Source organism: Kitasatospora saccharophila, assembly GCF_039529925.1.
GTDB classification, from domain to species: domain Bacteria; phylum Actinomycetota; class Actinomycetes; order Streptomycetales; family Streptomycetaceae; genus Kitasatospora; species Kitasatospora saccharophila.
The window spans coordinates 57,672-114,615 of record NZ_BAAANS010000012.1; the positions used below are offsets into that span (position 1 = coordinate 57,672).

Here is a 56,944-nt window from a genome sequence, read left to right on the forward strand (position 1 = left end):
CTCGCCGCCCTGGAACACGTCCGGCACGCCCGGCGCCAGCAGGTGCAGCAGCGTCGCCGACAGCGAGTTCACCCGGGCGAACGGCGCGATCAGCCCGGCGAACCCGGCGATCCGCGGACACAGCCCCGGATTGGCCAGCGCCTCCCGCGCGTACCGCTCCAGCCAGCCCTCGAACCCCGCGTCCGGGGCCTTCCACGAGGTGCGCCGCTTCGCCTCCCGCACCGACTTCAGCACCACCGCCAGCAGCCGGTCCTCCGGCAGCGGCCACGCCGCCAGCAGGGTCTGCCACAGCAGCCAGGCCGTCGGGCGGTCCGCGCACGGCCCCGCCGCCAGCGTCCACGCCGCGCACTCCGCCGCCCACACCTCCGGCAGCTCCGCCAGCACCGCGAGCCGGGCCCGGGCGTCCGCGCTGCGCTTGGTGTCGTGCGTGGACAGCGCCGTCATCGCCCCCGGCCACAGCCGCTCCTGGTCGGCGCACCAGCGGTGGAACTCGTCCACCGACACCCCCGGGCGCTCCGGCAGGCCGCCCACCTCGTTCAGCGACAGCAGCGCGTTGAACCGGTAGAACGCGGTGTCCTCCACGCCCTTGGCCGCCACCGCCGACGCGGTCTGCGCGAACCGCCGGCAGAACTCGTCCCGCGCCGCCGACCGCCCCAGCGAACCCAGCGCCAGCGCCCGCACCAGCAGCTCGGTGTCCGAGGCGTCCACCGGGGCCGCCAGCGCCTGGCGGGCCTCCAGCGGGGCCGGCTCGCCCGGCACCACGTACGGCCGGTACACCGGGTACCCGGTCAGCAGGCCCTCCAGCGCCCGGCGCACCGCCAGCGGCGAGTGGTCCGCCAGCTCGGGGCCCTCCGCGCAGATCCGCCCCACCAGGCGCACCAGCCGGTCGGTCTCCGCGGCCAGCGCCCCGCCCGGGGCGACCATCTCGGCCCGCCCGGCCCGGCCCGCCGCCGCCGGGTCCGCCGCCTCGCCGACGTCCCGCCGGTAGGCCGCGAACAGCTTCTCCGCACCCCGCCGGTCGGTCAGCACCCCGTCGATCCGGCGCAGCGCGTCGTACCCCGTCGTCCCCGCGCACGGCCAGTCCGCGGGCAGCGCCTCGTCCCCGGTCAGGATCTTCTCCACCACCGTGTACGCCCCGCCGGTGGCCTCCGCGAGCCGCCGCAGGTAGCCGCGCGGATCGGCCAGCCCGTCCGGGTGGTCGATCCGGAAGCCCGCCAGCACGCCCTCCCGGTGCAGCCGCAGCAGCACCCCGTGCGTCGCCTCGAACACCTCCGGGACCTCCACCCGGACGGCGATCAGGTCGTTCACGGTGAAGAACCGGCGGTAGTTGACCTGCTCGTCCGCCAGCTGCCACCAGCACAGCCGGTACCACTGCCGCTCCAGCAGCTCCGCCAGCGGCAGGCCCTCGGTGCCGGGACGCAGCGGGAACTCGTGCTCGTGGTAGCGCAGCACCTCCCCGTCCACCACCAGCTGCCCCAGCACCGCGCCCAGCCGGTCGCCCAGCAGCGGCAGCAGCAGCCGCCCCCGCTCCGGCGCGTCCACCGGCCCCGGCTGGGCGCCCCAGTCGATGTCGAACCAGGCCGCGAACGGGTCGTCCGGGCCGTTCTTCAGCACCTGCCACAGCGGCCCGTTCAACCGCTCCGGCACCGGCAGCGCCATGTGGTTCGGCACCACGTCGGCGATCAGCGCCAGCCCGTGCGCCGCCGCCTCCGCGGCCAGCGCGCGCAGCGCCCCCTCGCCGCCCAGCTGCTCGCTGATCCGGCTGTGGTCCAGCGTGTCGTACCCGTGCGTGGACCCCGCCACCGCCTCCAGCAGCGGCGACAGGTGCAGGTGCGACACGCCGAGCGCCGCCAGGTACGGCACCGCCCGGCGGGCGTCGTCGAAGGTGAACCCCGGCTGCAACTGGAGCCGGTAACTGGCCGTCGGGGCGTCGGCTGTCTCGGGGCGTGCGGCGGCGGACGTCATACCCGGATGCCTACCCGAGCCGCCCCGCCGCTACCGCCCGCACTGCGCCGAACGGGCCCCGCTCACACCGGATCGGGCTCCGGCGCCCCCTCGCCCGCCAGCGCCCGGGCCGCCGCCAGCTCCGCCGCCGCCCCGGTCAGCGCCGCCTCCACCATCGCGTACGCGTCCGGCCCCACCGGCACCCGCACCGGCCCGGCCGGCGCCGCGACGGCCCGCAGCACCAGCTCCGCGAACGCCTCCGGCCGGTTCAGCCCGGCGTCCCCCGCCATGCCGCGCAGCGCCAGGTGCATCGGCTCCAGCGTCGCCCCGTACTCCGGCAGCTTCACCGCCGTCTCGGCCAGCGAACTCCCGTACGAGGTGGCGAAACCGCCCGGCTCCACCACCGTCACCCGCACCCCGAACGGCGCGGCCTCCGCCGCCAGCGCCAGGCTCATCCCCTCCAGCGCGAACTTCCCCGCCACGTACGCCCCCAGCCCCGGGAAGGCCATCCGGCCGCCCACCGAGGAGACGTTCACCACGTGGCCGCCGCCCTGCGCCCGCATCACCGGCAGGACCAGCCGCGCCAGCCGCCACGGCGCCACCGCCAGCACCTCCAGCTGCTCGCGCAGCTCCTCGTCCGAGACCTCCTCCACCGCCCCGAACAGGCCCACCCCCGCGTTGTTCACCAGCACGTCCACCCCGCCGAAGCGCTCCCGCGCCAGCTCCACCACCGCCGCGCAGTCCGCCGCGCTGCGCAGCTCCAGCCGGGCCGGCACCACCCGCCCCGGGAACTCCGCCGCCAGCGCGTCCAGCGGCGAGGCCCCCCGGCTGGTCGCCACGATCCTGTCCCCGCCCGCCGCCACCGCCCGCGCGAGCGCCAGCCCCAACCCCGACGAACATCCGGTCACCAACCACCGACGAGACACTTCGTACCCCCTCTGATCTGCGGTTTCACCCTGAGGGGGAGGTACCCGCGCCGGAGCGCCCCCAGACCCGAAGGTCGGGGACGAACCGGAGCGCGGGGGCCTACGCGGGGCGCTGGAGGACCACCAGGGCGCGGTCCGGCAGGCGCAGCGTGTCGCCGGCCTTGACGCGGGGGCCGGTGCCGCGCGGGGGGAGGGTGGGGAGGGAGGTGTCGACGACGAGTTGCCAGGCTTCGCCGTGGTCGGCGGGGACGGTGAAGGCGAGCGGCTCGAAGTGGGCGTTGAACATCAGCAGGAAGGAGTCGTCGACGATCTTGCCGCCGCGGCGGTCCGGCTCGGAGATGGCGTTGCCGTTGAGGAAGACGGTCAGCGACTTCGCGTAGGTGGTGGACCAGTCCCGCTTGGTCATCTCCTCGCCGGCGGGGGTGAACCAGGCGATGTCGGTGAGGTCGTCGTGGGTGCCGGAGACCGGGCGGCCGTGGAAGAAGCGGCGGCGGCGGAAGACCGGGTGGTCGCGGCGCAGCCAGATCATGCCCTGGGTGAACTCCAGCAGGGAGGCGTCGGCGCCGGCCCAGTCGACCCAGGTGAGCTCGGAGTCCTGGCAGTAGGCGTTGTTGTTGCCGCGCTGGGTGCGCCCGGCCTCGTCGCCGTGGCAGAGCATCGGGACGCCCTGGGAGAGCATCAGGGTGGCGACGAAGTTGCGCTGCTGGCGGGCCCGCAGGTCCAGGACGGCCGGGTCGGTGGTGTCGCCCTCGGCGCCGCAGTTCCAGGAGCGGTTGTGCGACTCGCCGTCCCGGTTGTCCTCGTGGTTGGCCTCGTTGTGCTTGTCGTTGTAGGAGACCAGGTCGCGCAGCGTGAAGCCGTCGTGGCAGGTGACGAAGTTGATCGAGGCGATCGGGCGGCGGCCGTCGTCCTGGTAGAGGTCGGAGGAGCCGGTCAGCCGGGAGCCGAACTCGGCCAGCGTGGCGGGTTCGCCGCGCCAGAAGTCGCGGACGGTGTCCCGGTACTTGCCGTTCCACTCGGTCCACAGCGGCGGGAAGTTGCCGACCTGGTAGCCGCCCTCGCCGAGGTCCCAGGGCTCGGCGATCAGCTTGGCCTGGGAGACCACCGGGTCCTGCTGGACCAGGTCGAAGAACGAGGAGAGCCGGTCGACCTCGTGGAACTGCCGGGCCAGCGTGGCGGCCAGGTCGAAGCGGAAGCCGTCCACGTGCATCTCGGTGACCCAGTAGCGCAGCGAGTCCATGATCATCTGGAGCACGTGCGGACTGCGCATCAGCAGCGAGTTGCCGGTGCCGGTGGTGTCCTCGTAGAAGCGCTGGTCCTTGGCGAGCCGGTAGTAGGAGGCGTTGTCCAGGCCGCGGAAGGAGAGCGTCGGGCCCAGGTGGTTGCCCTCCGCGGTGTGGTTGTAGACCACGTCGAGGATCACCTCGATCCCGGCCGCGTGCAGCGCCTTCACCATCGACTTGAACTCCTGCACCTGCTGGCCGCGGTCGCCGGTGGAGGAGAACGAGGAGTGCGGGGCGAAGAAGCCGACCGTGTTGTAGCCCCAGTAGTTGGACAGCCCCAGGTCGCGCAGCCGGTGGTCGCGGACGAACTGGTGCACCGGCATCAGCTCGATCGCGGTCACGCCCAGCTTCGCCAGGTGCTCGATCACCGCCGGGTGGGCCAGGCCCGCGTAGGTGCCGCGGATCTCCTCCGGGATGCCCGGGTGCCGCTTGGTCAGGCCCTTCACGTGCGCCTCGTACAGCACGGTGCGGTGGTAGTCGGTGCGCGGCGGCCGGTCGGTGCCCCAGTCGAAGTACGGGTTGATCACCACCGAGTGCATGGTGTGCGGCGCCGAGTCCAGGTCGTTGCGGCGCTCGGGCGCGCCGAAGTGGTAGCCGTACACCGACTCGTCCCAGTCGATGTTCCCGCTCATCGCCTTCGCGTACGGGTCGAGCAGCAGCTTCGAGGCGTTGTGCCGCTGGCCCAGGCCCGGCTGGTACGGGCCGTGCACCCGGAAGCCGTAGCGCTGGCCGGGCTGCACGCCCGGGAGGTAGGCGTGCCGGACGAAGGCGTCGGTCTCGCGGAGCTCGACCACCGTCTCGGTGCCGTCCTCGGCGAGCAGGCAGAGTTCGATCCGGTGCGCGCTCTCCGAGAACACGGCGAAGTTCGTGCCCGCACCGTCGTAGGTGGCGCCGAGCGGATACGGTTGCCCCGGCCAGACCTGCATGAGACCCCAACTTCCTTGCGCAAGACGCGAACTGGCGCTCCCACGGGGGATTCCCGGCGGAGCGCCCGGCCATGTGCGGGGCGGCAGCGGCGTGACGCACGGCACATTGCGCATACTCCCCGGCGGGGGCCGGAACTCCCCGCCCATTCGCCCGTGGTTCGCCCGAACGGGTGTCCTGACGGCCCGGCCCGTCGGCGTGGCGCGGTCGGACGGTGACGCACCGTCGGGAGCCGGTCCGCTTGCTGTCAAGAGGGCTGCGGCCCGGCGGCGGCGGGCGATACCCTTGATCGTCCGGACCGCGAGCCCCGGGCCCGTGCGGCGTGCGACCAGGGCCGCCGCGGTGGAGCGAAACAGCGGACGCACCGTCACCCGCGGGGGACGGACGAGAGGTGAGGTAGCGGATGGGGTTCCCCGCCGGCGGCGACGGCACGGACCCGCGGGCCGGGAGCAGCGAGGCCCCCACGCTGATCGTCCGCGGCGGCCGCGGCCCGCTGCCCCCGCAGAGCGGCCCGCTGGAGGGGATGCCGCCCGCCTGGGCCGCCGAGCAGTGGGAGGACGCCTACCGCCGGGTCCGGCTGACCGGCCGCGCCTACGTCTGGCTCAACCTGGTCGAGCAGCGGATGCGCGCCCTGGTCGACGAGGTGCTGCGCCCGGTCTACGCGCCCGCGCACGGCGAGGAGTGGGTCACCGCCGCCGCCGGACCGGCCGGCGAGGAGTGGGTGCACCGGGCCGCCGCCGTCCGCGAGGTCTCCCGCCGCAAGGGCTACCTGCTGGACCCGCTGGACGACGACCCGCTGGTCTTCCTCACCCTGCCGCAGCTGCGCGAACTGATGGTGCAGCACTGGCCGTGCTTCGAACCGCACCTGGTGGACCGCCGGGAGGTCGAGCTGGCCCTGGACGAACTGGAGGTCGCCCGGCACGTGGTCTCCCGCAACCGGGCCCTGTCGCAGACCGTCCTCGACCAGACCGAGCGGGCCGCCGCCCGGCTGCTCGCCCTGCTCGACGGCGCGCACGGCGGCGTCCCCGCCGACGTGGTCGAGGAACTCGTGGCCGGGCGGTACGCCGACGTGGTCGCCGTCCACCCCGACCGGGTCCGGCTGCAGCGCGACCTGCCGGTCGAGGACCTGCTCGACGGCGCCCGGCGGCTCGACGCGGTCGGCATCGGCCTGGGCATGCTCTGCCAGAACTACACCGGCAAGCGGCTGGTCAAGCTCGCCTCCGACGGCTGCCGGGTGCGGCTGCTGTTCCTCAACCCGGCCAGCAGCGCGGTACGCCGGCGCGAGCGCGAACTGGGCATCGGGCGCGGCGAGTTGGGGCGCGCCGTGGAGATGAACATCATGCACGTGCGGCGGGTGCGGGCCCGGCTGCGCGACCAGGGCAGCTTCGAGATCCGGGTGTTCGACGAACTGCCCCGGTTCACCGCGTACCTGGTCGAGGGCCAGCGCACCACCGGCGCCGGCGGGCGCCGCCGCTCCACCGACCTCGGCGTGGTCCAGCCGTACCTGCGCAAGGCGCGCGGCATCGAGTCGCCCGCGCTGGTGCTGCGCGGCGGCGCCGGGCAGGAGTCCGGCGGCACCGAGCCCGGGCTGCTGGAGGTCTACCGCGAGGAGTTCGAGGGGCTGTGGGGCGACTCCCGGCCGGTCTCCTGAACCCGCACCGGGCCGCCCGGCGGGCGCGTACCGGCCCGTCCGAGGGGCAGACGCGCCCTGGCGCTGTCACTGCGGCGCGCGATGATGGACGCACCTTGGCAGTGCTGACGGAAGGACACACCCCATGACCTGGTGGAAGGGGCCGCTCACCGGTTTCGACCTGGAGACCACCGGCACCGACCCGGAGGAGTCACGGATCGTCACCGCCGCCGTGGTCGACACCCTCGGCGGCGGCGTGCAGGGCGCCACCACCTGGCTGCTCGACCCGGGCGTGCCGATACCCGCCGAGGCCGCCGCCATCCACGGCATCACCGACGCCGAGGCCCGCGCCAACGGCCGCCCCGCCGCGGCGGCGATCGAGGAGATCGCCACCGCCCTGGCCGAGCGGCTCGCCGCCGGGCGCCCCGTGGTCGCCTTCAACGCCCCCTTCGACCTCTCCCTGCTCGACGCCGAACTGCGCCGGCACGGCCTGCCCACGCTGGCCGAGCGCCTCGGCGGCCCGGTCGGCCCGGTGGTCGACGCGATGGTCGTCGACCGCGCCCTGGACAAGTACCGCAAGGGCTCGCGCACCCTGCAGCGGGTCTGCGAGGTCTACGGCGTCGAACTGCGCGACGCGCACGAGGCCGGCAGCGACGCGCTGGCCGCCGTCCGGGTCGCCGTCGCCCTCGGCCACCGGTACCCGGACCAGGCCGGCGACCTGCCGCTGGACGAACTGCACCGGCGGCAGGTCGACTGGTACCGCAGCTGGGCCGCCGACCTGCAGGACTGGCTGCGCCGCAAGGACCCGGCGGCCGTGGTCGACCCGCGCTGGCCGCTCAAGGCCGCCTCCTGAGCGCCGCGCCGAGCGCCGCGCCGACGGGCCGTCAGGACTGCGGGAAGTCGAAGGCGTAACCCTGGGAGACCAGCCACGGCAGCAGCTGTTCGAGCGCCGCCACCGTCTGGCTGCGGTCGCCGCCGCCGTCGTGCATCAGCACCACCCCGCCCGGGCGGAGGTTCTGCTGCACGTTGGAGACGATCGCCTGCACGCCCGGGCGCGACCAGTCGCGCGGGTCGACCGTCCAGCCCAGCGACTTCATCCCCAGGTCGGCGCCGATCCGCTCGTTCTCCGCGGTGAAGTCGCCGCCCGGGGCGCGCCACCAGGTGATCTCCGGGGCGTTGCCCGCGGCCTTCTCGATGTCGGCCTTGGCGTCGCCGATCTCGGCGACCTGCTGCTCGTGGCTCTGGGTGTGCATCGGCTGCGGGTGGTCCACGGTGTGGTCGCACAGCCGGTGGCCCTCGGCGAGGATCCGCCGCACCGCCGCCGGGTGGGTCTTCGCGTTGTCGCCGATCTCGCAGAACGTCGCCTTGGCGCCGTACTGCGCCAGCAGGTCCAGCACCCGGCCGGTGGCCGGGCCCGGGCCGTCGTCGAAGGTCAGCGCCACCGTCCGCCCGCCCGAGGCGGTGTGCCGCAGCACGCCGGTGGCCGGTGCGTGGGTGGACGGCGCGGCGGTGCCGGGCGTGCCGCTCGGGCTCGGCCGGACGGGGGCCGCCGTCCGGGTCGCGGACGGGGCGGCGGACGGGGACGCGTACGGGGACGCGGACGGCGCGGCGGAGGCGGAGGTGCCGCTCGCGGACGGGGCCGGGGTGCTGCGGGTGGGGGAGGCCGGGCTCTCGCCGCCCTCGCCGGGTGTCGGCCGGGCCGCCACCGAGGAACTCCCGCCCGCCGCGCCGGTGGTGCTCGCGCTCGGTGCCACCGAGCGGTGCGCGGCGTCCCCCGCCGCGGAGGGGGAGCCCTGCGCGGCGCAGCCGGCCAGCAGGGCCGAGGTGCCGAGCAGCGCGGAGGCGCCGAGCAGGAGGGAACGTCGGGGGGCGGGTATGCGGGCCTTCACCATGGGGCGACTCCTGACGTCGTACCGGCCGCCGCGGGGCGGGGCGTCCGGTACGACGCCAGGTACGAGCGGGGTGGTTCCGTCCGGTTGTGGGCCGCGTCACAGTGCGGCGCGGAACGCCGCGCCGCGGGGCGGCCAATCGGACGGAAGCGGGCAGAACGGGAGTTAAGCGGTCAGAACGCGAACCAGCGTACTGCCGTCGCTCCGTCCCGCAGCGAGCCCACCCGGCGGCGGAACTCGGCCGCCGCGGCCGGGTTCCCGGCCGCCTGCTGGGCCACCCACGCCGCGCTCGCGGTCTCCCGGGCTCCGCGCAGCACCGCGAAGCCCGGCCAGTCGCGGACGTCCCACCCGTAGGCCGCGTCGAACGCGGCGACCTCCTCGGCCGGTACGCCGTAGCGGTCCTGACTGAGCGCCAGCACCACCAGGTCGTGCTCGCGCAGGTCCGAGGCCATGTACTCCAGGTCGAGCAGCACCGGGCCGTCCGGGGTGACGTGCACGTTGCGCGGCAGCGCGTCGCCGTGGATCGGGCCGGGCGGCAGGGCCGGGGCCAGTTCGGCGATCGCGGTGAGAAAGGTCTCCTTCCGGAGCCGGAGGAAGGCCGTGTCGGCGGGGTCGACGTGCCCCTCGGCGGCGGCCAGCCAGGCGTCCACCGGGGCCAGCAGGTCGCGTCGCCCGAGCGGGACCGGGGCCGGGCCCAGCGCGTGCAGCGCGGTCAGCAGCGGCGCCAGGTCGACCGGCCGGGCCGGGCGGACGGCCGGGGCCAGCCGGTGCCACCAGGTCACGGGGTGCTCCCGCACCACCCGCACGCCGCCGTCGGCCGGGCGCACCACCGGCACGCCCGCGCCGTCCAGCCAGCGCGCCAGCGCGAGTTCGCGCTCGGCCCGGGCGGCGTCCCCCGGGGTGCGGCCGACCTTGGCCACCAGCCCCTCGGCGGGCAGTTCGAAGACGGCGTTCTGCCCCAGCGCGAGCAGCACGGCCCCGGCCGGGTCGATCCCGGCCGGGGCGCACGCCTCCTGCAGGAGGGCCAGCGCCCTCGGTTCGTCGAAGATCACCCGTTCATTGTCGGGGGGATCCCCGGTGGGCGGTGCAGGCGGGGCCCGGGGAACCGCCGCGCCCCGGGCCCCGCCCCCGCGGCCCCGCTAGCGGCCGGCGCCGACGGGCAGCGGTTCGGCGGCCGCCCCGGCCGGCCCGCCGACCGGGCCCTCCGCCTCGATCCGGGGGAGCCAGTGCAGCCAGCGCGGCAGGTACCAGTTCTTCTCGCCGAGCAGGGTCATCACGGCGGGGAGCAGGACGGCCCGGATCACCGTGGCGTCGATCAGGACGGCGACGGCCAGGCCCACGCCCATCTGCTTCATGGACTGCATGGAGAGCGTGCCGAAGACCGCGAAGACGCCGACCATGATGACCGCGGCGCTGGTGACCACGCCGGCCGTGCTGCGGATGCCGTGGGCGACGGCGGCCCCGGTGCCCAGGCCGCGGTCCCGGGCCTCCTTGATCCGGGAGACCACGAAGACGTGGTAGTCCATCGAGAGGCCGAACAGGATCACGAACAGGAACAGCGGGATCCAGCTCTCGACCGCGCCGACGCCCGCGGTGCCGATCAGCGAGGCGCCGACGCCGTGCTGGAAGACCAGCGCGAGCACGCCGTAGGCCGCGCCGATGGAGAGCAGGTTGAGCAGGACGGCGGTCAGCGCGACCGTCAGCGACCGGAAGGAGAGCAGCATCAGCAGGAAGGCGAAGGCGACCACGAAGCCGAAGACCGGCAGCAGCGAGTCGGACATCTGCCGGTTGAAGTCGACCGACCCGGCGGTGCTGCCGGTGACCGGCGCCTCGGTGCCGGGCACCCTGCCGACCGTGGCGGGCACGACCTCCTCGCGCAGGGCCTTCAGCGCGGCGACCGAGGTCGCGTCGTTGCCGCTGCCGTACAGCGGGATGTCCACCGTCGCGACGTTCTGCTCGGCGTGCACCTTCACCTCGGTGGGGCCGTGCATCTTCCCGGTGGCGAGGGCGCGGGCCTGCAGGTCGGCGAGGGCCGCGGTCATCTCGGGGGAGGTGATGTCCCTGGCCCTGACCACCACGGTGGCGGGGGAGGGGGTGCCGGGGAAGGCGGCCTCGACCCGCTGGGAGGTGGCGACCAGGGCGTTGCCCTCGGGCAGCTGCTGCTGGAAGGTCAGGTTCGCGGTGTGCATCGTCAGCAGCGGCGCGGCGATCGCCAGCAGCACGCCGGTGGCGAGCACGGCGGCGGCCAGCGGGCGGCGCAGCACCGGGGTGAGCACCGCGTTCCAGAACCGGCCGCCCTCCCCGGCGGCGCGCCGCGAGCGGCGCAGGAAGGGCAGCCGGCCCTTCTCGACCCGGTCGCCCAGCATCGAGAGCAGGGCGGGCAGCACGGTCAGCGAGCCGAGCACGGCGGTGACCACGACCACGATGGTGGCGAAGGCCATCGACCGGAAGTCGGCCATGCCGGTGAGGAACATGCCGGCCATCGCGACCACCACGGTGATGCCGGAGACCAGGACGGCCCGGCCGCTGGTGGCGGCGGCGATCCGCAGCGCGGTGGCGTGGTCGCGGCCGGCGGCCCGCTCCTCGCGCTCCCGGCGCAGGTAGAACAGGCAGTAGTCGACGCCGACGGCCAGGCCGACCAGCAGCATCATCGAGCTGGCGTTGTCGCTGGTGTGCAGCGCGCCGGAGGCGAGGGCGACCAGGCCGCCGGCGGCGACGAAGGCGGTGATCGCCAGGACCACCGGCAGCACGGCGGCGACCACGGCCCCGAAGGCGATCAGCAGGATGCCCAGGGCGAGCGGCACGGCCGTCCACTCGGCGCGCGTGAAGTCGTCCTTGAACTGGTCGGCGAACCACTTGCCGGAGCTGGCCTCGCCGTACTCCTCGATCACGAAGCCGGTGTGCCGCTCCTTCGCCCCGGCCACCGCGTCCATCACGGCGGGCACGTTGGCGACGGCGGCCTCCTGGTCGTCCCCGTTGACGGTGAACTGCAGCAGCACCGAGTGCCGGTCCGCGGAGACCGCGCCGGTGTCGTACGGGCTGAGCGGCTCGCTGGTGCGGCCGGTGGCCCGGACGGCGGCCGAGACCTGCTCGACGGTGGACCGGAAGGCCGGGTCGTCGGCCGTCAGGCCGGCGCTCTGGACCAGCACGGTCTCGCAGGCCGGGGACTTCAGGCCCGCGTCGTCCAGGATCCGGGCGGCCCGGGAGGTCTGGCCGGGCAGCGACTCCGACTCGGTGACCTTCTCCGAGCCGTGCACGCCGCCGAGGAAGGAGGCGAGGACGACGAACAGGAGCCAGCCGAAGACCGCGGTCTTTCGGTGGCGGGCGCTCCAGGCGCCCATGGTGGCGGCGATTCCCTGCTTCACTGCTGGTTCCCCCAGGGGTGTCGGACGGCCGTGGCCGCCCCGGTCAGTGGGCCGCGGGAGCGGGCTCCGGCGGCCCGACCAACGCTAGGAAAGCGGGCCCTGACGAACCATCCGGCTAGTCACCGGCTTCTCCCTGGACCTGCCCCCAGGGGTGAGTAGGGGGTTAACCCCACCCCGGGGGTCGGGGTCTCCTCCTTGGGGTGCGGTGCGGTGTCCACCCTGAGGGGGAGCGATCTCCACCCGGAGCACGAGGTGGGAGGGCCCGCGGCCGGGTGACGATAGTGCGGGGCCGGCTCCGTGGCCGCCCCTGGGGGGCGGAACCGAAACCCACTTGCCGGGCGGCAAGTAAGGTCTCGTAGAATGCCCACTAGTCCTTACCTGCCGACCGGCTAGGCCCTGCGCGGGCCCGCGTGCCGGTCCGAGCCGTTGCCCGGTTCCCGTCCCCCGGCGGCGGTGAACCATGCCCAGGAGGCATTGCGAGCATGTTCCACCGACTTGGACACTTCGTCGTCAAGCGGGCCTGGTGGGTGATCATCGCCTGGGTGGTCGCTTCCTTCGCCCTGGTCTCCTTCGCCCCGAAGATGAGCGCCTCGACCGACGAGTCAGAGTTCCTGCCGAAGCACTACGAGTCGATCCGGGCCTCGGTCCTCCAGGAGGAGAAGTTCCCGGCGGAGTTCACGCCGGGCGCCATCCTGCTGTTCGAGCGCACCGACGGCGGCGCGCTGACCGACGCCGACAAGGCCGACATGGCCAAGGTCACCCAGGGTCTGACCGACAAGCACGTCAAGCTGGTCGAGCAGATCATCCCGCCGTCGGAGAAGAGCACCTCCCGGGACGGGCACTACGCCATGTCGATGGTCTCCATCGACAAGACGAAGATGCAGACCGACGAGTACGGCGACGCCGCCAAGGAACTGCGCACCGAGGGCAAGAAGCTCGCGGAGGGCACCGCGCTGAAGTTCCAGGTCGGCGGCCAGGCCGCGATGGCGCTGGACCAGAAGGAGTCCTCCAGCGCCACCGACGCGATCACCATGGTCGCCACCGTGGTGCTGATCGTGGTCATCGTCGGCGTGATCTTCCGCGGCGTGCTGGTCGGCTGGCTGCCGGTGCTGCTCTCGCTGCTCCCGATGATCGCCGCCAGCGGCCTGATCGCCTTCGTCACCAAGCTGTTCGACCTGAAGAGCTCGCCCATCGCCTCCGCGATCCAGATCGTGGTGATCCTCGGCGTCGGCACCGACTACTTCCTGTTCCTGATGTTCCGCTACCGCGAGCGACTGCGGGCCGGTGACGACCGCAGGTCGGCCGTGGCCAACGGCGTCGCCCGGGTCGGCGAGGCGATCGCCTCGGCGGCCGGCGCGGTCACCGTCGCCTTCGCCGTGCTGCTCCTCTCCGAGCTGGGCATGTTCACCGCGCTCGGCCCGGCGCTGGCCATCTCGGTCATCGTCACCGCGCTGGCCTCGCTCACCCTGACCCCGGCGCTGCTCGCCGTCATCCCGGCCAAGGCCACCTTCTGGCCCGGCAAGAAGTGGATGGAGGAGCCGAAGGGCGCCCGCTTCCACAAGCTGGGCAAGACCGTCGGCCGCCGTCCGGGCCTGGTCGCCGCGCTCTCCGGCGGTGTGCTGGTGGTCCTCTCGCTGGCCGGCCTCGGCTACCAGGGCACCTTCGACATGGCCAAGAGCATGATGCCGAAGGACAAGGAGTCCATGGTCGTCATGGACTCGCTCAGCAAGGGCTTCTCGGCCGGCGCCGCCGACCCGACGCACGTCTTCCTGAGCACCGCGAACAAGGGCGGCGGCCCGCTCGACGCCGCTGCGCTGGACGGCTTCGGCGCCAAGCTGGGCCAGGTGCCCGGCGTCGCCGGCGTCGCTGCCGAGCACAAGACCAGCGAGGACGGCACCACCGCCGACTTCGTGGTGACCCTGAAGGACGCCGCGGCCAGCAACGAGGCGATCGACTCGATCACCGAGCTGCGCTCCACCGCGCACGCCGCCGCCCCCAGCGGCAGCGAGGCGCTGATCGGCGGCACCTCGTCGGTCTACAAGGACATCAACCTGGCGATGACCCACGACTACAAGCTGGTCTTCCCGGTCGCGGGTCTGCTGATCCTGCTGATCCTGGGCCTCCAGCTGCGCAGCGTGGTCGCTCCCTGGTACCTGATGGCCTCGGTCGGCCTCGGCTTCGCGGCGACCCTGGGCGCCACCACGCTGGCCTTCCTCAAGATCGGCTCCGAGCCCGGTCTGATGTTCATGCTGCCGATCTTCATCTACCTGTTCGTGGTGGCGATCGGCACCGACTACAACATCCTGATCATCGCCCGCCTGCGGGAGGAGGCCCGCGAGGGCCGCAGCCCGCGCAAGGCGGCCGAGGAGGCGCTGCGGCACGCCGGTCCGACCGTCGCGGCGGCGGGCTTCATCCTGGCGGCGTCCTTCGCGACCTTCATGCTGGCGGGCAACGTGCTCTTCGCCGAGCTGGGCTTCGCCCTGTCCATCGGCATCGCGCTGGCGGCCTTCGTGATGGCGATGTTCTTCACCCCGTCCATCACCGCGCTGCTCGGCAAGAAGGCGTGGTGGCCCGGTCACGGCGCGATGCCGGACCACGGCCCCGAGTCGATCGGCGGCGGCGAGCGCGAGCCGGAGCCGGCCGGCCGGGCCTGATCCGGCGGGCGCCGGGAGGCCGGCGGCCCGGTGCGCGGGGGCATGCGGTCCGAGAGGACCGCATGCCCCCTCCGCGTGGCGGCGAAACACGGTGTGACCAGCGCAACCATTGCCGCCATTGACGAGGCCCGACGTGCTATTGTCGAAGCAGTTGCAGTATTGGTTCCCATGAACGTGTGTGTGCGCCTGCTGGTTCCAACCGACAGGCGCATTTGTTTTGTCCGGTGTTTAGTCTCCGGATGGGGATCGCGGCTACGTGGGGCGCACGAGGTGTGTGTCCCAATGCCCCAGTGAAAGTGGAGACGGTTATGGCTACCGGCACCGTGAAGTGGTTCAACAGCGAAAAGGGCTACGGCTTCATCGAGCAGGACGGCGGCGGCGCCGACGTCTTCGCTCACTACTCGAACATCCAGTCGACCGGCTTCCGTGAGCTGATCGAGGGCCAGAAGGTCGAGTTCGACGTCACGCAGGGCCAGAAGGGCCCGCAGGCCGAGAACATCCGCCCCATCTGAGTCCCGGCTCACGCCGACTCCTAGATGTCGCAGGCGAGGGCCCGTACCTCCACAGGGTACGGGCCCTCGTTCATGCCGCCCGACGGCCGGGGCGGCCCCCACTCCCTCTTTCGGCGGCCGATTCATCGTTCAGCCCCGTCGTGCCCGTGCACACCGGCTGACGGCCCCTCAGAGAGTGGAACACGCATGCCCGAACAGTCCCGTCCGCGCACCGACCAGCCCCGCACCGGGCGGTCCCGTGCCGACCAGCCCCGCGGCGAGCAGTCCCGCGGCGACGCGCCCCGCACCCGCGGCGGCCGGCCCCGCACCGGCGGTGCGCCGCGCACCGAGCAGCCGCGCCGTCCGCGCCGCGGTGCCGCCGCGCCCGCGCCCGCCGAGGACTTCACGCACGTGCAGGGCACCCCGTCCCGGCCGCCGGCGGCGAGCTTCGCCGAGCTGGAGCTGCCCGCCGGGCTGCTGAAGGAGCTCGGCGCGCAGGGCGTCACCGAGCCGTTCCCGATCCAGGCCGCCACGCTGCCGGACGCGCTGGCCGGGCGCGACGTGCTCGGCCGCGGCCGCACCGGCTCCGGCAAGACGCTGGCCTTCGGCCTGCCGCTGCTGATGCGCACCCACGGCAAGCGGGCCACCGCGCGCCGCCCGCTGGGCCTGGTGCTGGTGCCCACCCGCGAGCTGGCCCAGCAGGTCACCGAGGCGCTCGCCCCGTACGCCGGGGTGCTGAACCTGCGGATCACCACCGTGGTCGGCGGCATGTCGATCACCCGGCAGTCCAACCAGGTCCGGCGCGGCACCGAGGTGCTGGTGGCCACCCCCGGCCGACTGGACGACCTGATCCAGCGCGGGGACGTGTTCCTGGAGGACGTGGCGATCACCGTCCTCGACGAGGCCGACCAGATGGCCGACATGGGTTTCCTGCCGCAGGTCGTCAAGCTGCTGGAGCAGGTCGCCGAGGGCGGGCAGCGGATGCTGTTCTCCGCCACCCTGGACCGCAACGTGGACCGGCTGGTCAACCGCTTCCTCACCGACCCGGTCACCCATTCGGTCGACCCGTCGGCCGGGGCGGTCACCACCATGGACCACCACCTGCTCCAGCTCGACCCCGCCGACAAGGCCGAGACCACCGCCCGGATCGCCTCCCGCGAGGGCCGGGTGATCATGTTCGTGCACACCAAGCACGGCGCGGACCGCCTGGCCAAGCAGCTGCGCGCCAACGGCGTGGTCGCCGCGGCGCTGCACGGCGGCAAGTCGCAGCCGCAGCGCAACCGGGTCCTCGACCAGTTCCGCGAGGGCGAGGTCACCGCGCTGATCGCCACCAACGTGGCCGCCCGCGGCATCCACATCGACGGCCTCGACCTGGTCGTCAACGTCGACCCGCCGATCGACCACAAGGACTACCTGCACCGCGGCGGCCGCACCGCCCGGGCCGGCGAGTCCGGCACCGTCGTCACCCTGGTGCTGCCCGAGCAGCGCCGCGAGGTCAACCGGCTGATGAGCATCGCCGGGATCCGGCCGACCGTCACCAAGGTCCGCCCCGAGGACGGCGACCTCAAGCGCATCACCGGCGCCCGCACCCCCTCCGGCGTGGCCGTGACCCTGCCGGTGCCCGCGACGGCGGCCGCCCCGGTCCAGGAGAAGCCCGCGGCGGCGAACGGCGAGGGCGGCGGCGGTCGTGGCCGCGGCCGCGGGCGCGGCGGGGCCAAGCCGGTGGACGGCGAGGCGCGCCGCCGCCCGGCCAAGCGGGCCGACGCCGGACTGCCCAAGGACCTCGACATGAGCGGCAACCCGCGCCGCCCCCGCCCCAAGCAGCGCCCCGGCGGCGGGAACCCGCAGATGGCGGCGGGCTTCATCGGCAAGGCGTCCGGCCGGGCGAAGCCGGGCTCCGGCGCGAAGAGCGGCTCCAACTACGGGACCGGCCGCCAGCGCCGCAAGACGGACTGACGGCCGGTGCGGCCGGACGCCGAAGGGCTGGGCGCGGGCGCGCTCAGCCCTTCGGCGCGGTGGGGCGCTCCAGCACGGCGGTGGGCTCCGGGACGGCAGGGTCCGTCAGGGCGCCGGAGGGCCCCGCGGGCTTGGACAGTGCCCGGACGGCCGTGACCAGCGGGGCCAGCTCGGGGCGCAGTTCGGCGCCGTCGAGCGCCTCGGCGAGGGCCCGGTCGTTGGTGGGACGGGCCTCGGCCAGCAGGTCGAGGCCGGCCGGGGTGACGTTGGTGTAGATGCCGCGCCGGTCGGTCGGGCACAGGTAGCGGGCCAGCAGGCCGCGGTCCTCCAGCCTGGTGACCAGGCGGGTGGTGGCGCTCTGGCTGAGCACGACCGCGTCCGCGAGCTGGTTCATCCGGAAGTGGCCGCCGTCGCCGTCGTGCTGGTCGGAGAGCACGTCCAGCACCGAGAACTCGCGGACGCTGAGCTCGTGCCCGGCCTGCAGGGCGCGCTCGACGTGCGCCTCGATCCGGCCGTGCAGGGCGGTGAGGGCGCACCAGCCGTGCGCCAGTCCTGGGTCCGGGCGGGTCATGGCCGGGGGCTCCCTTCGTCGGCGGTCCTTGCTCTCCTGCCGGTGACAAGCTTATGCGAAGTGCGCAAATTCCCGCGCCTGCAAGTATCGCTGGTCGGTCGGTCGGCCGGCTGGTCGGCTGGTCGGCCGGTCGGTCGGTCGGGGAAGGAGAACCGGGATGGAACGGGACGCGCGGATGGACGCGCAGGAAGCGGCGCTGGACGCGTTGCTGGCGGCGCTCGGGCTGGAGGTCCGGATCGAGCCGGACGCGCGGGTCGCCGCGCTGGCCGCCCGGGCCGCCGGCTACGAGCAGTACCACCGGATCGGCCACAAGCGGCAGGCCGCGTACCGGCACCTGGCCGCGGACCGGGCGGCGGTCCGCACCCACTACCGGTCGGTGCTGGACGCGCTGCTGACCGACGACGACCCCTCCTCGCCGCGCTGGCTGGCCCAGGTGCTGGCGGTCGCGGGCGGGAGCCGGCGGCTCCAGCAGGAACTGGTCGCCGCACTGGAGGACGGCGAACCCCTGCGGCAGGTCTGCGCGGTCGGCGCCTGGCGGTGGGCGGACGCCCCGCACGGCGACCTGGAGCAGCGCTTCCGGGCGGCCCGCCGGGAAGCGGCCCGGAAAGCCGCCGACCCGTGGGTGCGCGAACGGCTGGTGGATTCGCCCGGCGCGCGCGGAAATTGACGGAACGCCAGGTTTCCGGTCACCGGACGGCCTTCGGACGGCCCTGCGGCGGCCGGTTCCCGGAGCACCGGGAGAACGGTTCGGGTACGGCCCCGGTCCGTCGCCTCGGGGACGGGAACGGGCCCGAAGTCGCTCCGGGGCTCCCGGGTGACGGCTTCGTGCAGGTCCGCGCCGACGAGTTCGACGAGTTCGGCGAGTTCGGCGGGCAGGAGGACGGTCCGGGGCGGGGCCTGGCGGAGGTGGCGCGCTCAGGCGGTGCGGGACGTCCGGGTGGGGCGGGCCAGGGCGGCTGCGGCGTGGCGGGAGAGGACCAGGCGGGCGAGTTCGGGGGCGGCGCCGAGGACCGGGGCGAGGTGGTCGGCGCCGTGGGCCGTCGCGGCGGTGGCGATCCGGTCGGGGAGCAGGCCCGGGGCCAGCAGGTAGGGGGCGACGGCGGTGGCGCGGACGGCCGGGGTGGCGCGCAGCGCGGCGAGGGCGCCTTCGACGGTGGGCGGGGCGGCGGAGGCGTGCGCGGTGGTGACGGCGGCCCAGCCCCGGGTGCGGCGCCACTCGGCGGCCACCGCGCGGGTGGTGGCGTTGGCGGCCGGGTCGGAGGAGCCGGCCGCGGCCAGCACGACGCCGGTGCGGGCCCGGACGGCCGGGTCGGCGACGTCCAGACCGGTCTCGGCCAGGCGGCGGTCCAGGGCGTCCAGCAGCAGCGGGGAGGGGCCGAGGACGTCCGCGACCGGGATCGCCGAACCGGCGGCGCGCAGGGCGGCCGGGATGTCGTGCTTGGCGTGGAAGGCGCGGTTCAGCAGCAGCGGGACGGCGATCGCGTCGGTGAGGCGTGGGGCGACCTGGGCGATGCGGGGCGCGCAGTGGTCCAGGTAGGCGGTGCTGACGGCGAGACCGGGCGCGAGGGCGCGGACGGCGGCGGCGAGCGCCTCGACGGTCGCGGCGTGGCGCGGGTCCCGGGAGCCGTGCGCGAGCAGCAGCAGCGGCGGGAGGGCGGGCGCACCGGCAGCGGGCGGCGGCGTCCGGCGCGCGGGGGCGGCGGTGCCCGGCTGCGGGGGGTGTCCTGCCGCGGCGCGCAGTTCCCCGGGCCCCTGGCGGGGCGTCGGGGTCGAGCGGGATTCGTCGTGGGGGCCGGGCGGTGCCAGGTCGCTGCGCTCCTGGCGGGGCGTGGCGGGAGAACCCTGGCGGTCCGGCTGAGGGGAGTGCCCTGCCGGGGCGCGCAGTTCCCCGGGGCCCTGGTGGGGCGGCGGGGTCGAGCGGGATGCGTCGTGGGGGCCGGGCTGGGCCGGGTCGCTGCGCTCCCGGCGGGGCGCGGCGGGGTCCGGTCGGGCCCCGCGCCCTGGTGGGGGCGCGGGGGTGGGGCGTGTGGTGCGGGGGGTCATGCGGTCAGCGGGAGTTGACGAGGAGGCCGCGGCTGCGCAGGACGTGGCGCTCCAGCGGGGAGAAGAACAGCAGGTCGATGGCGACGCCGACGAACAGGATCAGCAGGATGCCGAGCAGCACGCCGGACATGTTGGTGAACTCGCGCTGGTTCTCCAGGTACCGGCCGAGACCGAGGCCCAGGTCGGGGGAGGAGGCGATGAGTTCGGCGGCCATCAGGGAGCGCCAGGAGAAGGCCCAGCCCTGCTTGAGCCCGGCCAGGTAGCCGGGCAGGGCGGCGGGCAGCAGGATGTGGCGGGCGCCGCGCAGGCCGGTCGCGCCGAGGGTCTGGCCGGCCCGCAGGTAGATCGGCGGGACCTGGTCGATGCCGCTGATCAGGCCGTTGGCGACGGACGGGACGGCGCCGAGCAGGATCACCGCGTACATCGCGGAGTTGGTGATGCCGAGCCAGATGATCGCGGCCGGCACCCAGGCCACCGAGGGCAGCGACTGCAGGCCGGAGAGGACCGGGCCGATCGCGGCCCGCACCGGCTTGACCCGGGCGACCAGCAGGCCGATCGGGGTGCCGATGACGACGGAGAGCACGAAGCCGGACAGGCCGCGCCAGACGCTGGTCCAGATGATCGAGAACAGCGTTCCGGCGTACCAGAGTTCGGTGAGCGAGTCCCAGACGTCGGCGGGGCTGGGGAGCTTGTCGGGGGTGGTGAGTTCCAGGCTGTAGGCGATCTGCCAGACGGCCAGGACCAGCACCACGCCGAGGATCGGCGGCAGGACCTTCTGGCGCAGCACGGTGGAGAGCGGGGTGCGCTGCTCCTGGACGGTCTCCAGGGCGTCGAGGCCGGCCTCGACGCTGGCGGACTCGGCGGCCCCGGCGTCCTTGGCGAGGGGAGTGGCGGCGGTGTCAGTGCTGGACATGGCGGCGGATCTCCCCACGCAGTTCTTCGGTGATCTCGATGGACAGGTCCGCGACTCCGGCCGACTCGATCCGGCGCGGCTGCGGCAGGTCGATCCGCCACTCCTTGGCGATCCGGCCGGGGCGGGAGGAGAGCAGCACGACGCGCTGGGCGAGGCGGACGGCCTCGCGGACGTTGTGGGTGACGAACAGGACGGCGAGCTGCTTCTCCGCCCAGATCCGGGTGATCTCGTCGTGCAGGACGTCGCGGGTGATGGCGTCGAGCGCGGCGAACGGCTCGTCCATCAGGAGCACCTGGGAGCCCTGGGCGAGCGAGCGGGCCAGCGCGACGCGCTGGCGCATGCCGCCGGACAGCTCGTGGACGCGCTTCTTGTACGAGCCCTGGAGGCGGACGAGTTCGAGCAGCCGCTCGGCCTCGGGGCGGCGCTCCTCCTTGGGGACGCCGGCCAGCCGCAGCGCGAGCTCGATGTTCTTGCCGGCGGTGAGCCAGGGGAACAGCGCGTGGTCCTGGAACATCAGGGCGGGGCGGCCGCCGGGCACCTCGATGCTGCCGGAGGTCGGCTTGTCCAGGCCGGCCACCAGGTTGAGCAGGGTGGACTTGCCGCAGCCGGAGGCGCCGAGCAGGGTGACGAACTCGCCGGGTGCGACGGTGAGGGAGATGTCCTCCAGCACCGGTGCGGCGGTGCCGGGGCGGCCGAAGGTCTTGTGCACGTGCGAGATCCGGACGGCGGTGTCGCCGTCCGGACGGCCCGCGCCGGGGGCGTCGGGCGAGGTGGTCAGTGCCGTGGTCACGGGCACCTCCTGCGGGTGTGGTTCCGGGCAGGGCGGGGATCGGTGTCCGGGGTCCGGCCCCGCGCCCGCCCGGTGAGTGGGCATCGGTTGGGCGGGCGCGGGGCGCGGACCTCGGGGCCTGGGAGGACTTACTTGGTGCCCAGACCGGCGTCGGCGACGGCGGGCTGGTTGTTCTCCTTCAGCACCTTGTTGAGCAGGCTCAGGTCGTAGATCCCGGCCAGGTTGGGCTTCTTGAGCAGCCCGGCGTTGACGGCGTGGTCGGCCTCGGCCTGCAGGGTGCTCGCCAGCGGGTCGTCGATGAAGTCGATGTCCTGCCAGGCCGGGTCGAGGACCGCGGCGTCCAGCGAGTTGCCCGCGTCGGCCTTGATCTGGGCGTTGGCGACGTCCTTGGCCTGGGCCGAGTTGGCCTTGATCCAGGCGTTGGTCTTCACCGAGCCGCGCAGCACGGCCTCCACCACGTCCGGGTGCTCCTTGAGGAACTTCTGCGAGACGATCAGGTTGGTGATGACGAACTTCTTGTCCGGCCAGACGTCCTTCTCGTTGAGCAGGACCTTCGCGCCCAGGGTGACCAGCTTGGAGGCGGTCGGCTCGGGCACCCACGCGCCGTCGATGGAGCCGGACTTGTACGCGTCGGGGGTGACCTTGTTGTCGGTGCGGAGCACCTTCACGTCGCCGTCGCCGGTCTGGGCGTCGACCTTGTAGCCCTTCTCCGCCAGGTAGTTGAGCAGGGCGACGTCCTGGGTGTTGCCGAGCTGCGGGGTGGCGATCTTCTTGCCCTTGAGGTCGTCCAGGGTGCTGATCTTGTCCGGGTTGACGACCAGCTTGACGCCGCCGGAGGCCGAACCGCTGATGATCTTCAGCGACTTGCCCTCGGACTTGGTGAACCCGTTGATGGCGGGGGAGGGGCCGATCCAGCCGATGTCGATCGAGCCGGCGTTCAGCGCCTCGATCTCCGCCGGGCCGGCGTTGAAGACCTGGGTCTTGATCTGGGTGCCGCCCAGCTCCTGCTGGATGATGCCCTGCTTGAGGCCGACCAGCGCGGTGCCGTGGGTGAGGTTGGCGAAGTAGCCGATCTTCACGGTGTCCGCGGACAGCTTGGCGCCGCTCGCGGCCGGCTTGGCCGAGGCGCTGTCGTCGCTCTTGGAGCCGTAGGAGCAGGCCGACAGCAGGCCGGCGGTGGTCAGCACGGCGACGGTCGCCACGGCGGCGCGTCTGATCCGGCCCGCGCGGGGGCGTGCGGAGGTATGGGTGAGCTCGGTGCTCGGTGCCATGAGAGGTGTCCCGTTCGAGAGAGAAGGAAGGTCGCGCACTGGGTGCGCCTGACGTGCTGCCGGGGCCGGGCCGACTCCGCCGTGCCTGCTGTGGGAAGGAACGGCGGCGTGCGGGCCCGGTGACAGGGGCTCAGCGCCCCTGTCCGCCCCCACATCGCGTCAGGCCGCCCTGGCCGCTGCCGAGGACGCCGCTGCCGATGCGGCCGCCTTCCTTGTCCATGCCCGAGAACGCCTCGCTGGGCATCAGACCCAGTCCTCCTCTTCCGGAGCGTCAGGTGCGTCGGTGGTGCTGACGGTGTCGAACGCCTCACCCGCCATGCCGGCGGTGAGCGTGGTGCCGTCGGACGGGTCGATCAGGACGAACGAGCCCGTGCGGCGGTTGTCGGTGTAGTCGTCGAGGGCCAGCGGCTCGGCGGTGCGCAGCACCACGTGGCCGATGTCGTTGACGTTCAACCCCTCGGCGCCGGAGCGCCGTTCGAGGGTGTCGATGTCGATCCGGTAGGAGATCTCCTTGACGAGGGCGCGCACCGTGCGGGTGGTGTGCTTGAGCAGCACCTTCGCGCCGACGTGCAGCGGACGCTCGTTCAGGTGGCAGACGGTGGCCTCGACGTCCTTGGTGGGGACGGGCACCCGGCCGGCCGCGATCAGGTCGCCGCGGGAGATGTCGATGTCGTCCGCGAGGCGGACCGTCACCGACTGCGGGGCCCAGGCGATCTCGGTGGCGGTGCCGAGCGCGTCGATCGCCGCGACGGTGGAGGTGTGGCCCGAGGGCAGCACCGTCACCGCGTCGCCGACCCGCAGCACGCCGGAGGCCAGCTGGCCCGCGTAGCCGCGGTAGTCGTGGAACTCCTCGCTCTGCGGCCGGATCACGTACTGGACCGGGAAGCGGGCCGGCTCGGCGCTCGGGTCGGTGCCGACCGGCACCGTCTCCAGGTGCTCCAGCAGCGTCGGGCCGCCGTACCAGTCCATGTGGGCCGAGGGCTCGACCACGTTGTCGCCGGCCAGCGCCGAGATCGGCACCGCCACGACGTCCTTGACCCCGAGCGAGGCCGCGTACGCGGTGAACTCCTCGGCGATGGCCGCGAACACCGGCTCCGCGTAGTCGACCAGGTCCATCTTGTTGACCGCCAGCACCACGTGCGGGACGCGCAGCAGGGCGGCGACCGCGGCGTGCCGGCGGGTCTGCTCGACCACGCCGTTGCGGGCGTCGACCAGCACCACGGCCAGCTCGGCGGTGGACGCGCCGGTCACCATGTTGCGGGTGTACTGCACGTGGCCGGGGGTGTCGGCGAGGATGAACCGGCGCCGGGCGGTGGCGAAGTAGCGGTACGCCACGTCGATGGTGATGCCCTGCTCGCGCTCGGCGCGCAGGCCGTCGGTCAGCAGCGCCAGGTCGGGGGCCTCCTGGCCGCGCCGGCGGGAGGCGTGCTCGACGGCCTCCAGCTGGTCGGCCAGCACCGACTTGGAGTCGTGCAGCAGCCGGCCCACCAGCGTGGACTTGCCGTCGTCGACGGAGCCCGCGGTGGCGAAGCGCAGCAGCGAGGTGGCGGTTGCTTCCTGGGTGGTGCTCATTGCTTAGAAGTACCCCTCGCGCTTGCGGTCTTCCATGGCGGCCTCGGACATCTTGTCGTCGGCGCGCGTCGCCCCTCGTTCGGTGAGGCGGGAGGCGGCGATCTCGGTGATCACGGCCTCGATGGTGTCGGCGTCGGAGTCGACCGCGCCGGTGCAGGACATGTCGCCGACGGTGCGGTAGCGCACCAGCCGGGTCTCGACCTGCTCGGTGGCCTTCGGGCCGCCCCACTCGCCGGCGGTCAGCCACATGCCGTCGCGCTTGAACACCTCGCGCTCGTGGGCGTAGTAGATCTCCGGGAGCTCGATGCCCTCGCGCTCGATGTACTGCCACACGTCGAGCTCGGTCCAGTTGGACAGCGGGAAGACCCGGACGTGCTCGCCGGCCGCGTGCCGGCCGTTGTACAGCGACCACAGCTCGGGGCGCTGGCGGCGCGGGTCCCAGGCGCCGAACTCGTCGCGGAGCGAGAAGACGCGCTCCTTGGCGCGGGCCTTCTCCTCGTCGCGGCGGCCGCCGCCGAACACGGCGTCGAACTTGTTGGACTCGATGCCGTCCAGCAGCGGGACGGTCTGCAGCGGGTTGCGCAGCCCGTCCGGGCGCTCGCGCAGCACGCCGCGGTCGATGTAGTCCTGCACCGCGGCGACGTGCAGCCGCAGGTTGTGCTTGGCGACCGCGCGGTCCCGGTAGGCCAGCACCTCGGGGAAGTTGTGCCCGGTGTCCACGTGCAGCAGGGCGAACGGCACCGGCGCGGGCGCGAACGCCTTCAGCGCCAGGTGCAGCATCACGATGGAGTCCTTGCCGCCGGAGAACAGGATCACCGGCCGCTCGAACTCGCCCGCGACCTCGCGGAAGATGTGCACCGACTCCGCTTCGAGGGCGTCCAGGTGGGACAGCGCGAAGGGCGTGTCCTCGGCCCGGAACAGGCGCTGGGTGGTGACGGTCATGCCAAGCCCCTCTCGGTCAGGAAGGCGTGCAGTTCGGCGGCGGACTCGGCCACCGTCCGGCCCTGGGTCTGGAGCCGCAGCTCCGGCTCCTCGGGCGCCTCGTACGGGTCGTCGACCCCGGTCAGGCCGGAGATCTCGCCGGCCGCCTGCTTGGCGTACAGGCCCTTGACGTCCCGCTCGGAGCAGAGCTCGACCGGCGTGGCGACGTGGATCTCCAGGAACCCGGTGCCGTTGGCGGCGTGCCGCTCGCGCACCGCGGCGCGCGAGTCGGCGAACGGGGCGATCACCGGGGCGAGCACCTTGACGCCGTTGGCGGCCAGCTTCTCGGCGACGAAGCCGATCCGGGTGACGTTGGTGTGCCGGTCCTCGCGGGTGAAGCCCAGGCCCTTGGAGAGGAACTCGCGGATCTCGTCACCGTCCAGCACCTCGACCCGGTGGCCCTCGGCGCGCAGCCGCTCGGCCAGCGCGAACGCGAGGGTGGTCTTGCCCGCGCTGGGCAGGCCGGTCAGCCACACGGTGGCGCCGCGCTCGCGGCCCGCGGCCGCAGTCTCGGCGGTGGTCACGGTGGTCTCTCCTGACGGTCGGTGACGGTGGTTCAGTGGCGGCGGCGGGTTCAGAGGTGGATGCCGCACTCGGTCTTGCCGGAGCCCGCCCAGCGGCCGGCCCGGCCCTCCTCGCCCTCGCCGGGCTTGGCGGTGCAGGACAGCGGCGAGCAGCCGATCGAGGTGTAGCCCTCCCACAGCAGCGGGTTCAGCAGCACCCCGTTGGCCTGGACGTACGCGTCCACGTCGGCCTGGGTCCAGCGGGCGATCGGGGCGACCTTCACCTTGCGGCGCTTCGGGTCCCAGGCCACCACGGGGGTGTTGGCGCGGGACGGCGACTCGTCGCGGCGCAGGCCGGTCGCCCAGGCGTCGTAGGCGCCCAGGCCGCGGTTCAGCGGCTCGACCTTGCGCAGCGAGCAGCACAGGTCCGGGTCGCGGTCGTGCAGGTCCGGCCCGTACTGGGCGTCCTGCTCGGCCACGGTGAGCTTCGGGGTCAGCGTGATCACGTTGACCGGCATGGTCGCGGCGACCGCGTCCCGGGTGCCGATGGTCTCCGGGAAGTGGTAGCCGGTGTCCAGGAAGACCACGTCGACGCCGGGCAGCGCGGTGGAGGCCAGGTGGGCGACCACCGCGTCCTCCATCGAGGACGTCACGCAGAACCGCTTGCCGAAGGTGTCGGCCGCCCAGCGCAGGACTTCCTGCGCGGTGGCCTCCTCCAGCTCGCGGCCCGCGGCGACGGCTATCGCCTCGTAGTCAGTCGCGGTCGTCATGTCCGTTACCCCCGTGGTTCGTTGACAGCAGTCCGAGGAACTTCAACTGGAAGCCCCGGCGGCACGCCCGGCATTCCCACGCGCCGTGCCCGCTCTCGGACGGGCGCAGGTCCTCGTCCCCGCAGTACGGGCAGTAGAAGGGGGCGGCCCGTTCGGTCACGAGAGCTGCTCCTCGGTGGCCCGGACCGTCCACTGGGCGAACCGCTCGCCGTCCCGGCGGTCCGCCTGGTAGCGGGTCAGCACGCGCTCGACGTAGTCGGGCAGTTCGGCGCTGGTGACCTTCAGGCCGCGGACCTTGCGGCCGAAGCCGGCCTCCAGGCCCAGGGCGCCGCCCAGGTGCACCTGGAAGCCCTCGACCTGCTCGCCGTTCGCGTCGACGACCAGCTGGCCCTTGAGGCCGATGTCGGCGGTCTGGATCCGGGCGCAGGCGTTCGGGCAGCCGTTGATGTTGATGCTCAGCGGCTCGTCGAACTCCGGCAGGCGGCGCTCCAGTTCGTCGATCAGGGTGCGGCCGCGCTCCTTGGTGTCGACGATCGCCAGCTTGCAGTACTCGATGCCGGTGCAGGCCATCGTGCCGCGGCGGAACGGGGTGGGGTTCACCCGCAGGTCCAGCGCCTCCAGGCCGGCCACCAGCGACTCGACCCGGTCCTCGGCGACGTCGAGCACGATCATCTTCTGCTCGACGGTGGTGGCGAGGCGGTTCGAGCCGTGCTCGGCGGCCAGGTCGGCGATCTGCGAGAGCAGCTTGCCGTTGGCGCGGCCGACCCGCGGCGCGAAGCCGACGTAGAAGTTGCCGTCGTTCTGCCGGTGCACGCCGACGTGGTCGCGCCAGCGGTTGCTGGGCTCCTGCGGGCCGGGGCCGTCGGCGAGTTCGCGCTTCAGGTACTCGTCCTGCAGGACCTGGCGGAACTTCTCCGGGCCCCAGTCGGCGACCAGGAACTTCAAGCGGGCCCGGTTGCGCAGGCGGCGGTAGCCGTAGTCGCGGAAGATGCCGACCACGCCCGCCCAGACGTCCGGGACGTCCTCCAGCGGGACCCAGGCGCCGAGCCGCACGCCCAGCTTCGGGTTGGTGGACAGGCCGCCGCCGACCCACAGGTCGAAGCCCGGGCCGTGCTCGGGGTGGACCACGCCGACGAAGGCGATGTCGTTGATCTCGTGCACCACGTCGAGCAGCGGCGAGCCGGAGATCGCGGTCTTGAACTTGCGCGGCAGGTTGGAGAATTCCTTGTTGCCGATGTACCTGCGGTGGATCTCGTCGATCGCCCAGGAGCCGTCGATGATCTCGTCCTCGGCGATGCCCGCGACCGGGGAGCCGATCACCACGCGCGGGCAGTCGCCGCACGCCTCGGTGGTGGACAGGCCGACGGCCTCCAGCTTCTCCCAGATCGCCGGGACGTCCTCGATCCGCACCCAGTGGTACTGGACGTTCTGCCGGTCCGTCAGGTCGGCGGTGCCGCGGGCGTACTGCTCGGAGACCTCGCCGATCGCCTTCAGCTGGGCCACCGTCAACTGGCCGCCGTCGATGCGCACCCGCATCATGAAGAACTCGTCCTCGAGCTCGTGCGGCTCCAGGACGGCGGTCTTGCCGCCCTCGATGCCCTGCTTGCGCTGGGTGTACAGGCCCCACCAGCGCATCCGGCCGCGCAGGTCGTTGGGGTCGATCCCGGCGAAGCCGGTGTGGGCGTAGATCGTCTCGATCCGCGTCCGCACGTTGAGACCGTCGTCGTCCTTCTTGAACTGCTCGTTGCCGTTGAGCGGGGTGAAGTGCCCCATCCCCCACTGGCCCTCGCCGCGGTGGCGGGTCACCTTGCGGGCGGCGGGGCGGGCCGCGGGGGCGGCGCCGGCCTGAGGCTCGACCGTTTCGGGAGTGCGGGCCATGGTGTCAGTCCTTTGAGCGGCTTGGCAGGTGCGAGGTGCTGGCGGGCCCCGGACGCGCTCCGCTCCCACCTGCGGCGTTCTACGCAGGCGGTGGGAGGGGGTGACGCTGGCCGGGCAGGTCTTGCGCACATCCGCGACGGCGGGGATGGCGCCGGTGCGGTGCGGCGTACGGAGGGCTCAGGTCACCGGACAGATGGCGCTGGACACGCGAAGGAGGTCGACGTGGAGTCGGCCAACTAGGGTGGTTCCGGCGCTAGACATGGCAAGAGATTCGCACGGCGAGCGACTCGCGGTCCACTAACGTCCGCATCCTGGACTTGATTGTTCCGAATGCCGGGACGAACCCCGAACCCGGGCAGCTCCGGGCCCCACCGGCCGTCAGTTCGGGCCGGTGGCGCGCCGGTCGTACGGCCCGGGCCGATACCGTAGGGGCGTGCAAGGAGCAGGCAGTACCCCCCACCCGGTCGGAGCGCCCGGACCGGCCGGCGAACGGCCCTCCCGCCGACGCGGCGGACGGCGCCGCGCGGCCAAGCGAACCACCTGGTACGGCACCGTGTGGGCGCTGGTGAAGGACACCACCAACACCTGCGTCGAGTACCGGGTCACCGGACTCGCCGCCGAGGCCGCCTTCTTCACCCTGCTCTCGATCCCGCCGCTGCTGCTCTGCCTGGCCGGCACCCTCGGCTACCTCGACGACATCCTCGGCGCCGGCACCATCGACAAGCTCAAGCACGACATCGTCTCAGCAGCTGGGACGGTGCTCTCACCGAGCTCGATCGACCAGATCGTCCAACCCCTGCTGAACGACGTCTTCGACAGCGCCCGGCCCGACCTGATCTCGATCGGCTTCCTGCTCTCGCTCTGGTCCGGATCCCGGGCGCTGTACATCTTCATCGACACCATCACCGTCATGTACGGCCTCGACGGCAAGCGCGGCCTGGTCAAGACCCGGCTGATGTCGCTCGGCCTCTACCTCGGCGCGCTGGTCATCGGCTCGCTGGTGCTGCCGCTGCTGGTCGCCGGGCCCGGACTGCTGCTCAACACCTTCCCGAGCTCGGCCGGAGCGATCACCGGCTTCTACTGGCCCGCCGCGATCGTCCTGCTGATCGTCTTCCTCACCACCCTCTACCACGTGGCCGTCCCGGTCTCCACGCCCTGGCGCGAGGACATCCCCGGCGCGCTGGTCGCCCTGCTCGTCCTGGTGGTCTGCAGCGTCGCCCTGCGGCTCTACCTGGTCAGCTCGGTCGAGGGCCACTCCGTCTACGGCTCGCTCGCCGCACCCGTCGCCGTACTGCTGTGGATCTTCGTGGTGGCACTGGCCGTGCTCATCGGCGCCGCCATGAACGCCGCCATAGACCGCCGCTGGCCCACCGTCGAGACCGCCGACGCCCGCGCCGAGAACGAGCGCCTCGCCGAGGACGCCGCCGTCGAGCGCGGCCGCGAGGCCGCCGCCCGCCGCGCCGTCGAACGCGCCGAACGCGCCCGCCAGTTCGGCCTCGCCGACGGCCACGACGAGGACCTCTTCGACGAGGACGACGACCTCCCCGTCCCCAGCGAGTACCCCGAACGCTGGGCCGGCTTCCTCCCGCCCCGCGACGTCCGCCGCCGGATCAGCAGCCGGATCGGGACCCGGCGCCGCCGCCGCTCCGGCAAGTGAGCACGCGCCGCCGGGGGCCGGGCGGTGGCGTTCGGGCGGCGGCGTCCGGGCCGGGTGGGGCGTCCGGGCTGGGGCGTTCGGGCGGCGGCGTCCGGTGGGTGGCGTCCGGTGGGTGGGCGCGGAACCCCTCCCGCGGGTGCGCGGGAGGGGCCGACGGAGCCGTTGCCGGTTACCGGCTGCCCGCTACCGGTTGCCGGCCGTCGTGGCGCGGTGCGCCGACAGCAGGGCGTGCACCAGCGAACCGGCCAGCGGGGCCGGGTCGGCAGCGCCGTCCCCGACCGGCCGGAGCGTCAGCACGCCCCCGCGGAAGCGGACCCGCACCAGGCCGTCCGGGCCGCGCAGCGCCAGCACCGCGCAGCCCGGGTGGCGCCGCCACACCTCCTCCAGCGGACCGTCCGGGTGCGCGCCGTGCAGCACGTCCGCCAGCCGCCGGACCCGCTCCGGCTCGTCCGTCCTGGCCGCCAGGTGCCGGTCGCACCAGGCCGGGGCGCCCGGGGCGAGCGCGCCGGCCGGCAGCCGGACCGTCACCGTCACCGCCACCGTCCACCCCCCAGCAGCGGGGCGGGCGGTGCCAGCGGCGGCTCGACCGCCGGACGGGCCGGCTCGCCCAGCTCCAGCACCCGGTACAGCAGGCGGCGGATCCGGGGCAGGAAGGTGCCCGGCTCGGACGAGATCCGGGCCCCGATCTCCGCGTACGCCTCCCGCCGGTACCTCTCGTCCGCGTACGCCAACTGTTCGGCCAGCGGATAGGACGGGTCCAGCGCCGGTGCGGTGCGCGCCAGTTGGACGCCCGGCGACAGCGGGTTCACGTTCCGGTGCGGGAACCGGGCCAGCAGGATCCGGGCCCCGGTGAGCGACGCGTACAGCGTCACCGAGCCGTGGTCCCCGATCACGTAGTCAGCGGCCACCAGCAGCGGGCGCCAGTCGCTCTGCGGGGCGACCAGCGACACCGCGCCGCCCGACATCCCCTCCACCCAGCGGCGCACCTGCCAGCCGCCGTGCCCCGCCGCGACGTTGGGGTGCACCACCAGCGCCGTCCGGAACGGCCCGGCCGGCAGCTCGCGCACCAGCCGGGGCAGCAGCGCCTCCAGCCCCCCGAACACCGAGTCCGGTCCCCAGGTCGAGCAGAGCAGCACCAGCCGCTCGCGCTCCGCCAGGCCCAGCGCGGCCCGGTACTCGGCCCGCCGCGGCAGCGCCGCCACGATCCGGTCGTGGTCGCCGTCGCCGACCACCTCCGCCACCGGCAGCACCTCCGGGCAGGTCCGCGCCAGCACCGCCAGGTCGTCCCGGTGGGCCAGCGCGTACGCCGCCGCGTTCGGGCGGCCCTGCCACAGCAGGTACTCCCGGCCCAGGCCGGACACCTCCCGCGCCCCGCCGTCCTCCCGCGCCCCGCCGTCCTCCCGCGCCCCGCCGTTCTCCCCGCTCCCGCCGCCCCGGCCGGCGGGACGGTCCCGGCGGCCCGTCACCGAGCCCGCCGGGGGCAGCGCCCGGGCCAGCTTCAGGTGACCGGCTCCGTGCGGCAGCCGCACCAGCGGGCCGCGCACCTGCTCGATCCCCCGCGAACCGGCGGCCAGCACCAGGTCGAACTCGGTGGCCACCGCCTGCTCCCACGGCACCACCGTGCCGCCGAGCCCCATCAGGAACGCCGTCACCCCCTCGTTGAACGCGTGCGGTGCGACGGTGAACACCACCTGCACCCGCAGGTCCGCCGCCAGCAGCTCGCACACCTCGCGCAGCCGCTGCCCGTACACCACCGTGTGCACGACCGCCAGCACCCGCTTGCGGCCGGGCAGAGTCGCCCAGGACACGGGCCTCCCCCTTCTTCCTTCGCTTCCCCCACTAACCCGGCCGTCGGCCGGAACGGCGGGCCCCGTGCGCCGCCGTCGAGTGAGGGATGTCCGGACGCGGTGGCGGGACGGCTGGAGAACCCTTGCGCGGCTTGCGGAACCCTTGCGTCCGGACGGTCGTGCGTGGACGACCCGTCCGTGCTCCGGGGCGGGCGGTAATTCGGTGGCGCGGGTGGCGGGCGGTCACTAGCGTGGCGTTCGCCGATCGAGGGCACCCCGTGGCGGGGTGCGCGAGGCGCGTCCGGAACGGAAGGAGGTGAGGGCCGTGAGGCCGGTTCACGCAGGTGTTTTCCCCAGCGTTCGGAAGTCCACCGTGTCCATCACCCCCTGGCACCCGGTCCGCCGTCCTCCGGTGTCGCGCACGCGCTGACGCCGACCGGCCGGGGCCGCCCGTTCCCCCGAAGGGTCCCCGTTGATCACCATGCACGACCCCGTCACCACCCCCGACACCCCTGACAGCCCCGTCACCGCTTCCGCGCACCCGCTCGCCGGGCTCGGCTGGACGGACGGGCGGGCCGCCGCGTTCGCCCCGCTCGCCGCCGCCGGACTGCTCCCCGGGCGGATCGTCCGGATGGACCGCGGCAGCTGCGAGGTGCTGCTCGTCGACCCGGACGACGGCGAGCCGGCCGTCCGCCGCGCCGCCACCCGTCCGGTGATGACGGCCGACACCGCGCACAACCCGTGCACCGGGGACTGGGTCGCCTACGACCCGGCCGCCCGGCCCGCCCCCGCCCTCGCGGCGGTGCTGCCCCGCACCACCGCGATCGTCCGCAAGGGCGCCCACAAGCGCTCCGAAGGCCAGGTCCTGGCCGCCAACGTCGACACCGTACTGATCGCCGTCTCGCTCGCCGCGGAACCCGATCCCGGCCGGATCGAGCGCCTGCTCGCCCTCGCCTGGGAGTCCGGGGCCGAACCGCTGATCGTCCTGACCAAGTCCGACCTGGTCCACGACGGCGACTTCGTCCGGGCGGACGTCGAGGCGATCGCCCCCGGTGTCACCGTCCTGACGGTCAGCGCCGAAACCGGCGAGGGGATGGACGCGCTGCGCGCCCGGGCCACCGGCTCCTGCGCGCTGATCGGCCAGTCCGGCACGGGCAAGTCCACCCTCACCAACGCGCTCGCCGGGACGGCCGCCATGACGGTCCAGCAGGTCCGCTCGGTGGACGAGAAGGGCCGGCACACCACCACCGTCCGCGAACTCGTCCCGGTCCCCGGCGGCGGCGCCGTCATCGACACCCCCGGCCTGCGCGGCGTCGGCCTCTTCGGCGGCGAGGGCATCGAACAGGCGTTCGCCGACATCACCGCCGTCGCCGCCGACTGCCGCTACGCCGACTGCTCCCACCGCACCGAACCCCGCTGCGCGGTCCGGGCCGCCCTCGCCGACGGCACCCTGCCCGAGCGCCGCTGGGAGAGCTACCTCAAGCTCCAGCGCGAGAACGACTGGATCGCCGCCCGCACCGACGCCCGCCTCCGCGCCGAACGGGCCCGCCACCGCAAGCACCTCACCAAGGCGGCCCGCTCCCGCCCCAAGCCCTGAGGTACCAACGGCCCGCAGCCGATGCCCCCTGGCGGGGCGCCGACCGCGGGCCGTTCCGCCTCGTGCCGGGTGGCTCAGATCCAGATCCACAGCGAGTTGAGGTCGAGCACCTGTTCGGCCCCGCCGGGGCCGGATATGGCGGAGCTGCGGACATGGGGCCGGCCGGAACGGACGAGGAGGGTGGTGGCGCAGGGGAGCGCAGGGCGGAACACTTTCGTCGGGGTCCTTGGTCTCTGAGGGTCCAGTGTGACCGTCCCAACAATAGCTGATCTCCGTCGTGCCGATTCGTCAGCTGGCGCTCATGGGTACATGGTCGGGACGGAGCGCCCGCAGTTGCGCCACGATGGCTTGAACCGACCGGGCGGCCGGGCGGAGCGGGGAAGGTTTCCGCCACTGGTTCGCCACAATCGAAAGCCCCGCACCCCCGGAAAGCATCGGACGCCTTCCGGGGGTGCGGGGATTCCCGATGGCGGTCGGGTGGACTTCGCCCGGGGTCTCAGCCGGTCTGCGCCGAGGGGCTGGACGGCCTGCCACCTGGTCGGTCCCAGTGCTCGGCGAGTTGGCCCAGTCCCCGCCGGGCGGATTCCTCCTCGATCGGAGCGTGTATCGACCTGGCGATTCCGAGCGCCCCCGCAAAGACTTCCCCGGCGGATTCCAGGTTTCCGGTGAGGATCAGTATCCGGGCTTTCACATTCATGGCCTCGGCCTGCCGGTGAAGGCTTCCCAGTCGATGGAAGACCCGGAGCGAATTCTCGATCAGGAGCAGGGAGCGGCCTGTTTCTCCGGCTGCCGAGAGGACTTCCGCGAGATTGGCCCGGGAAATGGCGAGGTCGATCTCCGAGATGATTCCCTCGCCGTGCTCCGAGACGTATTCGAGTGCCTCCCTGGCGGCGGCGGTGTCGCCGGTGTCGAGCCGCAGTGCGCCGATGTTCGCGGTCACCCGGAGAACGGTCGTCCGGTCGCCGCAGGCGTGGAAGCCCGACAGTGCTTCGTTCAGGCTGGCCAGGGCCTGCTCGGGCTCGCCCAACTGGTTCTGCAGCAGGCCGAGGTTGACGAGGGCACCGGCCACCGCCGCCGTGGGGGCGTCGAGGGCGCGGAGGAGGGCGAGGGCTTCGCGCTGCAGGGTCAGTGCCTGACGGGGTTCGCCCCGTCGCCAGTGGAGCTGGGCCAGGTGTCCCAAGGCTTCGGCGGTGCCCCGGCGGTCGCCGGTGTCCTGGGCGAGGGTCAGTGCGCGGCGGGCCGCGTGGTCGGCGTCCGGATACCGGGACACCCTCAACGCGTAGTGGGCGAGGGCCAGTCGGGCGTGCAGTTCGGGTTCGGCCGCGCCCGCGTCGCGCCAGTGGTCGGCGGCCGAGCGGTGGGCGTCGAGGGCCTCCCGCCACAGGCCGGCGGAATCCATTCGGCCGTTCATGACGTGGATCAGGACGGCGGCGGATCTTCGGTCGCCGTCGGTTCGCAAGCTTTTTTCGAAGTCGCTCAGAGATCTGGTTTCGGTGGCCAGCCAGTCCCGGGCGGGAACCGTCCGGAGAACCTCGTCCGGAAGCTGCGGGCGGCTCCCGCCGGTGCCCGCCAGCAGGGCTTCCAGCGACATCCGGTAACGTTCGGGGAAGGACAGGCGATCTGCTCTGTCCACCATCTCCGTAAGGAAGTTGACGCACCGTCGGATCGTGGCGGCGTGTTCCGCGGCGGATTCCTCCCGCGACTCCTGAACGGCCGCGTATTCGCGTACCAACTCGTGGAAGCTGAACCGCTCGACCGCGTGCTCGGCGAGCAGGCTGACTCCCATCAGGTCCTCGATCAGGCGTTCCGCCCGGTCGACGGGGCAGTCGATGAGTACCGCCGCGGTCAGCAGGCCGAAGTCGGTGCCCGGGTGCAGGCTCAGTCGGCGGAAGGCGCTCTGATGGTCGACCGACAGATCGTGGTACGACATGGCGAGGGTCCGGTGGAGGCTGTCCGGGCCGTGTCTCAGCTCGCTCAGGCGGTCGCCGCGGGAGAGCCGGTCGGCGAGATGGGCGAGGTCCCACGAGGAACGGGAGCGGAAGCGGCCGGCGGCGAGGCGGAGGGCCAGGGGGAGGTGGGCGCAGCGGCGGGTGACATCGGCGAGCCGGGCCTGGTCCGCGGCCCGTTCGGGGCCGATCAGGCGGGTGAACATGGCGGCGGAGGCGTCGGGCGGGAGGGCGTCGAGCGGAACGATGCTGACGGCGGGCAGTTCGGCCATCCGGTGGCGGCTGGTGATCAGGACGAAGCAGGTGGGGGCGGTGGGGAGCAGCGGGCCGATCTGGTCGGGGCCCGCGGCGTCGTCGAACAGCACCAGGGCGCGGCGTTGGGCGAGCAACTCGCGGCAGCGGGACAGGAGTTCGTCGGATTCGAGGGGGATCTCCGGGGCGGGCACGCCGAACTGGCGCAGCAGGTCGGTGGCGGCGGCCTCGGGGCTGCGGTCGGGGCGGGCGGGGGAGTGGGCGGCGAGGCGGAGCATGAAGGCGCCGTCGGGGAAGTCCGGGAGCAGCCGGTGGGCGGCCGCGAGCGCGAGCGCGCTCTTGCCGCAGCCGGGCTGGCCGCTGAGCGCGATCACCGGGAGCGCGGTGGGTCGGCTTGCCGAGCAGGTCGGCCACTCGCCGCGGCCGGCAGCGGTGAGCATCTCCAACTCGTCGTCTCTTCCCACGAGTTCGGGGGCCGGGAGCAGGGTGGAGGGGCGCCGTTCCGGGGTCGGTGGCACTGCGGCGGCCGGTGCTGCGGCGGGCGGTGGCGTGGTGGCGGGCGCTGGGACGGCGGTGACCGGGGGCGCGGCCGGTCGGTCGACCAGGTCGCTGATGCGGTCCCGGCGCAGGATGCCCTCGTGCAGCCGGTCGAGCGCCTCGCCGGGGTTGGTGGCGAGGTCGTCGTACATCCGGCGCCGGATGCGCCGGTACACCGCGAGCGCTTCGTCGATCCGGCCGCAACCGTAGAGGGCGGTCATCAGGTGGGCGGCCACCCGTTCGTTCCACGGGCTCTGTTCGGCGAGTTCGGTGAGATCGGGGACGAGGTCGGCGAAGTGGCCGAGGCGCAGTTCCACCTCGAAGCGGGTCAGCGAAGCGGCGAACCTGCGGTCCAGCAGTTGGCCGCGGACCTGCTGCGCCCACAGGCCGGGCAGTCCGGCGAGCGGTTCGCCCTGCCAGGCGCCGTCGGCCCGGCGCAGGACGGCGAGGGCCCGCCGGTCGTCCCCGGTGTCGGCCAGTCTGCGGGCTTCGAGGACGAGGTCGTAGTACAGCTGCCAGTCCACTTGGTCGGCTCCGGCGTGCAGCGTGTAGGTGCCGGACCGGGAGACGATCTCGATCGGTGCGCCGTCCGTGCCGGCGCCCAGCTCGTTGGCCCGGCGCAGGGCCGTGCGGAGCCTGGAGAGGTAGCCGTACAGGGTGCTGGCGGCGCTCGGCGGAGGGTCGCCGTCCCAGAGCCGGTGGGCGATGGAGGAGGCCGACTGCGGGCGTTCCAGGTCGAGGGCGAGACAGGCGAGCAGGGTCCTGGTCTTGCGCGAACTGATGGGCAACGGCCGTCCCCCGGCCGAGAGTTCGACAGTGCCCAGCAGGTGGATCATCGCGGTGTTCCTCCTGTCGCCGGTTCCTCGGTCGCGCAGGAGGCGAGCATGGCACGGGTGCGGATGCGCTGCCATAGCACCCCGATGTTTCCCGGCGCCAGTTTTCCGGCATTGTTCCGGTGCCAGACCAGCCTTTCTGGTAATGGGCTGGTTCCCCGGTCGGGCCGGGGCCGCCGATCGCCACCGGGGCGGGTGCGACGGTCGCGGGGGCGGGGGCCGAATCGTCCGGGGGGCCGGGACCTGGGCTTTCGGGAGCGGGAGGCGGCGGGACGCCGGGAAGGCGGGCCGCCCGCCGGTGCCCCCGCCGTCCCGGCGCGCCAGGGAACGCGGTCCGCTCGGCAGGTGTGCCCGGGGCGGGAGACCGGACCGGTGGCGGGTGGTGCGGCGGGCCGTGCCGATCGGCCGCGCCCGTCGGTCCGGCGTCGATCCAGCATCGATCCAGGGGAGGAATGAGCAGGTGGAAGGCACTCGCAACTCCATCACCGGACAGGTCAGGCTCGAAGGCGTCGCGCTCCAGGCGGGCGACATCCACGGGGGCGTGCACGTCCATTCGCACGCTCCGGCGCTGCTTCCAGTACCCCAACAGCTTCCGCCCGCTCCTGCGCGCCTCCGCGGGCGCGGGGCGGAACTCGCCGCGCTCGACCGTGAGTTGCACGCGCTTCCGGTGCCGGGCGGGCGCTGCCTGGTGCTGGCCGGGCCGCCGGGAGTCGGGAAGAGCGCGCTGGCGGGCCACTGGTTGCGGGCCCGGGCCGCGGCCTTCCCCGACGGCCTGTTCTACGCCGACCTGCGCAGTCACGCGCCGGGCGGCCCGGCCGATCCGGTGGAGGTCCTGGGCGCGTTCCTGCGCGCACTGGGCCTCTCCGGCGTGCCCGCCGAGCCGGGTGAGGCGGCCGCGCTGTGGCGCTCCGCCACCGCGCACCGGCGGATCGGCCTGCTGCTGGACAGCGCCGCCACCGCCGCCCAGGCCCGGGTGCTGCTGCCCGGCTCCGAGCACTCGGTCGTGCTGGTGACCAGCCGGACCAGACTGCCCGGGCTGGTCCTGGACGGTGCCGGGTTCCTCCAGGTCGGCCTGATCGACCGGTCCGCCGCCGTCGAACTGCTGGTGGACCGGGTCGGCGCCGACCGGATCGCGGCCGAACCGCTGGCCGTCGACCAGGTCGTCACCCGGTGCGCGGGACTGCCGCTGGCGGTCTGCGTGGCCGGCGCCCGGATGGCCGCCCGGCCGCGGCAGTCCCTGGCCGCCACCGCCGAGGCCCTGCGCACGGAGACCGACCGCCTCGGCGAACTGCGCCTGGACCGGGACCGGGCCGTGCAGGCGGTGCTGGACGCCTCCTACCGGATCCTCGACCCGGCCGCGGCCCGGCTCTACCGGCTGCTCGGTCTGCTGCCGGTGCCCGAGTTCACCGCGGCGCTGGCGGGGGCGGCGGCCGAACTCCGGCCCGCCGAGGCGGCCCGGCTGCTGGAGGCGCTGGGGGACGAACACCTGCTGGAGGAGCCCGACGACGGCCGCTACCGCTTCCACGACCTGGTGCGCCTGCACGCCCGCGGGCACGGTACGAGCGACGAGCCGCCGCAACTGCGCCGGGCCGTGGTCCGGCGGGTGGTGGAACACCTGCTGGCCACTGCCACCGCCACCGAGCGGCTGATCAGCCCGAGCCGCCGTCCACTGCCCCGCAGCTACGACCAACCCCCGCTCTGCGTACCGGAGTTCGCGGACGAGGGAGAAGCCCTGAGCTGGCTCGACCGCGAGCGGGGGCAGCTCGGCGCGGCCCTGCGGGCGGCGGCCGACGCCGGGCAGAACGCCCTGGTGTGGCAGCTCGCGGACGCCATGTGGCCGCTCTTCCTGCGCCTGCGCGCTTACGAACTCCAGCTGGAAGCACACGAGTTGGGGCTGGCTGCAGCGCGCGCGGAGGGGAACCGGGCGGCCGAGCAGCGGATGCTGACCTCCGGCGGGCACGGACTGCGCAACGCCGGCCACTTCGCCGAGGCGGCCCGCTGGTACGGCGAGGCGCTGGAACTGGCCCGCGCCATGGCGGACCCCCGGGCCGAGGCCAACGCCCAGTACGGAATCGGCCAGTCGCACCGGATCGCGGGTGAACTCCCCTCCGCCCGGCGGGCCTTCGAGGAGACCCTGCGGCTGCGGGAACTGGTCGGCTACCCCCGGGGCACCGCACTCGCCCGGATCGCTCTCGCCGAAGTCGCCCTGGCCGACGCCGACCTGCCGGAAGCGGTTGCACAACTCGCCAGAGCAGAAGCCGAGTTGACCGCTCTCGGTGACCACTACGAGGCGGCCCGGGCGCTCGCCCTGACCGGTGAGGCCCGACTCGCCGCCGGGCACCTCCCGGAGGCCCGGCAGACGCTGGAAGCGGCCCTCACCGTGTTCCGGGCCGCCCGCTCGGCGCTCTGGGAGGCCCGCGTCCTGGAACTGCTGGGGACCCTCGCCGAACGCGAGGGCGACCACCGGGCGGCCCGGGAACACCTGGAACGCGCCCTGGAGCTGTACCGGGCGGTGGCCGCGCCCAACGCCGAACCGCTGGCCCGGCGGCTGGCCGAGCCACCACCGCACTGACCGGCCCGGCCGGGCGGGCCGAGCCGCCGCCGTGCCGAACGGCCCCCGGCGGCGCCGGCCGGCCCCGGGCCTCAGAACAGCCGGTCGCCGCTCTCGTGCGCCAGCAGCCAGCGCTTGGCGTCGATGCCCGCGGCGAAGCCGGTGAGGCTGCCGTTGGCGCCCATCACCCGGTGGCAGGGGCGGACGATCAGCAGCGGGTTGGCACCGACCGCGCCGCCGACGGCACGTACCGCGCGGGGGGACTGGCCCGCGACGTCGGCGAGTTGGCCGTAGGTGAGGGTGGTGCCGTACGGGATGTCGTCCAGGGCGTCCCAGACCTGCTGCCGGAAGGGCGTGCCGACGGGGGCGAGCGGCAGGTCGAAGGTGGTGCGCTCGCCCGCGAAGTAGGCGGTGAGCTGCTCGACGGCGGGCGCCAGGGCGTCGGCGTCGGGCTGCCAGTGGGCGGCGGGTTCGGCGAGCGCGCCCTTCTGGCCGGGGGCGGTGACGGCGGCCAGCGCGAAGGTGCCGTCGGCGTGGCGGGTGCCGCTGAGCAGCAGGGTGCCGAGCGGGCTGCCCATGGTGGTGAACACGGTGGTGGGCGCGGTGCCGGCCTCGGTGGCGGGCGCGGCGGTGGGCGCGGTGGTCATGACTGGTCCTCGCGGGTGTTGCGGGTACGGGGTGCGGCGTTGCGGGTGCGGGGTGCGGTGCCGTGCCGGGCGGCGGCGGCCGCCCACAGGTGGTGCAGGGCGTAGGAGCGCCAGGGCGCCCAGGCGGTGGAGCGGTCGGCGGCGGTGCGCGGGTCGCCGTTCTCGCCGAGGGCGCGCAGGCCGTCGCGGACGCCGATGTCGGTGGGGAGGAACACGTCCGGGTCGGCCAGCGCGCGCATCCGCAGGTAGCCGACCGTCCACGGGCCGATGCCGGGCAGCGCGAGCAGTTCGGCGGCGGTCCGTTCGCGGTCCACCCCGCGGTCGAGCCGGACGGTGCCGTCGGCGAGCGCGGCGCACAGGCCGAGCAGGGCCCGGCGACGGGCGTTCGGCATCGCCAGCTGCTCGGGGTCGGCGGCGGCCAGCGCGGCGGCGGTCGGGAACAGCAGCCGCAGGCCGCCGTCGGCGGTCGGCAGCGGGGTGCCGTAGCGCTCGGCGAGCCGTCCGGCCAGGGTTCGGGCGGCGGCCACCGTGACCTGTTGGCCGAGCACCGCGCGGACGGCGAGTTCGTGCGGGTCGACGTGGCCGGGCGAGCGCAGTCCGGGGCGGGCGGCGGCCAGCGGGGCCAACAGCGGGTCCGCGGCGAGCCGGGCGTCCACCGCGTCCGGGTCGGCGTCCAGGTCGAACAGGGCGCGCAGCCGGTGCACGGCCGTGGTCAGGTCGCGCAGGTCGGTGAGAGTCAGCCGGCAGTCCAGCCACCCCCGGTCCGGCCGGTCGCCGGGCCCGAGCCCGTCGACCTCGGCCAGGCCGTGCCCGTACGGGAGGGCCAGCGTGCGCCGGTAGGTGCGGGTGCCGGGGGTCGGGCCCCCGACGACCTCCTCGACGCCGGGGACGGCCCGCAGACCGAGGAAGTCGATCAGGTGGTCGGTGTCGATCACCCCCCGGTAGGCCAGTCGCAGGCCGAGCGTGCCGCCCGCGGCGGGGGCGCGACGGTGGCCGCCGGGTTCGGTGCGCAGGGCCGACGGGGTGCGGTCGTACACCTCGCGAATGGTGTCGTTGAACTGCCGGACGGAGGCGAAGCCGGCCGCGAACGCCACGTCGGTGACCGGGAGTTCGGTGGTCTGCAGGAGCAGCCGGGCGGTCTGCGCGCGCTGCGCCCGGGCCAGCGCGAGCGGGCCCGCGCCGAGCTCGGCGGTCAGCTGCCGCTGGAGCTGCCGGGAGCTGTAGCCGAGCCTGCCGGCCAGCCCGGCGACGCCCTCCCGGTCGACCACGCCGTCCCCGATCAGCCGCATCGCGCGGCCGACCAGGTCGGCCCGGTGGTTCCACTCGGGCGAGCCGGGCACCGAGTCCGGCCGGCAGCGCCGGCAGGCCCGGTAGCCGGCGCCCTGGGCGGCGGCCGCGGTCGGGTAGAAGGTGCAGTTGGTGCGCTTGGGGGTGGTGGCCGGGCAGCTCGGACGGCAGTAGATGCCGGTGGTCCGCACCGCCGTGAAGAACACCCCGTCGAAGCGGGCGTCCCGGCTGCCCACGGCCCGGTACCTGGTCTCGTCGTCGATCACGCCTTCCAGTCTGCGCGATCCCGGAAGCACCGACTGGCGGGATTCGGACATCGCCGTGGCGGCCCGTTCGGCGGGCTGGAGCCGGCGTGCAGGAGTTCGGCGCCGGAGCCGCCGCGCCGGAGCCGCCGCGCCGGAGCCGCCGCGCCGGAGCCGGTGCTCCGGAGCCGCCGCGCCGGAGCCGGTGCTCCGGGCCGGGGCGGAGCAGGGGCGGGCCGGGCCGCAAGGCCTCAGCGGGTCGGGTCGGCGCCGGCGAGGGAGCGGGCGAGGAGGTCGAGGCCGGGGAGGGCGCGCATGACGGCTTCGCGGTCGGCGGGGGTGAGGCTCTCCAGGGCGGTGGCGAGGCGGCGTTCGTGGGCGCTCTGCCAGTCGTGCAGCTGCTGGTGGCCGGCTTCGGTGAGGGCGATCCGGGCGGTGCGGCGGTCGCCGGGGTCGGGTTGGCGGTCGACCAGGCCGGCGTCCAGGAGCTTGGAGATCAGGCCGCTGACGGTGTTGGGGGCGAGGCGTTGGCGGGCGGCCAGTTCGCCGACCCGCAGCGGGGAGGCGGCGAGCGTCTGGAGCAGTTCGACCTGGGCCATCGGCAGTGCCTCCCAGGGGAATTCTGAGCGGATCGAGCTCCGCAGCGCCCGGCGCAGCCGGGTGATCACGTCGGTGAGCTGCTGCGCCCCGGCGAGTGCGTCGTCGCCCGCGGCCACGGGGCCGGACGGGTGCGGGGCGGGCTGGGGCTGCGAAGACATGCCGGACAGCGTAGCGCCCGGCAACCGCGGGGCTACCGGGAGTCCACCCGTCGACCGGCCGGAACGGCGTGCTGTCCGGTGCGTGCGGGGGCGGGGGCGCGGGGGCGGGGCGGCGGACCGGCCGCCGGGGCGATTGATCGGGGCCGGAACTGCTCCTTGAACGATTATGTCGGGAACAGATATGTTCGGCTCATGGCTGAACCCGCGGCCGCCTCCCGGCTGCTCGACACCCTCCAACTCGCCGAACGCCCCCGCCCCCGCGCCGTCGCCCGCTGGCCGCACGCGCACTGGCTGGCCGTCGGCACCGTCTGCCTGGGCGCCTTCCTCGGCCAACTCACCGCCAGCGTCACCTCGTTGGTCTTCCCCGCGCTGGAAGGACACTTCGCCGCCCCCTTCGCCGCCGTCGAATGGGTCTCGCTGGCGTACCTGCTGGTCCTGGTCGCGCTGCTGGCCCCGGTCGGGCGGCTCTCCGACCTGATCGGCCGCAAGACCGTGTACCTGGGCGGGTTCGCGGTGTTCGCCGCCGCCTCGCTCGGCGCCGGACTGGCCGGGAACCTGGGCGTGCTGATCGCCTGCCGGGCCGTGCAGGCGGTGGGCGGCGCGATGATGCAGGCCAACAGCGTCGCCCTGGTCGCCCGCGGCGTGCCCGAACGGGCGATGCGCACCGCGCTCGGCGTGCAGGCCGCCGCCCAGGCGCTCGGCCTGGCGCTCGGCCCGACCCTCGGCGGCCTGCTGGTCGCGCACGCGTCCTGGCGCTGGGCGTTCTGGGTCAACGTGCCGATCGGCGTGCTCGGGATGCTGGCGGGCTGGTTCCTGCTGCCGCGCACCTTCCCCGACGGCCGCGGCCCGGCCCGGACCGCGGACCGCGAGGGACGGTTCGACCTGGCCGGACTGCTGCTGCTGGCCGCCTCCTCCACCGCACTGCTGCTCGCCCTGTCCGCCGCCTCCGGCCTGCCGCTGCCCGGCTGGGCGGTCGCCGCGCTGCTCGCCGCGGCCGCCGCAGGCACCCTCGCCCTGGTCCGGCAGGAGCGCCGCGCCGACCGCCCGCTCGTCCCGCCCGGCCTGGTCAACACCCCCGGCATCCGGGCCGGCCTGCTGGTCGCGCTGATCGGCTACCTGCTGCTGTTCTGCCCGCTGGTCCTGGAGCCCGTCGTGCTGGCCGGGCACGGCACCGGCACCACCGCCGCGGGCGCCGCGATCACCGCGCTGCCCGCCGCGTTCGCCCTCGCCGCCACCGTCGGCGGCGCCCTGCTGCCCCGCCGCTGGAGCGACGCCGCCCGCTGCCGCTGCGGCGCGCTCACCGCCGCCGCCGGACTGCTCGCCCTCGCCGCGCTGCCCGCCCCCGGCCCCTGGACGTCGGCCGGGCCGCTGCTGCTCACCGGCTACGGCCTCGGGCTGCTGCTGCCCGCCAACAACGCCCTGGTGATGCGGGCGATCCCCGCGCAGAGCTCGGCCGTCGGCGGCGGACTGGTCAACATGGTGCGCAGCCTGGGCACCGCGCTCGGCACCGCGCTGCCGGTACTGGCCGTCCACCAGGCCGGACCGGCGGCCGGCGGCCGGGTCGTCCTGCTGCTGCTCGCGGCGGTCGCCGCGCTGGCCGTCCGGCTCTGCAGGGGCTGAACGGGGGCGAGCGGGCGGGAGACGAGGGGGAGCGGTGCGCGGGAACGCCCGAGGGCGCCGTCCGGTGGTCGGGTCGGACGGCGCCCTCGGGCGTTGCGGTGCGCTCGGCGCCGCGGCGGCTCAGGGCGCGGGCTGGGCGCCGCGCTCGGCGAGCATGTCGGTCATCAGCTGGATCTCGGCGTGCTGCGCGTCGACCATGCCCTGGGCGAGCCGCTTCTCCGGGGCGTTGGTCCCCGCGTCCACGTACGCCTGGGCCATCTCCGCGCCCGCCTTGTGGTGCTTGATCATCAGCTGCAGGAAGAACACCTCGGCGTCCTTGCCGCTGAGCGAACGGAGCTCGTCCAGCTCGCTGTTGGTCGCCATGCCGGGCATCAGCGAACCGTCGTGCGCCTCGTAGCTGTGCCCCATCCAGGCCATCGGCTTGGCGGTGGTGCTCTGCGACAGGCCCCACTGGTCGAGGAAGCCCATCAGCATGCCGCGCTGGTTGGCCTGCGTGTTGATGATGTCGAACGCGAAGCCGCGGACCGCCTCGTCCTGGGTGCGGTCCCGGATGATGAACGACATGTCGATGGCCTGCTGGTGGTGCGTGGCCATGTCGCGGGCGAACCCGGCGTCCGCCGAGTCGGTGGCCGGAGCCGCCGAGGCGGTCGCCGCGCTGCCGGACGCGGGCGTGCTGCCCGAGACCAGCGCCGGGACGCCGAGCCCGAGCGCCACCACGGCCGCCAGCGCGGCGGGCCACCAGAACGCCCGCCGACCGCGCCGACCGGCCGTCCGCGCCGACCCGTCCGCGTGCTCCTCGTCCGGGTGCTCCTCGAACTCCTGCTCCGGCTCGCCGGCGGGGGCGGCCGTCACATCTGCCCCGAGCTGCAGCTGGCGCCCTGCTCCAGGGTCTGCGGGCCCTGCACGAACTTGGCGAAGAAGGTCTCCACCCGCGGGTCGCTGGCCGAGTCCACCACCAGCTGGTTGCTCCACGCGGTCAGCGTGATGGTGCCCGGCTCGTCCGGGTACGGGCTCATCAGGCTGTACGGGGTGGCCTTGACCTTGTCGCTGAGGGTCTTGATGTCGTCCGGGGTGGCCTTGCCGTTGTAGGTGACCCAGACCGCGCCGTGCTCCAGCGAGTGCACCGCGTTCTCGTTCTTGACCGGCTTGTCGTAGACGTTGCCCATGCAGGTCTGCCAGACCGGGTTGTGGTCGCCGCCGACCGGCGGGGTCTGCGGGTACTTCACGTCGGTCTGGACGTGGTTCTGGGTGAGCTTGCCGAAGGTCTGCAGGCCCGGGATGTCGGCCTTCGCGGCGTCGTCCTTGGCCTTCTGCGCGGCGTCGGCCGAAGCCTGCGCCGCCGCCGCCTTCTTGTCGCTCTTGTGCTTGGCGTCCAGCGCCAGCCAGGTGCCGCCGCCGATCATGGCCAGCACCAGGGCGGCCGAGATGCCGATGGTCAGCGCCTTGTTGCGGCGCTCGCGGCGCTGCTCGATGGCGCGCAGCTCGGCGATCCGGGCCCGGCGGTCGGCCTGCTGGGCGGACTTGCTGCCCGGCTTGGGCTGCTTGCCGGTGGGGTTGGACTGCTTCGAGGCGGAACCCATGGGTGTCTTCCTTGTCCCCGCCGTGGCGAGCACGGCGGTCTGCGGTGGGGTGGGGGCAGCGGAGCCGACGGCCTCCCCGCCGGGCGGGGCGCAGACCGTGCGGTGGGTTCCGCTCAGGACCGGTGAACCTGCAGGACGTGCAGGTCGGGTGCGTGGTGCGACCCCGTCGGAACGCCGCCGACCGAGGCGGCGGGCGTCAGCGGCGGGGCGACCAGCAGCGGGCGGACGGCGGTGCCGGGCTGCGGAGGCGCGTTCGGCAGCTGCGAGTCCGGCCCGCAGAAGGGGTGGTTGGAGCAGCCGTGACCGGGCACCGGGCCCGGGGCCTCCGCGGTGCACAGGATGAACTCCGCGCCGCTCGTGCCGACGGCGTTCGTGCCGGCCGTGTCCGAGCCGGCGGGGTCCGTGCTGCCGGCGTCCGCACCGGCGGCGTCCGCGGCCACCGGCCGGTGGTGCGACGGTGCCGTCCGGCCCGACCGGGCGTCCGGGTGGGCGGCCGCCGTCCGGACCGTCCCGCTGGACGGCCCCGCTACGACGGACGCCCCGGCCGGACGCGCGGACGCGCCGGGCGACTCCTGACCGGGGGACGGGGCACCCAGCGTCCGGGCGCTCGCCGTGCTCGCCGCGCACGGCAGCAGCGCGAGCAGTGCGGCCAGCAGCACGGACCACAGCACCGCCACCGGACGGAGCACCGCGCATGCGGGCCCTCCGGGGCGAGTACGAGATCCTGGCGCGGCCATGCGCACATATTAATCAGCCGATCGGGTGAAGCGATGCCCCCCTCGGCCTCTCATTTTCCGGCCGAACGCCCCTCGCCCCCGTCCCCGAAGGCCCTGTTCGAACCCGTCCGGACCGGCCCCGTTCCCGTTCCGCCACCGATGGCCGGAACCCTTCCCGGGCGTCCGCGCGATGTTCCGAATCCCGGACACCGTCCGAGTCCTTCGGAAGAATGACCTGACGTCCGGCCCCCTCACGGATCAGGAGCGGTCAGTTGAACGAGCAGGGCGCACCCAGGCAGCCCCGTCCCGACGACACCTGGTGGCACACCGTCTACGCGGGCCCCGCCGACACCCTGCCCGACACCCCGGCCGCGAACACCGACACCGGAACCGTCGACGACTGGTTCACCACCGCCGCCGGACTCATCGCCCCGCAACGCCGTCCCCCGCAGGACGCCCCGGCGGCCGAGCCGGGGGCGGGGGAAGTGTCCGAGCCCGAGCCCGAGGCGGCGTTCGAGCCCGAGGCGGCGGTGACGGAGCCGGAGGCGGTGACGGAGCCGGAGGCGGACGTGGTCGGGGGAGAGACGCCGGTCGGGCCCTCGCCGCGGAGTTGGGCGGAGGCCGCCTGGCCCGACTTCAAGCCGAACTTTTCGAAAGAACCGGTCGCGGAGCCGGTGGACGAGCCGGACGTGGAGCCGGTGGCGGCCGCGGTGACGGAGGCGGGGCCGGTCGTGGAGCCGGTCGCGGGGCCGGTGGTGGAGCCGGCCGGGCCGGTGCCGACGCCGACCCTGACGGACTTCGCGGTGGCCGAGCCGGAGCCGGAGCCGGTGGTGGAGCCGGAGCCGGTCGCCGAGCCGGAGCCGGTGGCCGAGCCGGTGGTGGAGCCCGGGCGGGCCGCGCCCTGGCTTGGGCGTCCGCAGGCGCCCGCGGTGCCGCACGTGGGGGAGCGGCCCCCGACGTACGCGCCCGAGCCGACCGCGCTGGCCGCCGCCGATCCGGCCGGGCTGGCCGTGGTGGTGCCCGACACCGCCATCGACGGCGCCCAGTTCGCGGGCACCACGCTGCGGGCGGTGTCCATCCGCGGCGACTCGGCCCGCTACCGGGGCGAGCCGCGCACGGACGCGCTGCTCACCGTCCGGTTCGGCGAGGGCGAGGAGGCGCTGGTGCTGACCGTGCTGGCCGCGCCCGCCCGCCGGGCCAACGCCCAGTGGGGGTCGGCGGCGGCCGCCGAGTCGGCCCGGCAGCTCGCCGCGGCGATCGGCCGCAGCCGGGCCGAACTCGCCGCCGACCTGCGGGCCGGGGCCCGGGACCGCCTCCGCTACGGCCTCCAGCGGATCGCCCTGCAGTCCGCGGTGCAGCTGCGCAGCGCGGCGGAGGAGGCCGCGGAGGAAGCCGCACCGGAGGGTGCCGCGCCGTCCGGCCTGCCGCCCGAGGAGACCGCCTCGCTGCACTGCCTGCTGATGTCCGCCGATCCGGCCGCGACCCACCGCGCCGCGTTCGGCACCGGCCCCGGCGGGCTCTACCTACTGCGCTCGGGCCACTGGATCGACGCCTACGCCGCCCGGCTCCTGCACCACCCCGACGGGCAGCCCTCGCTGCCGCCGGCCTCGATGCCCGCGCCCCGGCCGTTCCGCTTCCGGCTGGTCCCGGCGACCTCCGGCGACATCCTGCTGCTCTGCACCCCGGGCCTGGCCGTCCCGGTCGCCGAGGAACCCGCGGTCGCCCACTTCCTCTCCAGCCACTGGGCCCACCCGCACCCGCCCGGCACCGTCGACTTCCTCCGCCAGATCCAGGTCCGGGCCAAGGGCTACGCGGACGACCGCAGCGCGGTGGCGGTCTGGACGGACTGAGCGGGAACGTGCGCCCAGGGGCCCGGGAGAGCACCATCAGGGGCCCGGGGAACGGCGGGTCGATGCTGCTGACGGCCGGAGCCCATCGGTGTGTCCGTGCTGCTGCGTGTCTTGAAGAGAACCCGAAGCCGATGCGCGCTCCGGCAGTGAACCTCGCGCAGACTGGGCCTCGCCGTTCCCCGAGCCCCTGGTTTCGCTCTCGTGAGCCCCTGGTGGTGCCCTCCCCTACAAGCCCGGCTACACGCCCAGCAGGGCGTGCGCCGCGGAGGTCGCGTGGGTGAGGGCGGCTTCGCGGGTGGTGCCGGGGAGGTCGATGGCCAGCGGGATGGCGAGGCCGTCGAGGAGGGCGCGGAGCTGGGTCGCGCGGGTGGCGGCGGGGGTGGTGGCGGGGAGGACGCCGGTGCCGCGGCCCTCGTCGAGGAGCGCGGTGAGGTCGTCCTGCCAGGGGGTTTCGATGTCGAGCTGGCCCCGGCGGAGGTCCGCGGTGCCGGGGGAGCGGCTCCACACCTCGATCCACAGGATCCAGCGCGGGTCGCCGGGGCCCTCCGGGAGGTACAGCTCCAGGTAGCGGGCGAGCCGTTCGAGGACGGGCACCTCGCGGCGGGCGAGTTCGCGGCTGCGGCGCTCGCCGAGCTGGGTCTCGCTCCAGCGCAGGGTCTCCAGGAGGAGCTGGTCCTTGCTGCCGAAGTAGTAGAGCAGGTGGCCGGCGCTCATGCCGAGCTGCTCGCCGAGGCCGGCCATGGTGAGCCGGGCCAGGCCGTGTTCGGCGATCGCGGTGCGGGCGGCGGCGTAGACCTCTTCACGGGGGCGGGCCGGCCGGCGGGTGCGGGGCTGCGCCATCCGTACTCCTCGGTGCGTTGCTGTTCGGGACCAGTCTCCCGCACGGGGTCGGGGCGGAGGTCACCAGCCGCCGTGTTCGCGGCTCTCGACGGTCTCCCGGCGGCCGTCGGCGAGCCCGGCGCGGTAGGCGCGGCGGAGCAGGGCGGCGGCGCGGACGGGATCGAGGGCGGGGGCGAGGCGGAGGAGTTCGGCGGTGAGGTCGGCGAGGCCGGTGGGGTCGCCGTGGTGGGCGGGGGTGCGGGGGGTTTCGGGATCGGGGTGTGCGGTGGCCATGCCTCCATCACACCGCTCCCCGGCGGGGTCCGCCCGGCCGGGGAACGGGAGGGGAGCGGGAGCGGTGGCTGGGACGGTGGCGGGGCCCGCCGGTTCAGGCGCCGGGGCGGCGGCCGTACTGGGCGGCCAGGAGTTCGCCGGGCAGGACGAGGTCGGCGGTCTCGACGGGACGGCCGGTGGCCCGGTCGTAGTGGGTGCGCCGGATGGCCAGCGCGGGGGCGCCGGGCAGCCGGTCGAGGGCCTGGGCCTCGGCGCGGGTGAGGGTGCGGGCGGTGACCAGTTCGACGGGGTCGCCGACCTCGATGCCGATGACGGCCATCCGCGCGGCCACGCCGAGGCCGATGTACGGCCCGGCCTCGGGCAGCACGATCAGGTGGTGGCCGGTGACGGACATCGGCTCCCAGGACTCGGCGAGGTACCCGGGTTCGCCGTCCACCAGGTAGAGGTACGAGGTGTGCATCAGCGGGGTGCCGGGTGCGACGTCGAGGCGTTCGGCGGTCTCCGCGGTCGCGGCCTCGGTGGTGGACTGGCTGCGCAGCCCGGGGAGGGCGCCCTGTTCGGCGAGGAAGGCGTGGTCCGGCCCGGGCCCGTCGGCCGCGGGGCGGCGCACCAGGGTGCGGCGCGGTTCCTGCGGGCGGACGAAGTAGCCGCGCCCCTGCTTGGCGAGCAGCACGCCCTCCTGCTCCAGCAGCCGGTACGCGGACTGGCCGACGCCGTGCGAGAAGCCGTACTGGGCCTGGAGGTCGGCCAGGGACGGGAGTTGGCTGCCCGGCGGGAACTCGCCGGCGGCGATCCGGTCCCGGACCTGCTCGGCGACCTGCAGGTAGGCGGAGGGTCCGCTGGTGGTCGTCATGGATCGTCCTCCGGAGGTGTGCGGTCCAGCCGATCGGTGACACAGTATCCCCCGCCGCACTACTCTACGTGTAGGGCTTGGCCGTATCCGTACACCCGGGGGAGTGGTGGCGAGTGGTGCAGATCAGCGCGCGGGCGTCCGAACTGCGGGCGGCGATCGAGCGGGCCACCGGCTTGCGGGCGGACGTGCGGCTCGCCGTCGGCAGCACCAGGATCAGCATCCCCTCCCCGCCCGAGTCCGCCCCGACCTGGAGCGAACTGCTCAAGGCGCTGCGCACCGCCGACCGCTGGGGCTCCGTCACCGCGGACGGGCGGACCGTCGTCTGGGCCCAGGTCGAGGACCGGCCCTGAGGGCCGGCCCGGCGCGCCCCGGCCGCTCGGCGGCGGTGCGGAAGATGGCCGGAAAACGCCGAGCCGGGAGCTGATGCACCGTCAGATCCACTCTGCCGGGCCGGAGTTGAACCCATCGTGGGCCCGCTCCGGCGGTCGGGCGGCGGCGACCGCGTCGGTGTACAGCTCGGTGGTGAGGTCCCGCTCGGTGATCCCGAGCCCGTGCAGCACGCCCCGCACCACGGCGAGGGCGGCCGGCAGGTCCGCCGGGTCCGCCGCCGACGTCTCGACCTCCAGGAAGGTGCCGTCGATCTCGGGCACCCGCACCAGGGTGGCGAGCAGCCGCCGCCCGTCCGCCGTGAACCCGTAGTTCCGGCAGTGCTTCTCGAACGCGATCCGCGGCAGGTGCCCGAGCCCGCGCAGGATCGCGTGGGCGGCCGCGGGATCGTCCACCCCGGTCTCGTGCTCCGGCTTCGACCCGGACGCCTCGTCCACCCGCGCCCCCTTGTACGTCAGCACCGTACGGGTACGGCCGCCGCCGTACACGGTCCGGATCCGCAGCTCGCGGTCGCCGCTCGTCAGCAACCCGGCCGGGTCGTCGTAGTAGGTGTCGCGGTACACCTCCCCCCGGCCCGGGCCGTACGCCGCCTCCAGCGCGGCCAGCACCCCCTCGGGGTCGTGCACGCGGGCCTTCAGTTCGGCTTCGATGGCCACCTGGTCCTCCGTCGGACGATGGGTGCGGAGTTCCACGCCATCATCCCCGCCGGGCGACCGCGGCGACCGCGGCGACCGCCCGGCGGGGACGGGCCGGGGTCAGGGGCGGGGCTGCTGCTGGGTGATGCAGTGGATGCCGCCGCCGTTGGCGAAGATCTCGCGGGCGTCGACCAGTTCGACGGTGCGGTCGGGGTACGCCTTCTCCAGGACCGCCTTGGCCTGTTCGTCGCGCGGGTCGTCGAAGGCGCAGAGCAGGACGGTGCCGTTGGCCACGTAGTGGTTGATGTAGGAGTAGTCGACGGGTTCGCCGTCCTCGTCGAACAGGACGGTGGGGGCGGGGAGTTCGATGACCTCCAGGGTGCGGCCACGGGCGTCGGTGGCGGTGCGCAGGAGGTCGGCGAGTTCCCGGCAGACGAGGTGGTCGGGGTGGGCCGGGTCGGGCTGGGAGTGGACGACCACGGTGCCGGGGCGGACGAAGGCGGCGACGATGTCGATGTGGCCGCGGGTGCCGAACTCGTCGTAGTCGCGGGTCAGTCCGCGCGGGAGCCAGATCGCCTTGGTGGTGCCGAGGTGGGCGTGGAGTTCGGCCTCGACCTGCTCGCGGGTCCAGTCGGCGTTGCGGCCCTCACCGAGTTGGACGGTGTCGGTGACCAGGACGGTGCCCTCGCCGTCGACGTGGATGCCGCCGCCCTCGTTGATCAGCCGGGAGGCGAAGCGCCGCGCGCCGGTGAGCCCGGTGACGTGCTCGGCGATGTCCCGGTCCTTGTCCCAGCGGGCCCAGGACTGGGCGCCCCAGCCGTTGAACACCCAGTCGGCGGCGGCGAGTTCGCCGTTCTGACCGAGCAGGAAGGACGGGCCGATGTCGCGCATCCAGGCGTCGTTCAGCGGCCGTTCGACGATCTCCACCTCGGGGGCGAGGTAGCGGCGGGCGTCCGCGCCCTCGCCGGTGTTGGCCACCAGGGTGACCGGCTCGTACCGGACGAGGGTGTTGGCGACCTCGGCCCAGGCGCGGCGGGCGGCGTCCAGCTGCTCGGCGCCGTCGAAGGTGGGGTTGGCGGTGGGGAAGGCCATCCAGGTGCGCTCGTGCGGGTGCCACTCGGCGGGCATCCGGAAGCCGAGCGAGGCGGGGGTGGGGGAGCTGGTCATGAGGGTGGAGTCCTAAGCGGGGGAAGGGTGTTCAGAGGAAGTAGAGGCGGCTGAGCGAGACCGAGTCGGCGGGCTCCGAGCGCAGCGGTTCGCCGTCCAGCGAGACCAGCCCGGTCTCGGAGACGTCGACCCGGCCGGTTCGGCCGTTGCGCAGCATCGAACGCGGCCCGATGCCGCGCGTCCCGCGCACGCCCACCCGCCGCCTGCGGGTGGGGAGTTGGTCGCCCGCGACGTCCAAGTAGGCGGAGTCGGCGGCGGCCTGGGCGACGAAGGCCACCGAGAGGTCGGCGGCGGTGGCCCCGTGCGCGCCGAACTGCGGTCCCAGGACGAGGGGTTCGCAGCGGTCGGTGGAGGCGTTCGGGTCGCCGACCACGCCGTACGCGGGGAAGCCGGCCTTGAGGACGAGTTGCGGCTTGGCGCCGAAGTGGTCGGGGCGCCACAGCACGATGTCGGCCAGCTTGCCGGGTTCGATCGACCCGATCTCGTGCGAGAGGCCGTGCGCGATCGCCGGGTTGATGGTCAGCTTGGCGATGTAGCGCAGCACCCGCTCGTTGTCGTCGCCGCCCTCGGCCGTCCCGTACGAGCCGGTGCCGTCGAGCGGGCCGAGTTCGGCCTTCATCTTGCCGGCCATCGCGAAGGTCCGGCGGACCGTCTCGCCGGCCCGGCCCATGCCCTGGGCGTCGGAGGAGGTGATGCCGATGACGCCGAGGTCGTGCAGCACGTCCTCGGCGCCCATCGTCCCGGCCCGGATCCGGTCGCGGGCCATCGCGGCGTCGCCGGGCAGGTCGGGCTTGAGGTCGTGGGCGGAGACGATCATGTCGTAGTGCTCGCCCAGCGCGTCCCGGCCGAACGGGAGGGTCGGGTTGGTGGAGGAGCCGATGACGTTCGGCACGCCCGCCATCTTCAGCACGTTCGGCACGTGGCCGCCGCCGCAGCCCTCGATGTGGAAGGCGTGGATCGTCCGGCCCTCCAGCACCGCGAGGGTGTCCTCGACCGACAGGCACTCGTTCAACCCGTCGGTGTGCAGGGCGACCTGGACGTCGTACTGCTCGGCGACCCGCAGCGCGGTGTCCAGCGCCCGGGTGTGCGCGCCCATGTCCTCGTGCACCTTGAAGCCGGAGGCGCCGCCCTCGGCCAGCGCCTCCACCAGCGGCGCCGGGTCGGAGGACGAACCGCGGCCCAGGAAGCCGATGTTGACCGGCCAGGCGTCGAAGGCGTTGAACGCGTGCCGCAGCGCCCAGGGCGAGTTGACGCCCACGCCCCAGACCGGGCCGAACTCCTGGCCGATGACCGTGGTCACCCCGGAGGCCAGCGAAGCCTCCATGATGCGCGGGGAGAGCAGGTGCACGTGGGTGTCGACGGCGCCCGCGGTGGCGATCAGGCCCTCGCCGGAGACGATGGTGGTGCCGGTGCCGACCACCACCTCCACCCCGTCCAGGGTGTCCGGGTTGCCCGCCCGGCCGATCGAGGTGATCCGGCCCGCCCGGATGCCGATCGAGGTCTTCCGGATCCCCAGCACCGCGTCGATCACCAGCACGTTGGAGACCACCACGTCGCAGGTGTCCCGGACCGCGGCGGGCTTCAGGTGCAGCCCGTCCCGGGCGGTCTTGCCGAAGCCGGCCAGGAACTCGTCGCCCGGCGCCTGCGAGTCCGACTCGACCCGGACGATCAGCCCGGAGTCGCCGAGCCGGACCCGGTCGCCCGCGCGCGGGCCGTGGACCGAGATGTAGTCGTGCGGGGTGATGGCGCTCATGCGGGGTCCTTCCGGGGGCAGAGGGGGGTCACTGGGCCGGCTCGCTGTCGTCGAACTCGGTCAGGTAGCCCGTCGCCCGGGCCTTCGCCAGCGCCGCGGCCTTCGCGCCCGGCGCGTCCAGCGGGCCGTCCACCAGCCCCGCGAAGCCGATCGCCACCCGGGCCCCGCCGATCGGCACCAGGCCCACCTCGACCGTCGCCCCCGGGTCGAAGCGCACCGAGGAGCCGGCCGGCACCGCCAGGTGGGTGCCGTACGCGGCGGCCCGGTCGAAGGCCAGCCGCGGGTTCGACTCGAAGAAGTGGAAGTGCGAGGTCACCGAGATCGGCACCGCGGCGGTGTTGTGCACCGGCAGCAGCAGGGTCTCCTCCACCGGGTCGTACCCCTCGCCCGCGCCCGGCAGCGCCGCGCCCGGGGCGTCCTCGCCCAGCGAGCCCGCGCCGCGGAACGGGTCGGTGACCACCGCCAGCCGCGTCCCGTCCTCGAACACCGCCTCCACCTGCACCACCGTCACCACGTCCGCGACGCCGGGCAGCACGTCCGCGGCGCTCAGCACCGTCCGTCCGGCCTCGATCGCCTCGGCCAGCCGGCGGCCGTCGCGGGCCGCCTCGCAGACCGCGTCCGCGATCAGCGCGGTCGCCTCCGGCACGTTCAGTCGCACGCCGCGCGCCCGTCGGGCGCGGGCCAGCTCGGCCGCGGTGAAGATCAGCAGCCGGTCCCGTTCAGTGGGGGTCAGTCGCACGGTGCCTCGCTCAGAGGGGGTCGCGGGGGTGGTCGGTACAGATGTTAGAACGCCGTTCAAACATAGCACCGCCGACACTCCAGGCGCAGGGGGAGCCCTTCCGGCGGGAACGGCGGGGCGCGCCCCCGGCGGTGCCCCCGTGAGCCCCCGGCGGGGCCCGCTTCGCCCGGGGAGGGGTTTTCCGGTGGTGGAGTGGGCAAGAGGAAGGCGAGAAGCGGCCATCGGACCCGGCCGGGGGACCGGGGCGGCCGTCCCGGAACTACGGCGGGGGCGTAAGAGGTTGATGGACGGTCAGGCAAGGTTTCCGCGACAGCGGTCGGCCACGTGGCGGGAGGGCGCCGAGTACCGGGGGCCGGCGCACGGGGCCCCGGCGGCGTACCAGCCCGCCTGCGCGCTGCACCGCCGACTGCACGCCGCCCTGGACGCGGCGGACCTGCCGGCGGTCGGGGCGATCCGCCGCCGGCTGCGGGCGGCGCTGGACCACTGGGGCGTCCCGGAGGAACTGGCCGACACCGCGGAGCTGCTCGCCTCCGAGCTGGTGACGAACGCGCTGGTGCACACCGACCGGGGGGCGGTCTTCGACGCGGTGCTGACCGAGGAGTCCCGGCTGCGGGTCGAGGTGCAGGACGGCGCGGCGCGGGTGCCCGGCCGACGCGCGGCCGCCGAGACGGCGACCTCGGGGCGCGGGCTGTTCCTGGTGGAGGCGCTGGCGGACGACTGGGGCGTGCAATTGCGGGCGGACGGCAAGACCACCTGGTTCGAGCTCTCCGCGGCCTGACCGGGTCGGCGGAGGGGGGAATTCCGGGGCCGCGGCGCGGGCCGGCCCGAGTGAATATGCCACGGGCGATCGTGTGCGATCCGTACCGTTCGGCGCACCGGCATTGCCGCCTTGCCGAACATACGAGAGGCTAGTGAGAATGTGTGCCAGTAGGCACACGCAACCATCGCGGTCCGGCCGGCCCAGTAGGGGACACGGGAACACCAGCGGCCGCCACGCAAGGCACCGGCAGGAGAAGCATGGCCACAGAGCCCGAGGCGCCTGGGCCCGCCCGCCGCACCCCGCCCGCCCAGGCCACCAGGAACGAGAGCACCGGGAACCCGCTGCGCACCGCCGTCGGCCCGCCCGCCGCCGGCCGGACCGTGCCGGCGCCCTCCGGCCGCGGCCTGCCCACCCGCACCGGGGACTCCAGCCCCGAGTGGCTGGAACCCGCGATGGCCGCCAACGGCATCGGCTCCTTCGACTGGGACATCCGCCGCGACGTGCTGGTCGGCGACCAGCGCGCCTGCACGATCCTCGGACTGGTCGGCCAGCCCTTCGACCGGACCTCCGCCGCCTTCCTGTCCCTGCTGCACCCCCAGGACGCGCCCGTGGTGCGCCGCCGGGTCGAGCGCGCCGTCGCCGAACTCGGCCAGTGCGGCGCCTACTACCGCACCGTCTTCCCGAACGGCGAACTGCACGCCGTGCGCTTCCGCGGCCGGGTCCTCGCCGACGCCTTCGGCCGCCCGTCCCGGATGGTCGGCTTCGTCTGGGACGCCACCGTCGAACTGCACAAGCGCGAACGCGCCGACGAACAGGCCCAACTGCGCGAGGAGCGCTCCCGGTTCATCAAGGAGGCCGCCCGGGCGCTCTCCGAGGCCGTCACCGTCCGGGACGTCGCCCGGGTCTTCACCGAACTCCCGCTGCCCGGCCTCGGCCCCGACGGCCTCGCCCTGGCCTCGCTGGAAGCCGGCCGGATCGCCCTGCTCGGCTCCAGCGGCTACCGCAGCCGGCTCAGCGACCAGTTCGACCGGATCCCGCTCGCCCCCACCCACCCCGCCGCCGAGGCGATCCGGCAGCGCGCCCCGATCTTCGTCTCCAGCCGCGAGGAGTACCAGGAGCGCTACCCCGAAGCCTGGGACTGGGCCGAGGAGAGCGGCCGCTCCTCCTGGGCGTTCCTCCCGCTGGTCGCCAGCGGCCGCCCCACCGGCGTCTGCGTGGTCTCCTTCGACGACGCCCGCGAGCTCGACGCCGACGAGCGCACCCTGCTCTCCACCCTCGGCGGCCTGGTCGCCCAGTCCCTCGCCCGGGCCCGCCTGCACGACG

Annotated in this window: 48 protein-coding genes (2 of these 48 only partly in view); 14 read left to right on the plus strand and 34 right to left on the minus strand. The window is 74.3% G+C overall.

Annotation, left to right across the window (positions count from 1 at the left end; translation table 11 throughout):
* From treY to glgX, 3 genes are all read right to left on the minus strand, one after another.
* Positions 1-1,965: the 5' portion of a malto-oligosyltrehalose synthase gene (gene treY / locus ABD345_RS11360; RefSeq protein WP_344551861.1), read on the minus strand. It extends 426 nt beyond the left edge of the window; 1,965 of the gene's 2,391 nt are visible here — the first part of the coding sequence; its start codon is at positions 1,963-1,965; its stop codon lies off the left edge, out of view.
* Between the two features lie 62 nt (positions 1,966-2,027).
* Positions 2,028-2,870 carry an SDR family oxidoreductase gene (locus ABD345_RS11365; RefSeq protein WP_344551862.1) on the minus strand — a complete coding sequence of 281 codons (843 nt, stop codon included), beginning with the start codon at positions 2,868-2,870 and terminating at the stop codon, positions 2,028-2,030.
* Positions 2,871-2,970: 100 nt separating this feature from the next.
* Entirely contained in the window at positions 2,971-5,079 is a 2,109-nt protein-coding gene (gene glgX, locus ABD345_RS11370; protein ID WP_344551863.1) for a glycogen debranching protein GlgX, read from the minus strand.
* A gap of 401 nt (positions 5,080-5,480) precedes the next feature.
* Between glgX and ABD345_RS11375 the strand changes: the two genes are divergently transcribed.
* Both ABD345_RS11375 and ABD345_RS11380 read left to right on the plus strand, forming a co-directional pair.
* Positions 5,481-6,728, plus strand: a complete 1,248-nt coding sequence (locus ABD345_RS11375; protein ID WP_380272865.1) for an SAV2148 family HEPN domain-containing protein — start codon at positions 5,481-5,483, stop codon at positions 6,726-6,728.
* Between the two features lie 124 nt (positions 6,729-6,852).
* The gene (locus ABD345_RS11380) at positions 6,853-7,560 is read left to right on the plus strand and encodes an exonuclease domain-containing protein (RefSeq protein WP_344551864.1); all 708 of its coding nucleotides are present in this window, start codon (positions 6,853-6,855) and stop codon (positions 7,558-7,560) included.
* A gap of 31 nt (positions 7,561-7,591) precedes the next feature.
* On the opposite strand, the gene ABD345_RS11385 is transcribed toward ABD345_RS11380, so the two are convergent.
* The 3 genes from ABD345_RS11385 to ABD345_RS11395 form a co-directional block, all read right to left on the minus strand.
* Positions 7,592-8,599, minus strand: coding sequence for a polysaccharide deacetylase family protein (locus ABD345_RS11385; protein ID WP_344551865.1), 1,008 nt, complete (start codon positions 8,597-8,599; stop codon positions 7,592-7,594).
* A gap of 170 nt (positions 8,600-8,769) precedes the next feature.
* The gene (locus ABD345_RS11390; protein WP_380272862.1) at positions 8,770-9,648 is read right to left on the minus strand and encodes a phosphotransferase enzyme family protein; all 879 of its coding nucleotides are present in this window, start codon (positions 9,646-9,648) and stop codon (positions 8,770-8,772) included.
* Between the two features lie 87 nt (positions 9,649-9,735).
* Positions 9,736-11,937, minus strand: a complete 2,202-nt coding sequence (locus tag ABD345_RS11395) for an MMPL family transporter (protein ID WP_344551947.1) — start codon at positions 11,935-11,937, stop codon at positions 9,736-9,738.
* A gap of 506 nt (positions 11,938-12,443) precedes the next feature.
* Here ABD345_RS11395 and ABD345_RS11400 point away from each other — a divergent pair.
* From ABD345_RS11400 to ABD345_RS11410, 3 genes are all read left to right on the plus strand, one after another.
* Positions 12,444-14,615, plus strand: a complete 2,172-nt coding sequence (locus ABD345_RS11400; protein ID WP_344551866.1) for an MMPL family transporter — start codon at positions 12,444-12,446, stop codon at positions 14,613-14,615.
* Between the two features lie 308 nt (positions 14,616-14,923).
* A complete protein-coding gene (locus tag ABD345_RS11405; protein WP_014135140.1) occupies positions 14,924-15,127 on the plus strand; it encodes a cold-shock protein in 204 nt (67 codons plus the stop codon).
* A gap of 186 nt (positions 15,128-15,313) precedes the next feature.
* Positions 15,314-17,062, plus strand: coding sequence for a DEAD/DEAH box helicase (locus ABD345_RS11410; protein WP_344551867.1), 1,749 nt, complete (start codon positions 15,314-15,316; stop codon positions 17,060-17,062).
* Between the two features lie 43 nt (positions 17,063-17,105).
* Here the strand turns inward: ABD345_RS11410 and ABD345_RS11415 are convergent, their stop codons facing one another.
* Positions 17,106-17,633, minus strand: a complete 528-nt coding sequence (locus tag ABD345_RS11415; RefSeq protein ID WP_344551868.1) for a MarR family winged helix-turn-helix transcriptional regulator — start codon at positions 17,631-17,633, stop codon at positions 17,106-17,108.
* Between the two features lie 157 nt (positions 17,634-17,790).
* On the opposite strand from ABD345_RS11415, the gene ABD345_RS11420 reads away from it, so the two are divergent.
* Entirely contained in the window at positions 17,791-18,300 is a 510-nt protein-coding gene (locus tag ABD345_RS11420) for a hypothetical protein (protein ID WP_344551869.1), read from the plus strand.
* A 248-nt stretch (positions 18,301-18,548) separates the two neighbouring features.
* On the opposite strand, the gene ABD345_RS11425 is transcribed toward ABD345_RS11420, so the two are convergent.
* The 10 genes from ABD345_RS11425 to ABD345_RS40280 all read right to left on the minus strand — a co-directional run bounded on the left by ABD345_RS11425 (position 18,549) and on the right by ABD345_RS40280 (position 28,615).
* The gene (locus tag ABD345_RS11425) at positions 18,549-19,277 is read right to left on the minus strand and encodes a sirohydrochlorin chelatase (protein ID WP_344551948.1); all 729 of its coding nucleotides are present in this window, start codon (positions 19,275-19,277) and stop codon (positions 18,549-18,551) included.
* Positions 19,278-19,680: 403 nt separating this feature from the next.
* The gene (locus ABD345_RS11430) at positions 19,681-20,589 is read right to left on the minus strand and encodes an ABC transporter permease (protein ID WP_344551870.1); all 909 of its coding nucleotides are present in this window, start codon (positions 20,587-20,589) and stop codon (positions 19,681-19,683) included.
* On the minus strand, positions 20,576-21,379 hold the full coding sequence (locus tag ABD345_RS11435) for an ABC transporter ATP-binding protein (RefSeq protein WP_380272854.1): 804 nt from the start codon (positions 21,377-21,379) through the stop codon (positions 20,576-20,578). The genes ABD345_RS11430 and ABD345_RS11435 overlap by 14 nt, the downstream gene beginning before the upstream one ends.
* A 128-nt stretch (positions 21,380-21,507) precedes the next feature.
* Positions 21,508-22,581 (minus strand): ABC transporter substrate-binding protein, encoded by a 1,074-nt coding sequence (locus ABD345_RS11440; protein ID WP_344551871.1) that lies wholly within the window; start codon positions 22,579-22,581, stop codon positions 21,508-21,510.
* A gap of 312 nt (positions 22,582-22,893) precedes the next feature.
* Positions 22,894-24,222 (minus strand): sulfate adenylyltransferase subunit 1, encoded by a 1,329-nt coding sequence (locus tag ABD345_RS11445; RefSeq protein ID WP_344551872.1) that lies wholly within the window; start codon positions 24,220-24,222, stop codon positions 22,894-22,896.
* Between the two features lie 3 nt (positions 24,223-24,225).
* Positions 24,226-25,164, minus strand: coding sequence for a sulfate adenylyltransferase subunit CysD (gene cysD / locus ABD345_RS11450; protein ID WP_344551873.1), 939 nt, complete (start codon positions 25,162-25,164; stop codon positions 24,226-24,228).
* On the minus strand, positions 25,161-25,727 hold the full coding sequence (gene cysC / locus ABD345_RS11455; RefSeq protein ID WP_344551874.1) for an adenylyl-sulfate kinase: 567 nt from the start codon (positions 25,725-25,727) through the stop codon (positions 25,161-25,163). The genes cysD and cysC overlap by 4 nt, the downstream gene beginning before the upstream one ends.
* Positions 25,728-25,777: 50 nt before the next feature.
* Positions 25,778-26,476: a phosphoadenylyl-sulfate reductase gene (locus tag ABD345_RS11460; RefSeq protein WP_344551875.1), complete on the minus strand. Its 699-nt coding sequence runs from the start codon at positions 26,474-26,476 to the stop codon at positions 25,778-25,780.
* A gap of 156 nt (positions 26,477-26,632) precedes the next feature.
* Positions 26,633-28,354 (minus strand): nitrite/sulfite reductase, encoded by a 1,722-nt coding sequence (locus ABD345_RS11465; protein WP_344551876.1) that lies wholly within the window; start codon positions 28,352-28,354, stop codon positions 26,633-26,635.
* Between the two features lie 177 nt (positions 28,355-28,531).
* Positions 28,532-28,615, minus strand: a complete 84-nt coding sequence (locus ABD345_RS40280) for a putative leader peptide (RefSeq protein ID WP_318264789.1) — start codon at positions 28,613-28,615, stop codon at positions 28,532-28,534.
* Between the two features lie 172 nt (positions 28,616-28,787).
* On the opposite strand from ABD345_RS40280, the gene ABD345_RS11470 reads away from it, so the two are divergent.
* Positions 28,788-30,011 (plus strand): YihY/virulence factor BrkB family protein, encoded by a 1,224-nt coding sequence (locus tag ABD345_RS11470; protein WP_344551877.1) that lies wholly within the window; start codon positions 28,788-28,790, stop codon positions 30,009-30,011.
* Positions 30,012-30,194: 183 nt separating this feature from the next.
* On the opposite strand, the gene ABD345_RS11475 is transcribed toward ABD345_RS11470, so the two are convergent.
* A complete protein-coding gene (locus tag ABD345_RS11475) occupies positions 30,195-30,545 on the minus strand; it encodes a hypothetical protein (RefSeq protein WP_344551878.1) in 351 nt (116 codons plus the stop codon).
* A complete protein-coding gene (locus ABD345_RS11480; RefSeq protein ID WP_344551879.1) occupies positions 30,542-31,819 on the minus strand; it encodes a hypothetical protein in 1,278 nt (425 codons plus the stop codon). The genes ABD345_RS11475 and ABD345_RS11480 overlap by 4 nt, the downstream gene beginning before the upstream one ends.
* Positions 31,820-32,279: 460 nt before the next feature.
* Between ABD345_RS11480 and rsgA the strand changes: the two genes are divergently transcribed.
* On the plus strand, positions 32,280-33,395 hold the full coding sequence (rsgA, locus tag ABD345_RS11485; RefSeq protein ID WP_344551950.1) for a ribosome small subunit-dependent GTPase A: 1,116 nt from the start codon (positions 32,280-32,282) through the stop codon (positions 33,393-33,395).
* 74 nt (positions 33,396-33,469) lie between these two features.
* On the opposite strand, the gene ABD345_RS11490 is transcribed toward rsgA, so the two are convergent.
* A complete protein-coding gene (locus tag ABD345_RS11490) occupies positions 33,470-33,607 on the minus strand; it encodes a hypothetical protein (protein ID WP_344551880.1) in 138 nt (45 codons plus the stop codon).
* A gap of 284 nt (positions 33,608-33,891) precedes the next feature.
* Positions 33,892-36,966, minus strand: coding sequence for an AfsR/SARP family transcriptional regulator (locus tag ABD345_RS11495; protein ID WP_344551881.1), 3,075 nt, complete (start codon positions 36,964-36,966; stop codon positions 33,892-33,894).
* A gap of 457 nt (positions 36,967-37,423) precedes the next feature.
* Here ABD345_RS11495 and ABD345_RS11500 point away from each other — a divergent pair, with 457 nt between their 5' ends.
* Positions 37,424-39,535, plus strand: a complete 2,112-nt coding sequence (locus ABD345_RS11500) for an ATP-binding protein (RefSeq protein ID WP_344551882.1) — start codon at positions 37,424-37,426, stop codon at positions 39,533-39,535.
* Positions 39,536-39,606: 71 nt separating this feature from the next.
* Here the strand turns inward: ABD345_RS11500 and ABD345_RS11505 are convergent, their stop codons facing one another.
* The 3 genes from ABD345_RS11505 to ABD345_RS11515 form a co-directional block, all read right to left on the minus strand.
* Positions 39,607-40,161 (minus strand): methylated-DNA--[protein]-cysteine S-methyltransferase, encoded by a 555-nt coding sequence (locus ABD345_RS11505; RefSeq protein WP_344551883.1) that lies wholly within the window; start codon positions 40,159-40,161, stop codon positions 39,607-39,609.
* Positions 40,158-41,765: an AlkA N-terminal domain-containing protein gene (locus tag ABD345_RS11510; RefSeq protein ID WP_344551884.1), complete on the minus strand. Its 1,608-nt coding sequence runs from the start codon at positions 41,763-41,765 to the stop codon at positions 40,158-40,160. Before ABD345_RS11510 ends, ABD345_RS11505 begins: the two co-directional genes overlap by 4 nt.
* A 176-nt stretch (positions 41,766-41,941) precedes the next feature.
* A complete protein-coding gene (locus tag ABD345_RS11515; protein ID WP_344551885.1) occupies positions 41,942-42,448 on the minus strand; it encodes a MarR family winged helix-turn-helix transcriptional regulator in 507 nt (168 codons plus the stop codon).
* A 192-nt stretch (positions 42,449-42,640) separates the two neighbouring features.
* Between ABD345_RS11515 and ABD345_RS11520 the strand changes: the two genes are divergently transcribed.
* A complete protein-coding gene (locus tag ABD345_RS11520; protein ID WP_344551886.1) occupies positions 42,641-44,068 on the plus strand; it encodes an MFS transporter in 1,428 nt (475 codons plus the stop codon).
* 120 nt (positions 44,069-44,188) lie between these two features.
* On the opposite strand, the gene ABD345_RS11525 is transcribed toward ABD345_RS11520, so the two are convergent.
* From ABD345_RS11525 to ABD345_RS11535, 3 genes are all read right to left on the minus strand, one after another.
* Entirely contained in the window at positions 44,189-44,920 is a 732-nt protein-coding gene (locus ABD345_RS11525) for a DUF305 domain-containing protein (protein ID WP_380272840.1), read from the minus strand.
* Positions 44,917-45,648: a thioredoxin-like domain-containing protein gene (locus tag ABD345_RS11530; protein WP_344551887.1), complete on the minus strand. Its 732-nt coding sequence runs from the start codon at positions 45,646-45,648 to the stop codon at positions 44,917-44,919. The genes ABD345_RS11525 and ABD345_RS11530 overlap by 4 nt, the downstream gene beginning before the upstream one ends.
* 113 nt (positions 45,649-45,761) lie before the next feature.
* Positions 45,762-46,337: a hypothetical protein gene (locus ABD345_RS11535; RefSeq protein ID WP_344551888.1), complete on the minus strand. Its 576-nt coding sequence runs from the start codon at positions 46,335-46,337 to the stop codon at positions 45,762-45,764.
* 299 nt (positions 46,338-46,636) lie between these two features.
* On the opposite strand from ABD345_RS11535, the gene ABD345_RS11540 reads away from it, so the two are divergent.
* On the plus strand, positions 46,637-48,214 hold the full coding sequence (locus ABD345_RS11540) for a PP2C family serine/threonine-protein phosphatase (protein ID WP_344551889.1): 1,578 nt from the start codon (positions 46,637-46,639) through the stop codon (positions 48,212-48,214).
* Between the two features lie 237 nt (positions 48,215-48,451).
* Here ABD345_RS11540 and ABD345_RS11545 read toward each other — a convergent pair whose 3' ends face one another.
* From ABD345_RS11545 to ABD345_RS11555, 3 genes are all read right to left on the minus strand, one after another.
* Positions 48,452-49,054 (minus strand): TetR/AcrR family transcriptional regulator, encoded by a 603-nt coding sequence (locus ABD345_RS11545; protein WP_344551890.1) that lies wholly within the window; start codon positions 49,052-49,054, stop codon positions 48,452-48,454.
* A 60-nt stretch (positions 49,055-49,114) separates the two neighbouring features.
* Positions 49,115-49,327, minus strand: coding sequence for a hypothetical protein (locus ABD345_RS11550; RefSeq protein WP_344551891.1), 213 nt, complete (start codon positions 49,325-49,327; stop codon positions 49,115-49,117).
* A gap of 94 nt (positions 49,328-49,421) precedes the next feature.
* On the minus strand, positions 49,422-50,180 hold the full coding sequence (locus tag ABD345_RS11555; RefSeq protein WP_344551892.1) for a GntR family transcriptional regulator: 759 nt from the start codon (positions 50,178-50,180) through the stop codon (positions 49,422-49,424).
* 113 nt (positions 50,181-50,293) lie between these two features.
* On the opposite strand from ABD345_RS11555, the gene ABD345_RS11560 reads away from it, so the two are divergent.
* Positions 50,294-50,530: a hypothetical protein gene (locus tag ABD345_RS11560; RefSeq protein WP_344551893.1), complete on the plus strand. Its 237-nt coding sequence runs from the start codon at positions 50,294-50,296 to the stop codon at positions 50,528-50,530.
* Positions 50,531-50,611: 81 nt separating this feature from the next.
* Here ABD345_RS11560 and ABD345_RS11565 read toward each other — a convergent pair whose 3' ends face one another.
* The 4 genes from ABD345_RS11565 to ureA form a co-directional block, all read right to left on the minus strand.
* A complete protein-coding gene (locus ABD345_RS11565; protein WP_344551894.1) occupies positions 50,612-51,223 on the minus strand; it encodes a class IV adenylate cyclase in 612 nt (203 codons plus the stop codon).
* Positions 51,224-51,322: 99 nt separating this feature from the next.
* Entirely contained in the window at positions 51,323-52,369 is a 1,047-nt protein-coding gene (locus ABD345_RS11570) for an agmatine deiminase family protein (protein WP_344551895.1), read from the minus strand.
* Between the two features lie 31 nt (positions 52,370-52,400).
* Entirely contained in the window at positions 52,401-54,122 is a 1,722-nt protein-coding gene (locus ABD345_RS11575; protein WP_344551896.1) for an urease subunit alpha, read from the minus strand.
* A 28-nt stretch (positions 54,123-54,150) separates the two neighbouring features.
* Positions 54,151-54,861 (minus strand): urease subunit gamma, encoded by a 711-nt coding sequence (gene ureA / locus ABD345_RS11580; RefSeq protein WP_344551897.1) that lies wholly within the window; start codon positions 54,859-54,861, stop codon positions 54,151-54,153.
* 283 nt (positions 54,862-55,144) lie between these two features.
* On the opposite strand from ureA, the gene ABD345_RS11585 reads away from it, so the two are divergent.
* The gene (locus ABD345_RS11585) at positions 55,145-55,639 is read left to right on the plus strand and encodes an ATP-binding protein (protein WP_344551898.1); all 495 of its coding nucleotides are present in this window, start codon (positions 55,145-55,147) and stop codon (positions 55,637-55,639) included.
* A gap of 239 nt (positions 55,640-55,878) precedes the next feature.
* A protein-coding gene (locus ABD345_RS11590) for a SpoIIE family protein phosphatase (RefSeq protein ID WP_344551899.1) crosses the window boundary here: on the plus strand, positions 55,879-56,944 show its beginning. 1,136 nt of this gene lie beyond the right edge of the window; 1,066 of the gene's 2,202 nt are visible here — the first part of the coding sequence; the start codon lies at positions 55,879-55,881; its stop codon lies beyond the right edge, outside the window.

Excerpts from the sequence above, each read along its gene's own strand:
- ABD345_RS11585 (WP_344551898.1), top strand. The coding sequence starts at position 55,145 with ATGGACGGTCAGGCAAGGTTTCCGCGACAGCGGTCGGCCACGTGGCGG.
- ABD345_RS11375 (WP_380272865.1), top strand. The coding sequence starts at position 5,481 with ATGGGGTTCCCCGCCGGCGGCGACGGCACGGACCCGCGGGCCGGGAGC.
- ABD345_RS11410 (WP_344551867.1), top strand. The coding sequence starts at position 15,314 with ATGCCCGAACAGTCCCGTCCGCGCACCGACCAGCCCCGCACCGGGCGG.
- ABD345_RS11420 (WP_344551869.1), top strand. The coding sequence starts at position 17,791 with ATGGAACGGGACGCGCGGATGGACGCGCAGGAAGCGGCGCTGGACGCG.
- glgX (WP_344551863.1), bottom strand. The coding sequence starts at position 5,079 with ATGCAGGTCTGGCCGGGGCAACCGTATCCGCTCGGCGCCACCTACGAC.
- ABD345_RS11555 (WP_344551892.1), bottom strand. The coding sequence starts at position 50,180 with ATGACGACCACCAGCGGACCCTCCGCCTACCTGCAGGTCGCCGAGCAG.
- ABD345_RS11415 (WP_344551868.1), bottom strand. The coding sequence starts at position 17,633 with ATGACCCGCCCGGACCCAGGACTGGCGCACGGCTGGTGCGCCCTCACC.
- ABD345_RS11380 (WP_344551864.1), top strand. The coding sequence starts at position 6,853 with ATGACCTGGTGGAAGGGGCCGCTCACCGGTTTCGACCTGGAGACCACC.
- rsgA (WP_344551950.1), top strand. The coding sequence starts at position 32,280 with ATGCACGACCCCGTCACCACCCCCGACACCCCTGACAGCCCCGTCACC.
- ABD345_RS11575 (WP_344551896.1), bottom strand. The coding sequence starts at position 54,122 with ATGAGCGCCATCACCCCGCACGACTACATCTCGGTCCACGGCCCGCGC.
- ABD345_RS11505 (WP_344551883.1), bottom strand. The coding sequence starts at position 40,161 with ATGACCACCGCGCCCACCGCCGCGCCCGCCACCGAGGCCGGCACCGCG.
- ABD345_RS11515 (WP_344551885.1), bottom strand. The coding sequence starts at position 42,448 with ATGTCTTCGCAGCCCCAGCCCGCCCCGCACCCGTCCGGCCCCGTGGCC.
- ABD345_RS11385 (WP_344551865.1), bottom strand. The coding sequence starts at position 8,599 with ATGGTGAAGGCCCGCATACCCGCCCCCCGACGTTCCCTCCTGCTCGGC.
- ABD345_RS11405 (WP_014135140.1), top strand. The coding sequence starts at position 14,924 with ATGGCTACCGGCACCGTGAAGTGGTTCAACAGCGAAAAGGGCTACGGC.
- ABD345_RS11520 (WP_344551886.1), top strand. The coding sequence starts at position 42,641 with ATGGCTGAACCCGCGGCCGCCTCCCGGCTGCTCGACACCCTCCAACTC.
- ABD345_RS40280 (WP_318264789.1), bottom strand. The coding sequence starts at position 28,615 with ATGTCTAGCGCCGGAACCACCCTAGTTGGCCGACTCCACGTCGACCTC.
- ABD345_RS11460 (WP_344551875.1), bottom strand. The coding sequence starts at position 26,476 with ATGACGACCGCGACTGACTACGAGGCGATAGCCGTCGCCGCGGGCCGC.
- ABD345_RS11570 (WP_344551895.1), bottom strand. The coding sequence starts at position 52,369 with ATGACCAGCTCCCCCACCCCCGCCTCGCTCGGCTTCCGGATGCCCGCC.
- ABD345_RS11545 (WP_344551890.1), bottom strand. The coding sequence starts at position 49,054 with ATGGCGCAGCCCCGCACCCGCCGGCCGGCCCGCCCCCGTGAAGAGGTC.
- ABD345_RS11495 (WP_344551881.1), bottom strand. The coding sequence starts at position 36,966 with ATGATCCACCTGCTGGGCACTGTCGAACTCTCGGCCGGGGGACGGCCG.
- ABD345_RS11400 (WP_344551866.1), top strand. The coding sequence starts at position 12,444 with ATGTTCCACCGACTTGGACACTTCGTCGTCAAGCGGGCCTGGTGGGTG.
- ABD345_RS11445 (WP_344551872.1), bottom strand. The coding sequence starts at position 24,222 with ATGAGCACCACCCAGGAAGCAACCGCCACCTCGCTGCTGCGCTTCGCC.
- ABD345_RS11530 (WP_344551887.1), bottom strand. The coding sequence starts at position 45,648 with ATGGGTTCCGCCTCGAAGCAGTCCAACCCCACCGGCAAGCAGCCCAAG.
- ABD345_RS11465 (WP_344551876.1), bottom strand. The coding sequence starts at position 28,354 with ATGGCCCGCACTCCCGAAACGGTCGAGCCTCAGGCCGGCGCCGCCCCC.
- ABD345_RS11395 (WP_344551947.1), bottom strand. The coding sequence starts at position 11,937 with ATGGGCGCCTGGAGCGCCCGCCACCGAAAGACCGCGGTCTTCGGCTGG.
- cysD (WP_344551873.1), bottom strand. The coding sequence starts at position 25,164 with ATGACCGTCACCACCCAGCGCCTGTTCCGGGCCGAGGACACGCCCTTC.
- ABD345_RS11430 (WP_344551870.1), bottom strand. The coding sequence starts at position 20,589 with ATGTCCAGCACTGACACCGCCGCCACTCCCCTCGCCAAGGACGCCGGG.
- ABD345_RS11510 (WP_344551884.1), bottom strand. The coding sequence starts at position 41,765 with ATGTCCGAATCCCGCCAGTCGGTGCTTCCGGGATCGCGCAGACTGGAA.
- ABD345_RS11550 (WP_344551891.1), bottom strand. The coding sequence starts at position 49,327 with ATGGCCACCGCACACCCCGATCCCGAAACCCCCCGCACCCCCGCCCAC.